Source organism: Paracoccus sp. SCN 68-21, from assembly GCF_001724535.1.
GTDB lineage: Bacteria > Pseudomonadota > Alphaproteobacteria > Rhodobacterales > Rhodobacteraceae > Paracoccus > Paracoccus hibiscisoli.
Genome location: NZ_MEES01000002.1, coordinates 1 through 55,219 on the forward strand (window position 1 = coordinate 1; position 55,219 = coordinate 55,219).

The window sequence follows — 55,219 nt, forward strand, 5'->3', positions numbered from 1 at the left end:
GCGGTCTGCCCATATCATCCCTCCACCTGTCATGCAGGCAGGGAATCACAGATCAAGCCACAGGGGTATCCTGAATCTGGAAAGCCGCAAAACGCTCTATACCGGCCAACGGCGTAGCGATGTCGTGCGCATGGGACGCCAGCACGTTCGCAAGGATATTTTAGCCATCACCCAGCAGAAGACCGGGCAGGCTGTCCATATCCCGTTACATCCGGATTTGAAGGCGCTGCTTGACAGGCTACCCCTCGATAACCTGTCGTTTCTGATGACCGCGCAGGGGAAGCCGTTCACAGCGCCAGGCTTCACCAACTGGTTCAAGGATATGACGCGTGAAGCCGGGCTGCCCAAGACGCTTTCACCGCATGGGCTGCGCAAAGCGACCTGTCGCCGACTCGCAGAAGCAGGCTGCAGCGCACACGAAATCATGGCCATATCGGGCCATCGATCACTGGCAGAGGTGACGCGCTACACCGTCGCCGCCAGTAGGAAAGACCTCGCAGCGCGGGCAATGCTTGCGCTTGGGAAAAGAGACGACGAAACTGCAACTGTCAAACCCGCCGAAGTGGGTTGACAATTAGTCTCGCAAGCGACTGATAATCAACAGAATTTTTAGGCATATGGCGGAGCGAGAGGGATTCGAACCCTCGAGACGGTTCCCCGCCTACACACTTTCCAGGCGTGCGCCTTCGACCACTCGGCCACCGCTCCGTAGCGCGGGTCTAGCCCGGTGGACGGCGCGGTGCAAGTGGGTCACAGCTTGGAAACGCGCTTTTGCAACTCGGCCAGCTGGCGACGGATCTCGGCCATGTCGCGGGCGTCGTCGGGGGGTGTCGCGGCACTCTCCGCCTCATCAGGCTGCGGACCCAAGGCGCCTGCGGGCCATCCGCCCATCATCGCCTTGAGAAACATCTGCTGCTGGCGCTGCAGCGCGTCAAAGCCCGGCATCTTGGCCATCGGATTGGGCATCGAGGCCATGTTCTCCATCAGCTTGGACTGACCCTCGCGCAGCATCTCGAAGCTGGCGGCCAGAAACTGGGGCACGACGGATTGCGCATTCGTGGTGTAGCTGCGCACCAGGTCGGTCAGCACGTCCAGCGGCAGCACGCTTTCGCCGCGGCTTTCGTGTTCGGCGATGATTTGCAGTAGATACTGCCGCGTCAGGTCGTCACCGGACTTGAGATCCACGATGCGAACCTCTCGGCCGTCGCGGATGAAGCGCGCGATATCCTCGAGCGTCACATAATCGCTGGTCTCGGTATTGTAGAGGCGGCGGCTGGCATAACGCTTGATCAGCAGCGGCGCAGTCGATGCGGCCATCTTGGGGTCCTTGAATGCCTGGTGACCCATGATGAAAGCTGCACCTGCAAAACGCAAAGGAAAAAACCCGGCGCCTCAATGCACAAGGGGGCAGCCGAAGCTGCCCCCAAGAGATCGGTCGTGATAAGGCGATCACTTTTCGGCGGCAGCCGTGGTGGCCTTCTTGACGGCGGCCTGGGTGTCGCGGGTCGCCTTTTCGGCAACCTTCTGCGCATCCGAGGCCATGTCCTTGCCAGCGGTCAGCATCAGATCGACCGTGTCCATCTGGACCTTCTTGGCGACTTCCGCATAGGCGGCCATGTGCTCGGCTGCCATTTCAGCTGCGGCCGAGGCGAAATCGCTCATGGCCTTGGCGTATTCGGACGGGTCCTGCTTGACCGCAGCCAGCTCACCCATGCGCGAGATCGAGTCCTGCGCCCAGCGGGCCGAAATCTCGGTCGAACGCTCGGCGGCGCTCAGCGCGACGCGGGCCAGCTTTTCGCCCATGACGTTCTGCGACTTCATGGCGTCCTGCATCGAGCTGGTGTCGATCGGGAAGTTGGCCATCATGTCCTGCATGGTCTTGGCGAAATCGGGGGTCTTAGCCATATCGTTCACTCCTATCAGTGCAGCGACCGAGAGACGATGGGAACGGGTCGCTGCTCTCCATTCCATGCAGCCAATATGAATGCTGCACCGCAGCATTTCAAGATATTTTTCTGCGATGCAGCATAATTTCTGCGCCCTGCCGCCAGTTCCCCGCCGGCAGGGCGCCGTGACATCAGCCTGCCCGTTCGTGGACATAGCGGCCGGGCGCAGGCTCCAGCCCGTCGCCCGGATCGCGGGCATCCACCATCGGCCCGGCGCGTTCGGCCAGCCAGGCGCCCCAGGTCGGCCACCAGCTGGAGGGCTGGAACGCGGCCGCGTCGCGCCATTCCTGATGCCCCTGGGCAAAGCCGTGATCGCTGAGGTAATGGCCGTATTTCTGACGCGTGGGCGGGTTCACGATGCCCGCGACATGGCCCGATTGCGACAGGATGAAGGTCTTGTCCGCCGACCCCATCTGCGCCACACCCCGCCAGCAGTCCTTCCAGGGGGCGATGTGATCGGCCTCGCAGGCCACCGCGCAGAGCGGCACCGTGACGTCGGACAGATGCAAGCGGTGGCCCAGCACCTCAAACCCGTCGGTGGCGAAGGCGTTCTTCTGGCACAGCCCACGCAGATACTGCATCGCCATGCGCCCCGGCAGGTTGGTGCTGTCTCCGTTCCAGAACAGCAGATCGAACGCGGGCGGCGTCTCGCCCAGCATATAGCTGCGGATGGCGGGTCCCCAGACCAGATCATTGGCGCGCAGAAAGCTCATGGTGCGCGACATCAGCTGCGCGCGCAGCAACCCGTGGCGCTGGACCTCGGCGTCGATGCCGCCGACGAAATCGTCCTGCAGAAAGCTGGTGAACTCTCCCTGATCCGAAAAGTCAGTCAGCGTGGTGAACAGCGTGGCCGAGTTCACCCGCTTGTCGCCGCGCTGTTTCAGCAGCGCCAGCACCAGCGACAGCGTGGTCCCCGCGATGCAATAGCCGACGGTGTTCAGGCGGCTCTGACCGGTCTGCGCCAGCACCTGATCCATCGCGTCCAGATAGGCCTCGGCGTAATCCTCCATGCCGGTGTCCGACATGGCGGCATCGGGGTTCTTCCAGCTGACCACGAACAGGGTGTGGCCCTGATCGACCAGCCAGCGGATCAGGCTGTTCTGGGGTTTCAGATCCAGAATGTAGAACTTGTTGATCCAGGGCGGAAAGATCAGCAGCGGCAGGGCATGGGCCTTGGGCGTGCTGGGGGCATACTGGATCACCTCGAACAGAGGCGCGCGATAGACGACGGTGCCGGGCGCGGTGCCGATATTCTCGCCCACGGTAAAGGCGCGGCGGTCGGCCAGCGACACGATCATCTCTCCGCCATGACTCTCCACGTCACGGACCAGGTTCTCCAGCCCCTTGACCAGGCTCTCGCCCTCGGTCTGGACGGCCTTTTCCAGCGCGTCCGGGTTGGTCGCCAGGAAATTGGTGGGTGCCATCATGTCGATGATCTGCGCGGTCATCCAGTCGACGCGGCGGCGCGCGACCTCATCGGGCAGCTCCAGGCTGTCGGACGCCTCCTTGAGCGCGCGGGCATTGGTCAGGTACTGCCGCTTGATCAGGTTGAAATAGGGGTGGTTCTGCCACAGCGGGTTTGCGAACCGCTTGTCCGACGGGCCGTCATCGGGCGGCGCAACCAGATGGCCGGTCGCCAGCGCCTGCTGGGCGCGGGCATAGTTGGACAGCGTCTGCCCCCAGAACGAGACCTGCGTCTCGATCATCTTGGCGGGATGTTCGGACAGCGTCTTCAGAAAGGCGTTGGCAGCGGTCAGGTACAGGTCCGGCCCCGGCCCCTCGACCCCGGGATTGGGCAGGCTGCGATCGGCCAGGGCCGACATCAGGCGGTGGCCCAGGGTCTCGATCCGCTCGATGTTCTCGGCCAGCTTACGGGCGGGCGGCGGGCTTTCGGACGCGCGCGCCGGGTTGGCGGCATCGGGACCGGCCGATTTGGGCGCAGACCCGGCCTCGGGCGCGGGGGGGGCTGCGGCTTTCGGCTTGCGCGCCACCTTCGGCTTGGCGTTGTCGTCGGGTGTCGCGCTGACCTTCGGCTTGGCGGCGGGCCGGGATCTGGTGGCGGCCTTGGGCTTTGCGGGCGATGCCGTCTTGGCCTCGGACGTCACGACCGCCGGTTCGGCATCCTGCGCCGCTGCCGTGCGGCTGGCGCGCGGCTTTCCGGTTGTTGCCGATTTCGCGCGCGATTTCGCAACATTTTTACCTGTCGCCCCCGGCTGTCTTGCCATGATCCGTAATCCCCCCTAGGAATGACCCATGATAGGCGCAGGGCAGGCAAGGCGTAAACCCGGCTTCTGACCCCGTTCCGGCCCGCCGACCACGCGACTATCATGTGCCGCAGTGCAGCAATTGGTGGAAAACATGCCGGTCAAGGGTATTCGGGGCATCGTGTCCTATGACGCGATGGAGACGATTCGGAACACGAACGAATGGATGGGCGCGACCGCGCGGGCAATCGGGTCCTACCCGGCCTTCGCCCTTGTTCCGCATCCGGGGTTCCGCATGCTGGGGGCCTGGGGCCGCATGACGGAACGCAGTTTCGCCCGCATGGTGATTAAGCCCGATTGGGAGATCCCCCCCATCGCCGGAGAGGACGGGCAGGACCACGTCGTCTATGTCGAACCCGTCATGCGCCGCCCGTTCGGCGACCTGATCCATTTCCGCGTCGCCCGCCGCGACCCCCTGCCCCGCAAGGTGCTGCTGGTGGCGCCCATGTCGGGCCATTACGCGACGCTGATGCGCTCGACCGTGACGTCTTTGCTGAACGATTGCGAGCTGTACGTGACCGACTGGCACAACGCCCGCGACATCCCTGTCAGCGCGGGCAAGTTCGACGTCGAAGATTACACCCGCTATCTGGTGGACTTCATCCGCCACCTGGGCCCGGACGTGAACGTCATTGCGGTCTGCCAGCCTGCGCCGCTGGCCCTGGCCGCGACCGCCATCCTGGCCGAGGATGACCCGGCCGCCCAGCCCCGCACCCTGACCCTGATCGGCGGCCCGGTCGATCCCGACGCCGCCGCGACCGAGGTCACCGATTTCGGCAACCGCATCACCATGGGAGAGCTGGAGCATCTGGCAATCCAGTCGGTGGGCTTCAAGTATCGCGGCGCGGGCCGGATGGTCTATCCGGGGCTTGCACAGCTGTCGTCCTTCATCACGATGAACATGGAGACGCATACCCGCGCCTTCATCGAACAGCTCTATGCCGAGGCCCGTGGTACCGCCAGCGAGGGCGACAAGCACAACAAGTTCTATGACGAATACCTGGCGGTCATGGACATGACGGCCGAGTTCTACCTGTCCACGGTAGAACGCATCTTCAAGAACCTGGAGATCGCCAAGAACCGCTTCAGCGTCGACGGTCGGCCCGTCGACATCGGCAAGATCACCGAGGTCGCCGTGATGACGGTCGAGGGGGCGAATGACGACATCTCTGCCCCTGGCCAATGCGTCGCGGCGCTGGACCTGTGCACGGGCGTGCCGCAATCCAAAAAGGTGCAGCACCTGGAACCCGGCGCGGGCCATTACGGCATCTTTGCGGGCAAGTCCTGGCGCCTCAACATCCGCCCGATGGTGCTGGATTTCATCGACGAGAACGCCGCCCTGCCCGACAGCATCAAGCCGCGGCGCAAGCGCAAGGTCGGCGGCGCCGCTGCCGATTGCGGCGTGAACGATGCGCCCCATTCGGACAACGTGGCGGTCTGAACCCGCCCGCGCCGGGCGCCGGGGAACCTGTCCCGGCGCAGGCTTGTTATGATCCCGAAGGCCGCCTGATGCGGCGCGAAAGGATCACCGATGACCGACCACAATCACCAGTTCTGGAGCCGTCTGGACGACATCAACAGCGGGATGCTGGGCGTGACCAGCGATCCGCGCCTGGTCCCCATGTCGCATTACGCCGACCGCAAGACGGGCGTGCTGTGGTTCATCACCGCCAAGGGCACCGATCTGGCCAACAGCGTGGCGCAGGGCGCGCAGCCCGCGATCCACGTCGTCAGCGATGGCGGTCAGGGCCTTTATGCCCGCATCCACGGTCAGCTGTCGCTGTCCGACAACGCCGCCAAGCTGGACGAGCTGTGGAACGCCGTCGCCTCCAGCTGGTTCGAGGATGGCCGCCAAGACCCCGACGTCCAGTTGCTGCGCCTTGACCTGACCGAGGCCGAGGTCTGGGCGACCGGCGGCAAGGTGTCGTTCCTGTACCAGATCGCGAAATCCAAGATCACCGGCGACAAGCCCGACATGGGCGACCATTACAGCCTGACGTTCTGAACCACGTCCTCGATGGTCGACACGATCATCGAGAGACAGGCGGGCGACGAGAACCGGTGATCGGCCCCCTTCACCAGGGTCAGCCGGATATCGCCGCCCGATGCATGGTCCAGCAGATCATGCGCCCAGCTGACCGGAACATCCGCATCCGCGGTGCCCTGCAGCATCCTGACCGGGAATGGCAGCGCCAGCGGCCGGTCCAGCACCAGCCGCTGGCGCCCGTCCTCGATCAGGCGCAGCGTCGTCAGGATCAGGGGCGCGCCGTATTCGCTCGGCAGGGCGACCTGCCCCTCGCCGTTAAGCTCTGCCCGCTGCTCCTCCGAAAACCCAGCCCAGAACCCACGCTCGGTAAAGTCGGGCGCGGCGGCAATGGTCACCAGACCTGCCACGCGTTCCGGGTGGTCCCGCGCGATCAGCAGGCTGATCCACCCGCCCATCGACGACCCGACCAGCACCTGCGGCCCGTCCGTCAACGCCGCGATGGCCGCCTGTGCGTCCGCGGCCCAATCGCCGATGCAGCCCTCCTCGAACGCGCCGCCGCTTTCGCCATGCCCGGAATAGTCGAACCGCAGAAAGGCGCGCCCCTGCGATGCCGCCCAATCGCGCAGGTGCAGCGCCTTGGACCCCTGCATGTCGGACCGGAACCCGCCCAGAAACACCACGCCCGGGCCCTGCCCGTCCAGCCGCTCATAGGCGATGCGCCGTCCCACATCCGTGGTCAGAAAATCCGTCATTCGCTTACCTCGTCCAATCCCCATGCGACCCAGGCTCCGATCGCCGATGCCACGGCAAAGGCCGCGACCGCCCAAGCGGCGCCCAGCACCGCCAGCCCGGCGGATGCCGCACCCGCCACCAGCAGCACGATCCCCACAACCAGGTTCGACACCGCCGTATAGGCCGCGCGCTGATCCTCGGGGGCCATGTCGACCAGATAGGTGGTCCGCCCCTGCCTGACCCCGTGATAGGCGATCATCAACCCGAACAGAACCACCGCAATGGCTCCCGTTGCCTGCGCCAGCCCCATCGCAGCCAGCACCAGCGCCAGCGCCAGCGCCACGGCCCCCGCCACCCCCGACCAGATCAGCACCCGCCGGGCCGAGCGGTCCGACATCCGCCCCCAGACCCAGGACGACAGCAGCGACGCCAACGCCGAAGCCAGCACCAGGAGGCCCAGCTGCTGATCCCCCTCGCCGGCGGCCGCCAGCACCAGCAGATAGGGCGGCGCCAGCGCCGAGCCGACCAGCAGAGAGCGCGCGACGATGAACCGCGCCAGCTGCCCGTCCTCGCGCACCAGCCTCAGCTGCACCAGGGATTGCGACAGGCTCAGGACCTCCTCGCGCGGCTGCGCCTCCTCGTCCAGCGTCGCAAAGACCGCGCCGGCCGCGATCCAGACCACCCCCGCCAGCGCCACCGCGCCAATGACCAGCACTGCCCGGTCCAGCGGCTGCCACAGCAGCAGGCCCGCAAAGACGATCACTCCGGCCGCGCCCACGCTGCTGGCGAAACCGGTGGCCGCGCCGCGGCGCGACTTGCCCACGGTCTTGCCCAGCACGTCCTTGTAGCTGGCCGAACAGACCGACCGCGCCAGCGCCAGCACCGCCAGCGCCGCGACGATCGCGACCCCCGCCGCAGCCCCCTGCATCGTCAGCGCGATCGCGGCGATGGTCAGCGCCGCCAGTCCCTGCACCACGCTGCCCACCGCCCAGGCCCATTTTCGCCGCGGCAACGCCCCGATGGCGCCCGCGGTGAACAGCTGCGGCAGCAGCGATCCGGCCTCGCGCACCGGGACCAGCAGGCCGATCACGCCCGCCCCCGCGCCCAGATGGGTCAGCAGCCAGGACAGCACCAGTTTCGCATCGACCAGCCCGTCGCCCAGCTTGGACGCCGCCAGGGACATGATATGGCGCAGGAAATTGCGCGGCTCGACCTGGCTCTGGGCGTCGGACAGGCCGCCGTCGCTGGTGGGGTCCTCGACCAGACGCTCGAACAGCTGGTCCTCGAAATCGCTGTGGTGGCTCATGCTGGCTTCCCGTGTGTTGCCGTAATCTTGACTAATCGGGCGGGCACGTCCATGCCTGCCCGACCATAACCCGCAACCGGGCGTTCCGTGGGCGCCAAACCGACGAGGAGGACAGCATGTCCCAGATCACCCTTACCTTTCCCGATGGCAATGCGCGCGAATACCCCGCCGGCGTGACCGCCGCCGAGGTCGCCGAGAGCATCGCGCCCAGCCTTGCGAAACGCGCGATTTCCGCCAGCCTGGACGGCACCCATATCGACCTGGCATGGCCGATCACGGCCAGCGGTCAGATCGCCATCCATTCGATGAAGGACGAGGCGCAGGCGCTGGAGCTGATCCGCCACGATTTCGCCCATGTCATGGCCCGCGCGGTCCAGGCGATCTGGCCCGACGTCAAGGTCACCATCGGCCCGATCCGTGATCACGGCTGGTTCTATGATTTCGACCGGGCGGAACCCTTCACCCCCGACGATCTGGGCGCGATCGAGGCCAAGATGAAGGAGATCATCAACGCCCGCGACCCCGTCCGCACCGAGATCTGGGACCGCGACCGCGCCATCGCCCATTACAAGGCGGCGAACGAGCCCTTCAAGCTGGAGCTGATCGACCGCATCCCCGAGGGACAGGACCTGCGCATGTACTGGCACGGCGACTGGCAGGACCTGTGCCGCGGCCCGCATCTGCAGAACACCGGGCAGCTGCCCGCCGATGCCTTCAAGCTGACCCATATCGCCGGGGCCTATTGGCTGGGCGATGCGACGCGGCCCATGCTGCAGCGCATCTATGGCGTGGCCTTCCGCAACCGCGACGACCTCAAGGCGCATATGACCATGCTGGAGGAGGCCGCCAAGCGCGACCACCGCAAGCTGGGCCGCGAGATGGACCTGTTCCACATGCAGGAGGAGGCGCCGGGACAGATCTTCTGGCACCCGAACGGCTGGAACATCTATACCACGCTTCAGGATTACATGCGCCGCAAGCAGCGCGCCGACGGCTATGTCGAGGTCAACACCCCGCAGGTCGTCAGCCGGAAATTGTGGGAGGAATCAGGGCACTGGGAGAACTATCAAGAAAACATGTTCATCGTCGAGGTCGATGAGGAGCATGCCAAGACCAAGACGATCAACGCCCTGAAGCCAATGAATTGCCCGTGTCACGTGCAGATCTTCAACCATGGCCTGAAATCCTATCGCGACCTGCCGCTGCGCATGGCCGAGTTCGGGTCCTGCAACCGCTATGAGCCCTCAGGCGCGCTGCACGGCATCATGCGGGTGCGCGGGTTCACCCAGGACGACGCCCACATCTTCTGCACCGAGGACCAGATCGAGGCCGAGACCAAGAAGTTCATCGACTTCCTGGCCGGGATCTATGCCAACCTGGGCTTTGACGGCTGGCGGATCAAGCTGTCCACCCGCCCTGAAAAGCGCATCGGGACCGAGGAAAGCTGGGACCGGGCCGAGGCCGCCCTTGGGAACGCCTGCAAGGCCGCAGGTCACGACTATACGATTTTCCCCGGTGAGGGCGCGTTTTACGGGCCAAAGCTGGAATTCGTGCTGACCGACGCGATCGGGCGCGACTGGCAATGCGGCACGCTGCAGGTGGACCCCAACCTGCCTGAACGTCTGGACGCGGAATATGTTGGCCCCGACGGGGCCAAGCACCGGCCCATCATGCTGCACCGCGCCGTCCTGGGCAGCTTTGAGCGTTTTATCGGCATCCTGATCGAGAACAGCGCGGGTAAGCTGCCCTTCTGGCTGGCCCCGCGCCAGGTGGTCGTGGCCTCGATCGTGTCGGATGCCGACGACTATGTGCACCAGGTCGTGGCCGCCCTGCGCGCCAAGGGCATCCGCGCGGAGGCTGACATCCGCAACGAAAAGATCAACTACAAGGTCCGCGAACATTCGGTCGGCCGCGTCCCCGCGATCCTGGCCATCGGCATGAAGGAGGTCGAGGATCGCACCGTCTCTCTGCGCCGTCTGGACGCACAGGGCAGCCGCACCGTGTCCTTGGATCAGGTCGTAGCCGACCTGGCGCTTGAGGCCACGCCCCCGGACCTGCGCTGACCCCTGCCTGCGTCAAATGCGGCCCCCAGGGGCCGCGTTTGATGCTTGCCTTTTGCAACGATTCGGGCATCCTCTCAGTCGCGTGAGCAAAGACTTTCTACCGCCTCCCTCTTGGGCAGCCGGAAGACCGAAAGCGGGCTGCACGACCTGGCGCAATCCTGCGTCGGGATGACTTGAAGGAGAGAACGGTTATGGCAACCGGAACGGTTAAATGGTTCAACGCGACCAAAGGTTTTGGCTTCATCGCGCCCGATGATGGCGGCAAGGACGTGTTCGTGCACATCTCCGCCGTGGAGCGTGCGGGCCTGACCGGCCTGCAGGACAACCAGAAAGTCGAATTCGACCTGCAGTCGGGCCGCGACGGCCGCGCCTCGGCCGCCGATCTGAAACTGCTCTGATCCGCCCGCGCGCGTGATCCGGACGGCCCGTTCGCGCGGGCCGTTTTTTGTTGGACAACAGGCAGGGCGCAGGGATGAACCTGGCGGAACATGTGCTGCGGGCGGGGCTGGATGTCCCGGATGGCCAGGCCCTGGTCGTCATGGGTCATGACGACGCCCAGGTCTGGTCGCATGCCGAACTGCGCCGCGCGGTTCTGGGCACCGCCACGGGCCTGCTGCGTGCAGGCCTGCGCCCGGGTGACCGGTTGCTGATGCGGCTGGCGAACCGTCCGGCCTTTCCGATCGCCTATCTGGGTGCCATCGCCGCAGGCGTGGTCCCGGTGCCGACCTCGGCCCAGCTGACCGCGCCCGAGATCACCCGCATCGCCGCGCGCATCGCACCGGCGGTCATCGTGGCGGGCGCGGGCGTGCCCCTGCCCGACCATCCCGCACCCGTCCTGACCGAGGCCGATCTGGACGGCTTTGCCACGATGCCGCCCGCGGAGTTTGCCCAGGGTGCCGCGGACCGGCTGGCCTATATCGTCTTCACCTCGGGCAGTTCCGGTCAGCCGCGGGCGGTCATGCACGCCCATCGCGCGATCCTGGCGCGGCAGGCCATGATGCAGGGCTGGTACGGGCTGCGCCCCGACGACAGGCTGCTGCATGCGGGGGCGTTCAACTGGACCTTTACCCTGGGCACCGGGCTGCTGGACCCCTGGACCCTGGGCGCCACCGCCCTGATCCCGGCCCCTGGCACGCCCATCGAACAGATCCCGGCGCTGGCCGCCCGCCACGGCGCCACCATCCTGGCCGGGGCGCCCGGCATCTTTCGCCGCCTGCTGCGCGCCGACTGGCCGCCCATCGCCACCCTGCGCCATGCCCTGGCCGCCGGGGAACGGCTGGACCCCGCCCTGCGCGCCGCATGGACCGCCCGCACCGGCACCGACATCCACGAGGCGATGGGCGCGTCCGAGATCTCGACCTTCCTGTCAGGCAGCCCCGACCGCCCGGCGCCGCCCGGCACTGCCGGATATCCGCAGCCGGGCCGCCATGTCGCGGTCCTGGACACCGACGGCCCCGGCCAGCCCGGGCCGCTGGCGGTGCGGGCCGATGATCCGGGGCTGTTCCTGGGCTATCTGGACGATCCGGCGGCCACCCAGGCCTGCTTTCGCGACGGCTGGTTCCTGACCGGCGATCTGGCCCAGGCCGCCCCCGATGGCGCCGTCACCCTGCTGGGCCGTGCCGATGACATCATGAACGCCGGCGGCTTTCGCGTTGCCCCGCCCGAGATCGAGGATCACCTGTCCACCCATCCCGATGCGGGCGACGTGGCGGTGGCGGAACTGCCCATCGCGCCGGGCGTCAGCATCGTCGCGGCCTTCTGGACCGGCCCCGCGACGCCCGAGCAGATGCAGGCTCTGGCCCAGGACGGCCTGGCCCGCTACAAGCAGCCGCGCGCGTGGATCCCGTTGGACGCGCTGCCGCGCACGCCTACCGGCAAGATCAACCGCCGCGCCCTGCGCGCGGCGCATCGCAAGGACCTGGAATGACCCGCCTGGACATCTTCGCCGATCCCGTCTGCCCCTGGTGCCTGATCGGCAAGGTCGAGCTGGACCGCGCGCTGGAAAGCCGCCCCGACCATCCCTTTGCCATCACCTGGCACCCGTTCCGCCTGAACCCCACCATGCCGCCCCAGGGCATGGACCGCGTGGCCCATCTGCGCGCCAAGCTGGGCGACCGTGCCGCCGACGCCGCCAGCGCCCTGGCCGAACGCGCCGCGGCCCTGGGTCTGACGCTGAACCCTTCGCCGCGCGAACCCGACACGACCGATGCCCACCGCCTGATGCACTGGGCCGGGCTGGAGGGCGCGCAGACCCGCGTGATGTCGGCCCTGCTGCGCGCCCATTGGCAAGAGGCCGAGGACATCAGCGACCATGCCGTGCTGGCCCGCATCGCCAAGGGTGCCGGCATGGACCCCGCGCTGGCCACCCGCCTGCTGGCCTCGGATGCCGATCGCGACGAGGTCGCGGAGCGCGAAGCGCATGCCCGCGGGCGGGGCATCACCTCGGTCCCGACCTTCATCGTGGCCGATGCCCATGCCGTCAGCGGTGCGCAGCCTGCGACGCTGTGGCAGCAGGTCATCGACGAGATCATGGCTGCCTCCCGCCCCCATTGACTTGCAGACTCTGCAAATCACGCCTATCTGGGGGGTCAGAACCGATTGGTGATCCCCATGTCCGACCTTGCCCACCCGGCGACTGCGCAGGCCCGCCGCCTGCCCTTGCCCGAATTCATCGCGATGCTGGCGTTCCTGTTTGCCACGATCGCGTTTTCGATCGACGCAATGCTGCCCGCGCTGCCCGACATCGCGGCCGACCTGACCCCCGACAACGTCAATCGCGCCCAGCTGATCCTGACCACCTTCGTGGCCGGGATGGGGCTGGGCACGCTGTTCGCGGGCCCCATCTCGGACGCGCTCGGCCGCAAGCGGACGATCACCATCGGCTTTGGCATCTATATCGCCGCGACCGTCGCCGCGCTCTATGCCAATTCGCTGGAGTTCCTGCTGATCGCCCGCTTCGTGCAGGGCCTGGGCGCCGCAGCCCCCCGCATCGTGGGCCTGGCTCTGGTCCGCGACCTCTATGAGGGCCGCGAGATGGCGCGCATCAGCAGCTTCGTGATGATGATCTTCATCATGATCCCCGCCGTGGCGCCGACGCTTGGGGCGGGGATCATCGCGATCTCGGACTGGCACGGGGTGTTTCTGGCCTTCATCGTTTTCGCCGTCGTGGGGGCACTCTGGCTGAACATCCGCCAGGCCGAGACGCTGCCCCCCGCCGCCCGCCGCCCCCTGCGCGTCGGCACGCTCTATGCCGCCGCCCGCGAGGTGCTCACCGACCGCCAGGTGATGCTGACCACGCTGATCCTGACCCTGGGCTTCGGTCAGATGTTCGGCCTGCTGTCCTCGGCCCAGCAGCTCTTCGGCGAGACCTATGGCAAGGGAGAGAACTTCCACCTCTGGTTCGCCGCAATGGCGCTGCTGTCGGGGTCGGGCACCATCCTGAACGCGACCTTCGTGATGCGGTTCGGCATGCGGCGGATCGCGAAATGGGCCTACATCATGCAGACCGTGGTGTCCGGCGTGGCGCTGGTGCTGATCCTCAGCGGCGTGCTGCCCGATGCGCTGCAATTCCCGCTGTTCTTCTTCTGGGCGGTCAGCGTGTTCTTCATGGCGGGGGTCACCTTCGGCAACCTGAACGCGCTGGCGCTGCAGCGCATGGGCCATATCGCGGGCATGGTGGCCTCGATCGTGGCGGCCATCTCGACGCTGGCGGCGGTGATGATCGCGGCGCCGGTCGGTCTGCTCTATGACGGGACCGCGATCCCGGCGATCACGGCGACGCTGATCTGCTCGGCGCTGGCGTGGGTCCTGATGCGCCGCCTGACGGACTGACGCCCGCGCCGACAGGGCCACGCCGCGGGGGGTCCGGGGGGCGCGAAGCCCCCCGGCCGTCGCGGGACGCAGATCAGGCGGCGACGCCCTCGGGCGCCCGCGCCCCGGTCATGTAGGACACCGCATCCGACATCGAATGCTCCTTGGGGTCGATGACGCACAGCCGCTTGCCAAGACGGTGGATGTGGATGCGGTCGGCCACCTCGAAGACATGCGGCATGTTGTGGCTGATCAGCACGATGGGAATGCCCCGCGACCGCACATCCTGGATCAGGTCCAGCACGCGGCGGCTTTCCTTGACGCCCAAAGCGGCGGTCGGCTCGTCCAGGATGATCACCCGGCTGCCGAATGCCGCCGCGCGGGCCACGGCCACGCCCTGGCGCTGACCGCCCGACAGGGTCTCGACCGGCTGGCTGATGTTCTGGATGGTCATCAGCCCCAGCTCGGTCAGCTTGGCGCGGGCGAAATCGTCCATCGCCTGCTTGTCCAGCATGCCCAGCCACTTGCCCATGAAGCCCGGCTTCCTGATCTCGCGGCCCATGAACATGTTGTCCGAGATCGACAGGGCGGGCGACAAGGCCAGCGTCTGATAGACCGTCTCGATCCCCATCTTGCGGGCATCCAGCGTGCTGTCAAAGCTGACCGGCTTGCCGTCCAGGCGGATCTCTCCCTCATCGGGCTTGACCGCGCCGGAAATGGCCTTGATCAGGCTGGACTTGCCGGCGCCGTTGTCGCCGATGACGGCCAGAATCTCGCCGGGGTACAGGTCGAAATCGGCATGGTCCATGGCGGTCACGCGGCCATAGCGCTTGACCAGGTTGCGCGCGGACAAAAGCGGTTCGGTCATGACGACACCTTTCTGATCCATTGGTCGACGGCGACGGCAAAGATGATCAGCCAGCCGGTCGCGAACAGCTGCCACAGCACATCCACCCCCGCCAGCCGCAGGCCGGAATTGAACACGCCCACGATCAGCGCCCCGATCAGCGGCCCCAGGATCGACCCGCGCCCCCCGAACAGAGAGATGCCGCCGATGACCACCGCCGTGATCGATTCCAGATTGGCCTCGAAGAAAGAGGTCGGGCTGATCGAGCCCACCCGCCCGATCGAGGACCAAGCCGCCAGGCCGCAGATCAGGCCCGCCACGACATAGACCGACAGCAGCACGCGCTTGGTCTGGATGCCCGCCAGGGCCGCCGATTCCGGATCGTCGCCCACCGCATAGACGCGCCGACCCCAGGCCGTCTTGTACAGCGCGTAATACAGCACCGCGAACACGACCAGCATCAGCACGACCCCATAGGTCAGCACAGCGCCGCCGATCTCGAGCCGGGTGCCAAAGAATTTCAGCAGCGGCGCCTCGGCATCCAGGGTCTGGCTGCGGATCGTCTCGCGGCCCGACAGGTAATAGTTCAGCGCCAGGAACACGTTCCATGTGCCAAGCGTGGTGATGAAGGGCGGCAGCTTCAGCCGCGTGACCAGGAACCCGTTCAGCGCCCCGGTGGCCGCCCCGCAGGCCAGGCCCACGAAGATGGCGATGGGCACGGGCACGCCGAAATTGATGGCCAGCTGGCCCATCACGACCGAGATCAGCACCATGACGGCACCGACCGACAGATCGATCCCCGCGGTCAGGATCACCAGCGACTGCGCCGCCGCCAGCGTGCCCACCACCGCCACCTGCTGCAGCACCAGCGACAGGTTGAAGGCCGAGAAGAAGTTCGGAGAGATCAGCCCGAAGGCGATCAGCGACAGGACCAGCACGATGACCGGAACCATGGTGGGATACTGGTGCAGGAAATGCTGCACCCGGTCCAGCGTGCTGCGATGACGGTGGTCGAACTGGGCGACCGTATCGCTGGCATTGCGCGGGACCACGGGATCGGGGGTGTCGGACATCGGACTCTCCGTGGGTATGGCAAAGGGCACGATGGCGGGATGTCCCGCCATCGGCCGTTCAGCATGGGGCAGGTGGGGGCATCAGCCCCAGCAGCGCTCCAGCCCTTCGGCGACGCTGATCGATTCGACGCCCTCGGCCGGGCTGTCGGTGACCAGGTTCACGCCGGTATTGGTGAAATCCAGGCCCTCGGTGGTCTCGGGCTTGGTGCCGTCGGCGGCGAATGCCGCGATCGCCTCGATGCCCATGGACGCCATCAGCAGCGGGTATTGCTGCGCGGTGGCACCGATCACGCCCTCCTGGACGTTCTGCACGCCCGGGCAGCCGCCATCGACGGACACGATCATCACGTTCTCTTCCATGCCAAAGGATTTCAGCGCCTCATAGGCACCGGCGGCGGCGGGTTCGTTGATCGTATAGACCAGGTTGATACCGGAATCGCGCTGCAGCAGGGCCTCCATCGCCTGACGGCCGCCCTCCTCGTTGCCCGAGGTGACGTCATGGCCGACAATGCGGGCATCGTCCTCGTCGCCGATGACGTTCTCGTCCTTCACGTCGATGCCAAAGCCCGCTAGGAAGCCCTGGTCGCGCAGCACGTCCACGGACGGCGCGCTGGCCGACAGGTCCAGCATGGCGATCTTGGCGTCGGCCGCCGCGTCGCCCATCTGGGCCGCGGCCCATGCGCCGATCAGGCGGCCGGCCTCGCGGTTGTCGGTGGCGAAGGTCGCGTCAGCCGCGTCGATCGGGTCCAGCGGCGTGTCCAGCGCGATGACCAGGATGCCGGCCTCACGCGCCTGGCCCAGGGAATCGGTGATGGCCTTGGTGTCGGAGGCGGCGATCAGGATGCCCTTGACGCCCGCCGCGATGCAGCTTTCAACAGCCTGCTGCTGGGTTTCGTGGTCGCCATCGATCTTGCCGGCAAAGGTCATCAGCTCGATGCCCAGTTCATTGGCCTTGGCGGTGGCGCCTTCCTTCATCTTCACGAAGAACGGGTTGATGTCCGTCTTGGTGATCAGGCAGGCCTTGGTGGCCTCTTGGGCCTGGGCGAACCCTGCGGACAGGGCAAGGGCGGACACCGCGACGGATGCGCGGAAAACGGTCTTGATGGTCACTTTACTAACTCCTCCAGCACGACGGTTCCTCGGCCGTCTTGCATTCACAAAGCACCAGAAGAATCGACTTGTCAATAAATCAATCATGTTGATTAATGCATTTCAGGAGGACGGACCCATGCCCCTTGATCGTGACGGCCCCGGCGCGCTCAGCCGGAACGAACGGCTGATCCTGTCGCTGATCCGCAAGCGGGGGCCGATGCCGCGTGCCGCGCTGGTCCAGCTGATGGACCTGTCGGCCCAGTCCATCACGAACCTGACGCGCAAGCTAATGCAGGCGGGCTATCTGGATGCGGGCGCGGTGGTGCGCGGCAAGGTCGGCCAGCCCTCGACGCCCCTGGCGCTGGCGCCGGACGGGGCGCTGTTCCTGGGCCTCAAGATCGGGCGCAGGCTGGCGGAACTGGCGCTGGTCGATTTCGCGGGCCGGGTCCGCATGCACCGCCAGGAGGTCCACAGCCACCCCCGCCCCGACCGCGTGATGGCCTTTGCCCGCCAGGGGCTGGAGACGATGCTGGCCACACTGTCGCCCGCCGAACGCGCCCGCATCACCGGGCTGGGCATCGCCACGCCCTATCGCCTGTGGGACTGGGGCCATGAGATGTCCGACTGGCTGGACCTGGACCTGCGCCACGAACTGGCGCGCGGCCTGCCCTTTCCGGTGTTTCTGGACAATGACGGCACGACCGCCTGCGGGGCCGAGCTGATCTTTGGCCGCAACGACCTGCCGCGTGATTTCATCCATATCTACATCGCGCATTTCGCGGGGGGCGGCATCGTGCTGGACGGAGCGCTGCGCCACGGGCCGACCCGCAATGCCGGGGCGCTCGGCTCTATGCCCATCCCCTCGGTCGGTCCGGGGGGCGGGCAGCTGCTGGACCAGGCCTCGGTCTCGGCGCTGGAGACGCGGATCGGGCGGTCGCTGCCGCCCGACGATTCGGGATGGGACGTGCCCCCCGCGGTCGAGGCGGACTGGGCCGATCAGGCGGGCCGCGCCCTGGCCTTCGCGGCGATGTCGGCGGTGGCGCTGGTCGATCTGCCGCTGGTGGTGATCGACGGCGCGGTGCCGCCCGCGACCCGCGCCCGCCTGGCGCAGGCCATGCGCGGCGCGCTGCAGGCGATGCCCGCCGCGGGCATCGACCGCCCGCAAGTGATCGAGGGCACATTGGGCCGCAGCGCCCGCATTCTGGGGGCCGCGGGCCTGCCCTTGTCGCATTTCTTCCAGCCCGACGGAGCGCTGGACTAGGGCGATTGCGGTTGACACCGGGGCCTGCGCGTCTATACGGCACGCTTCGTTGGTGTTGGTGGACCCCGCAAGGGGAACCCTGTCAGGCCACGGTTCGCAAGAGCCTTGGCCAGAGGACAACGCCCTTCGCAACCTGTTGAAGGAGATCAGCCGTGACCAAACGCACGTCTGCCAAGTACAAGCTCGACCGCCGCATGGGCGAGAACATCTGGGGCCGCGCCAAGTCGCCCGTCAACCGTCGTGAATACGGCCCCGGCCAGCACGGCCAGCGCCGCAAGAACAAGCTGTCGGACTTCGGCACCCAGCTGCGCGCCAAGCAGAAGCTCAAGGGCTACTATGGCGACCTGACCGAAAAGCAGTTCCGCCGCATCTATGCCGAAGCCGAGCGGATCCGCGGCGACACCGGCGAGAACCTGGTGGGCCTGCTGGAGCGTCGCCTGGACGCGATCGTGTATCGCGCCAAGTTCGTGGCGACCATCTGGGCCGCCCGCCAGTTCGTCAACCACGGCCACATCCAGGTCAACGGTCAGCGCGTGAACATCGCGTCCTACCGCGTCAAGGAAGGCGATGTCATCTCGATCCGCGAGCGCTCGCGCCAGCTGGCCATCGTGCTGGAAGCCGTCGCCCTGACCGAGCGTGACGTCCCGGATTACCTGGAAGTCGACCACAACAAGATGACCGCGACCTTCGTGCGCACCCCGGCTCTGGGCGACATTCCCTATGCCGTGCAGATGGAACCGAACCTGGTCGTCGAATTCTACGCCAAGAACTGATCGCCGCCGGGACCTGTGCCCGAAGCGACATCACAGGGGGGCCGCATCTTCGGATGCGGCCCTTTTGCGTCCCGCCACGGCGGGGGGCAAGCCCCCCGCACTCCCCGGCGTCGCGCGGGCCGGATGGCGGCGCGGCGGTTTGGGGGCTTTTCTAACGCCGATGGCGCGACTAGACGGGGTTCGACACAAGGATGGACCCCATGACCCAGACACCCGTGCAGCCCGGCATCATGGACATCGCGCTCTACGTCAGCGGCGAAAGCACGCTGGCGGGCCGCGCCGACGTGCTGAAGCTGTCGTCGAACGAGAACCCGCTTGGCCCCAGCCCCGCAGCGCAAGAGGCGTTCCGCCGCGCGGCGGGCGATCTGCACCGCTATCCGGCGACGGACCACGCGGGCCTGCGCACAGCCATCGGGCAGGTGCACGGCCTGGACCCCGACCGCATCATCTGCGGCGTGGGATCGGACGAGGTGCTGCAATTCGTCGTCCAGGCCTTTGCCGGTCCGGGGGATGAGGTGATCACCACCCAGCACGGCTTTTCCATGTATCCGATCCTGGCGCGCATGGTCGGCGCCACCCCGGTCACCGTGCCGGAGGATACCCGCCGCGTCGATGTGGACGCGATTCTAGCGGCGGTCACCGAGCGCACGCGGGTCGTGTTCATCGCCAACCCCGCCAACCCCACCGGCACCATGCTGGGCGCGGACCAGCTGCAACGGCTGATCGACGGGCTGCCGCCGCAGGTGCTGTTCGTCCATGACGGGGCCTATACGGAATTCGCGGAGGGGTTCGACGGCGGCGCGTCGCTGGTCGACCGGCATCCGAACGTGATCATGACGCGCACCTTTTCCAAGGCCTACGGGCTGGGGGGGCTGCGCGTGGGCTGGGGCTATGCCGCGCGGGAGGTCATCGACGTGCTGAACCGCATCCGCCAGCCCTTCAACCTCTCCGACGCCCAGATGGACGCGGCCCGCGCCGCCGTGTTGGACCGCGATTTCACCACCCGCTGCATCGACCTGAACGCGCAGATGCGCGACCGGATGCGGCAATCGCTGATCCAGATGGGCATCGGCTGCGACGAAAGCCACGCCAATTTCGTGCTGGCCCGGTTCGACGGCCCCGACACCGCCGCTGCCGCCGATGCGGCGCTGCGGGCGGACGGCATCCTGGTGCGGCGCGTGGGCGGATACGGCCTGCCCGAGGCGCTGCGCATCACCGTCGGCGATGAGGATGCCGTGACGCGGGTGCTGGATTGCCTGGGACGGTTCATGCAGGGGCGCGCGCAATGACGCAGGTCTATGACAAGGTCGCGCTGATCGGCCTGGGCCTGATCGCGGGGTCTATGGCCCATGCGATGCGGGAGGGCGGCCTGGCGGGCCGCATCACCGGCTATGCCCGCAGCGCCGAGACCCGCGACACCGCGCGCGAGATTGGTCTGTGCGAGGTCTGCGACACCGCCGCACTGGCCGTGGACGGTGCCGATCTGGTCGTGCTGGCCGTGCCCGTCGGCGCCATGGCCGACGTCATGGCCGAGATCGCGCCCCACCTGGCCCCCGGGGCCACGATCACCGATGTCGGCTCTGTCAAGCAGTCAGTGATCGACGCGGTCGCCCCCAGCCTGCCCGCCGGCGTGCATTTCATCCCCGGCCATCCGCTGGCCGGGACCGAACATTCCGGGCCGCGCGCGGGTTTTGCCAGCCTGTTCCGCAATCGCTGGTGGCTGCTGACGCCGCTGCCCGACACCGACCCGGACGCGCTGGCCCGCCTGGACCGGCTGATCACCGCGATGGGTGCCAAGACCGACCGGATGGACGCCGCCCATCACGACCTGGTCCTGGCCGTGACCAGCCATGCGCCGCATCTGATCGCCTATACGATGGTCGGGGTGGCCGACCACCTGCGCCGGGTGTCCGGCGAGGAGGTGATCCAGTATTCCGCCGCCGGTTTCCGCGATTTCACCCGGATCGCGGCCAGCGACCCGACCATGTGGCGCGACGTGTTCCTGCATAACAAGGAGGCGACGCTGGACATCCTGGGCCGCTTTACCGAGGAGCTGTTCGTGCTGCAGCGCGCCATCCGCATGGGCGACGGCCAGCAGCTGCACGACTATTTCACCCGGACCCGCGCGATCCGTCGCGGCATCATCGAGGCCGGTCAGGACACCGAGGCGCCCGATTTCGGCCGCACCCCCGGCGCCCGGCCCGCAGGCTAGATCGCGGGCGCGGGTCCGATCGGCACCCCGCCCAGGATCAGCTGGCCGTTGCGCATGATGATGGGCAGGCGCAGCTCTCCCTCCGCGGGGCCGGGGAAATCGGGGCCGGGCAGCGTGTCGTCCAGATCGGCGCGCGACAGCTGCGACAGGCCCGCGCGCAGGAGCAGTTGGCCCTGCGGCGGGATCAGGCCCAGCCCCACCGCCATTCCGATCATCGCATCCGCATCGGCGGAATAGAGCGCGACCTGACCCTCGGCCCGGCCCTGGGCGTCGCGGGACAGGCGGCCGATGATGCGCAGGCCGATCTGGCCCGCCTGCAGGGCCAGCCCCTCGGTCTGCCAGCCGACGATCTGGGGCACCTGATCGCCTGTGACCGAGGGCGTGCCGTCCAGCCAGATCCGCACAGGTCCCTGCGCGCCCACCGGCCCTGGCAGCGGCCCGGGATCCAGCCCCAAACGCGCCAGACCCCCGACATCCAGCCCCTCCAGCGACAGATCGACCCCATAGGCCGCGCGTGCCGGGCGCGGCGCATCGGCGCCCAACGGCACCATCCGCGCCTGCACCGACAGCGCATCCGCCAGCGGCTGCCCGTCCAGCGTCACGTCCTGCGCCTGCAGGTCCAGCCGGTCGGGCGCCATGCGGTTCAGCGGCGCCAGCGACAGGCTGGCCACCGGGGCCGACAGGCCCAGCTGCATCACCTGGCCGCCCTGCATCACCTGCGCCTGATCGGGCAGGTCCAGCTGCGCGGTCAGCGGCGCCAGGGGCGACAGCCAGGCGCGCATCCAGGGCAGCGCGACCCCAAAGGCCGGGTCGCTGAAGCGCAGATCCGTCAGCGCGACCCCGATCTGGCGCGGATCGCGCAGCGCCGTGACCGAGGCCGCCTCCAGCGCCGGGTCGGTGGCGACCCATGCCGCCACCCGGTCGCGGGCCAGCGTCTCGACCCCCAGCCAGCCGCCCACCACGATTGCCGCCACCAGCCCCGTTCCGATTACCGCGCCGCGCATGTCCGTGTTGCCCTTTTTTCCGACCCCGTGTCGTCCTACCTTGTGCCCCGAAAGGATGGACAATGGAACGCATCGATTGGGTCTTTGGCTATGGATCGCTGATCTGGGACCCGGGCTTTGATCCGCAGGAGGCCGTGCGCGCCGATCTGGCCGGCTATGCCCGCAGCTTCTGCCTGCGATCCATCCAGCATCGCGGCACCGAGGCCCTGCCGGGGCTGGTCCTGGGCCTGGACCCGCAGGAGGGCGCGCTGTGCCGGGGTCTGGCGCTGCGCATCCGGCCCCGCGATCATGACCGCGTTCTGGCCGACCTGCGCGCGCGCGAGCTGGTCACCGATGCCTATCGCGAGGCGATCCTGCCTTTGGCGCTGGAGGACGGGCGGCAGGTGCGCGCGCTGGCCTATGTGATGCGGCGCGATCATTGGCAGTATGCGGGCGGTCTGGACGCGCAGGAACAGGCGCGCATCATCGCAGCCGCCCATGGCGGTCGCGGCCCGAATGCCGACTACCTGTTCAACACCGCAACCCATCTGGCCCAGATCGGGATGCCCGACGACCACCTGGATGCCCTGTCTCGCGCCGTGCGCGCGCTGATGCCGCCCGCCGGTTAACCCCAGCCTTCGGAACGCTTGGCAAGTGCGGCGACCCGCCCTACAGTCGGGCAAAAGCATCGACGGGACGGGGATTTACCGGTGAGCGATCCGACCAATGGCGACCCGCAGGGACCCTCGCGGCTGACCCTGACGAACCGCCGAATCTCGGCCACGCGCGACCAGGCGCTGACGGCCGACGGCGGTGCGCCGCGCTTTTCGCAGCCGGTGCGGCAGATCCTGCTGATGCTGACGGTGATGGGGCTGGTGGTGGCCGGGGGCTGGTTCGCCTATGGCCGCATCCTGTCCATCTTTGACGCGAACCGCTGGCTGAACGGGCTGATCCTGACGGTCTTTGCCCTGGGCGTGCTGGCCTGCTTCTGGCAGGTCGCGCAGCTGGTCGGTTCGGTCAGCTGGATCGAGCGTTTCGCCGCCCGCCGCCGCAACGCGGAGCGCACGACCGGCGACGACATGGCCCCGCGCTTGCTGGCGCCGCTGGCGTCGCTGTTGGGGTCGCGCGGACCTGCGGGCGGCGCGATCAGCGCCAGCTCTGCCCGGTCGATCCTGGATTCGGTCGCGACCCGCATCGACGAGGCGCGCGACATCACCCGCTATCTGGCCAACCTGCTGATCTTTCTGGGCCTTCTGGGCACGTTCTATGGGCTGGCGACGACGATTCCCGCCGTGGTGGACACCATCCGCGCCCTGTCGCCACAAAATGGCGAAACCGGGCTGGAGCTGTTCCAGAACCTGATGACGGGCCTGGAATCGCAGCTGGGCGGCATGGCCACGGCGTTTTCCTCGTCGCTGCTGGGTCTGGCGGGGTCGCTTGTCGTGGGCCTCTTGGAGCTGTTCGTGACGCATGGCCAGAACCGCTTCTACCGAGAGCTGGAGGAGTGGATGTCGGGCTTTACCCGCATCAGCGTGGCCTCGGGCGAGGGCGAGGGGGTCGATCAGGCGGCGCTGGCGGGGTTCCTGGACCAGATGGCGGGCCAGATGAACCGCCTGCAGACCTATCACACCGAACGCGACGCGCTGCGCGAGGAGGCCGCCCTGATGGCCGATGAGCGGGTCGTGGTCATGGCCCAGGCCATCGAGGCGTTGGTCCAGCAGGCCCAGGCCGAACGCAGCGCCTCGGACGGTCAGGCCGAACGCCTGACCCAGGCCCTGACGCGGCTGGCCGACAGCCCGCCACCCGCCCCCGACCTGTCGCGCTTGGAGGCCGCGCTGGACCGCCTTTCCGCCGACCTGACCCAGGGCCGCGACGAGATGCTGGCCGAGCTGCGATCGGACATCCTGGTGCTGACCCGTGCGGTTCGGGCCGCGCGCTTTGGCGACCCGTTCCGCGACGATCTGCTGACCCGCGGCGAGGGCTGAGGGCATGCGCCTGTCCCGCGGCTCATCGGCGCAGCGTTTCTCGTCCACGATCTGGCCGGGTTTCGTCGATGCGATGACGGCGCTGCTGCTGGTGCTGATGTTCGTGCTGACGATCTTTACCGTGGTGCAGGGGGTGCTGCGCGAACAGATCACCACCCAGGACGGCACGATCAGCGATCAGGGGCAGGTGATCTCGCGCCAGGAACGGCAACTGGACGATCTGGGTGCGCAGGTCGCGGCCCTGGGCCAGGCGCTGAACGCCGCCACCACCCGCGAGGCCGAGATGGCCGCATCGCTGGAGACCGAGGCCGAGCGCGCCGCCCGCGCCGAGGCCGAGGCCCGGGACCGCGCCGCCCGCATCGCGCGGCTGACCAGCCAGCTGGCCACCGGCCAGGCCGAGCTGGATCAGGCCCGCACCCGCCTGACCGATTTCGAGGCCGAGGTCGCGGCGTTGCTGGCTGAACGCGCCGCCAGCGCCACCCGGCTGAGCGCGCTGGAGGCCGATCTGGATCAGGCGCAGACCCGCGCCTCGGCCGCCGAACTGGCGGTGGCGGCGGCGCGGTCGGAAACCGATGCCCAGGCCGAGGCCGCGCGCCTGGCCGCCGCCCGCGCCGCCGCGTTGGAGGCGCTGGCCGCCGATCTGCGCGCCCAAACCGAGGCGCAGCAGGCGACGCTGGCACAGACCGAGACCCGCCTGACCGAGGCCGAACAGACCCGTCTGGCCGAGGCCGAGGCTGCGGCCCTGCTGCGCCAGCGCCTGGAGGGTGCGGATGCCGAACTGACCGCGATGACCTTGGCGCTGGAGGAACGCCGCCGCGAGGCGGAGGAGACGCTGACCCTGCTGGCCGCCGCCAATGCCGCCCGCGAGGAGGCCGAGGCCCAGGCCATGACCCAGCTGACCGAGGCCGAGCGTCAGGCCGCCCTACTGGCCACCGCGCGGGCGCAGCTGGCCGATCAACAGGATCTGTCGCAGGACAGCCAGCGCCGCGTCGCTGCCCTGAACGAGCAGGTGGCCCAGCTGCGCGCCCAACTGGGATCGCTGCAGGCGCTGCTGGATGCCGCCGGAGACGAGCAGGCCGATGCCGAGCTGCGCGTGTCCGATCTGGGGCAGCAGCTGAACGCCGCCCTGGTCCGCGCCGCCGAGGAGACCCGCGCCCGCCTGGCCCTGGAGGAGGAGGCCCGCCTGCGCGCCGAGGCCGAGGCGCAGGATCTGGCCCGCTATCGGTCCGAATTCTTTGGCCGCCTGTCCCAGATCCTGTCTGGCCGCGAGGGGGTGCAGGTGGTGGGCGACCGCTTCGTCTTCCAGTCCGAGGTGCTGTTCGCGCCGGGCGAGGCGACGCTGTCGGGCGCGGGCCGCGACCAGATCGCGGGTCTGGCCGCGCTGCTGACCGACGTGGCCGGAGAGATCCCGCCCGAGATCGACTGGATCATCCGCGTGGACGGCCATACCGACAGCCTGCCGCTGTCGGGCACGGGCCGCTATGCCGACAACTGGGAGCTGAGCCAGGGTCGGGCGCTGGCCGTTGTGCGCTATCTGGCGGATGACCTGGGCTTTCCGGCGGCGCGGCTGGCGCCGACCGGTTTTGCGGATACGCGCCCCATCGCCCCCGAGGACAGCCCCGAAGGCCGCGCCCTGAACCGCCGAATCGAGCTGAAACTGACCGAGCGTTAATGCCCGACGGTGCGTGAGAACACGTTGATCACAATCACCCCGGTGACGATCAGCACCAGCCCCAGCACCGCAGGCCCGTCCAGCCGCTGGCCGAACACGACCAGCCCGATCATTGCGACCAGCGCCACGCCGCAGGCGCTCCAGATGGCATAGGCGACACCCAGGGGCAGCACCTTCAGGCTGACCGACAGAAGGTAGAAGCTGGCCAGATAGCAGACCGCCATCCCGACCGTGGGCGCCAAGCGGGTGAACTGTTCAGAGCGCTGCAGCAGGGTGGTGCCCAGCACCTCCAGCGCGATGGCCGCGCCGAGCGGAACGTAGGGGGACAGGGTCATCGGAACTCACCGTTTGATGCCCCATCGTTTTGGCGACGGGGTAGGGCCAGTCAAGCGGTTTCGCGTGGGCCGGAGTTGCCGGAGACCGAAGGTGCCCACGACCGGGCCGATGCTCTAGGCTGCTACCGCGCAAGCAGGGGGCCTTGCCTGATCCCGGTCGCGGCGTTCGCCGCATCGGACACCTCAGGGCGGCTCAGGCCGCGTCGGTCGTCTCGGGCGACAGGGGCCGCTCGTCGGACAGGCCGGCCATATGCTTTAGGTGCCGCTCAAGCTCGGAGTTGATCTCGGCGCCGACCAGCACGATCGTGGCGTTCAGCCACAGCCAAGTCATCAGCGCGATCACCGCGCCAAGCGAGCCGTAGGTTTCGTTATAGTTGCCGAAATTCACCGCATACCAGGAAAACAGCATCGAGGTGATGACCAGCGCCAGCGCCGCAAAGACCGCGCCCGGCGACACCCACCGCCAGCGTGACTTGGGCGCCGCAGGCCCCCACCGATAGACCGCCGCCAGTGCCAAGACCAGCAGGCCCAGCATCAGCGGCCAGCGGATGATCGACAGGATGGTCTCTGCCCCCCACCCGATGGGCAGCAGGCGCAGCACCCAAGGCAGCACCGCGATCACGCCCAGCATCAGCACGATCATCGCCAGCCCGCCCAAGGTGAAGGCCATCGCCACCAGGTTCAGCCGGACAAAGCCGCGCGTCTCGCGCTGGAACACCGCGACGTTCAGCGCCGACAGCAGCGCCTTCATCCCGCCATTGGCAGACCAGAAGGCCACCAGCAGCGCGATGAAACCCGCCACCGACAAGGCCCCGGTCGAGGCCGAGGCGATCGAAACGACCTGCCCGCGGATGATCTCCAGCGAGCTTTCGGGCAGCAGATCCTCCAGCATCGCCAGATGCGACTGGATCGTGTTGGGATCGGCCCACAGACCATAGAGCGACACAAAGGCCGTGATTGCCGGGAACAGCGACAGCAGCCCGAAAAACGTCACGCCCCCCGACACCGACGTCACCCTGTCCTCGCCGATCTGTTTCACGGTGGCCTTGGCCACCGCGATCACATCGGCCCGCGACATGTCGCGCAGGCCGGGCTGGGGGCCGGTGGGGGCGGCGGCGGGCTGATCGCCCTCCAGCCCGAACCGCTGGCGCGTTTCCTGATCCAGGGGGGCGAAGAACGCGTCGGCGATGCCGGGCTGTCTGGTCATGCGGGGTCCCTTTCGTGGTCCGGATCAGATCCGGGTGTCGTCATGCGGCGCGCGGGGGGCGCGGTCCTGCGTGGCGCCGGGCCGGGGTCCGGGCGCACCGTTCAGGATGGCGCGCAGCTGGTCGGCGGCCGCCACGAAATCGCCCACGATGGTCGTGGCCTGGCTGGACACGCCCCGGAACGACTGGAACGCGGCGGCCAGCGACTGCGCCACGCCGTTCAGACCCTGCGACAGGTCGGTGGCGGTGCGCGTCAGGTTCTGGGCGACATTGCCGCCCCGACCGCGCGACGCATTGGCGCGCAGGCGGGCGGCCTGGGCGCTGTCCTCACGCGATTGGGCGCGGACGCGGCGGCGCATCGCCTCGCGCTCCTCCTCGTCCAGCGTGGCAAAGCGCGGGGCCACCGGGGGGCGGTCGTGGGAGGCGCGGTCATAGGACGGCCGCGGATGATCGTCCCCGCCGGCCAGCTTGCGCGCCAGCAGGCTGGACGCGGCCGTGATGCCCGCGACGCCAAGGGCGACGCCCGCCCAGACCACGACCTTGGCCGAGGTCGTCACGTCGTCATGACGCGATGCCGCGCGGCGCGGGGCGGAGGCGGGGCGGTGGCCCGTGGGGACGGGCCGGGGTCCGAACCGGGTCTGGCTGGTGCGGTCGGCCTCGGTGGCGGGGGCTGTGGGGTCGTGGGGGCGGCGCATGGCAATCTCCGGTCGGTTGTCTGAACTGTTGCGACCGAACCCGCCGCGCCTGCGGAATGTTCCCCCGCCATTCGCGCGCAACGCATGAAAACTTGCCCCCGCCCCCCTGCCCCGCTATGCCCCGACGCAGCAAAAGGAGCCCGCCATGATCCCGCGTTACAGCCGCCCCGATATGGTCGCCATCTGGTCCCCCGAGACCAAGTTCCGCATCTGGTACGAGATCGAGGCCCATGCCTGCGACGCGCAGGCCGATCTGGGCGTGATCCCGCGTGAAAACGCGGAGGCCGTCTGGCGCGCCAAGGATGTCCAGTTCGACGTGGCCCGCATCGACGAGATCGAGGCCGTCACCAAGCATGACGTGATCGCCTTCCTGACCCATCTGGCCGAACATGTGGGCGCCGATCAGGCACGCTTTGTCCATCAGGGCATGACCAGCAGCGACGTCTTGGACACCACGCTGAACGTGCAGCTGGTCCGCGCCAGTGACATCCTTCTGGCGGGGATGGACCGGGTTCTGGCCGCGCTGAAGACACGCGCGCATGAGCACAAGGACACGGTCCGCATCGGCCGCAGCCACGGCATCCACGCGGAACCCACCACGATGGGACTGACCTTCGCCCGCTTCTATGCCGAGATGGCCCGCGGCCGCGCCCGGCTGGAGGCCGCGCGCCACGAGATCGCCACCGGCGCGATCAGCGGCGCGGTCGGCACCTTCGCCAATATCGACCCCGCGGTCGAGGAGCATGTCTGCGCGAAGCTGGGCCTGCGCCCCGAGCCGATCAGCACCCAGGTCATCCCGCGCGACCGTCATGCGATGTTTTTTGCCGTGCTGGGCGTCATCGCCAGCAGCATCGAGAACATCGCCATCGAGATCCGCCACATGCAGCGCACCGAAGTGTTGGAGGCTGAGGAGTTCTTTAGCCCCGGCCAGAAGGGCTCCAGCGCAATGCCGCACAAGCGCAACCCGGTCCTGACCGAGAACCTGACCGGCCTTGCCCGTCTGGTCCGCATGTCGGTCATCCCCGCGATGGAGAACGTGGCGCTGTGGCACGAACGCGACATCAGCCATTCCTCGGTCGAGCGTGCCATCGGGCCGGACACCACGATCACGCTGGATTTCGCGCTGCACCGTCTGGCGGGCGTGGTCGAAAAGCTGGTGATCTACCCCGAGACGATGCTGGCCAACATGAACAAATTCAAGGGCCTGGTCATGTCGCAGCGGGTGCTGCTGGCGCTGACGCAGGCGGGCGTGTCGCGCGAGGACAGCTATCGCCTGGTCCAGCGCAACGCCATGAAGGTCTGGGAAAAAGGCGCCGACTTCAAGACCGAGCTGCTGGCCGATCCGGAGGTCACCGCCGCCCTCTCGCCGGCCGAGATCGAGGAAAAGTTCGATCTGGGCTATCACACCAAGCATGTCGACACGATCTTTGCCCGCGTCTTTGGCGCCGATCCGGTGTAAAAGGGTTTGGCGTCAACCTTGCGTTAGGGTTGTCGTGGCAGGATACCGGCACGGATTGTGATCGGAGGCGCGCATGACAAGCCAGACGGGGCTGAACCAGCGGCAGAAGGCGGCGGTGATCGTGCGCCTTTTGCTGGACGATGACGAGGTTGCGGGGCTGGACCGCCTGGACACGGCGACCCAGACCCTCCTGGCGCAGGAAATGGCCGGGATGGAGCTGATCGACCGCAACACCCGTGATGCGGTCATCACCGAATTCTGCGACCGGCTGGAGGCCGTGGGCGTCACCTTTCCCGGCAATCTGGACGGCACCCTGGCCATGCTGGGCGCGCGCCTGTCGGATGACAGCACCGACCAGCTGCGCCGGACGGCGGCCATCAACGGGCATTCGGACCCCTGGGTGCGGCTGTGCGACCTGCCCAAGGAATCGCTGATCGCGCTGGCCAATGCCGAATCGGTCGAGCTGGTGGCGCTGATGCTGTCCAAGCTGCCGGTCGAGGCGGCATCCGCCACCTTCATCGCCCTACCCCGCGAACGCGCGCGGGTCGTGGCGCAGGCGATGTCGATGACCTCGGGGGTGGCGCCAGCCGCGCTGCGCCGGGTGGGGCTGGTCCTGCTGCAGGCGGCCGAGGCGCTGCCCAAACCTGCCATCCCGACGCCCGCCTGCGACCGGATGGGGGCGATCCTGAATTTCGCGACCGCCGATCTGCGCGACGACGTGCTAGGCGCGCTGGACGAACGCGACATGGAATTCGCCGATGGGGTGCGCAAGGCGATCTTCATCTTTGCCCATATCCCGGCCCGGATCGAACCGCGCGAGGTCCCCAAGATCGTCCGAGAGCTGGACCAGACGACCCTGGTGCGGGCCCTTGCCGCCCCGGCAGAGGCCGATGCCGCCGCGGCCGAGTTCATCCTGTCCAACCTGTCGCAGCGCATGGCCGACGGTCTGCGCGAGGAACGCGAGGCCTTGGGCAAGCCGCGCGCCAAGGATGTCGACGAGGCCATGACCGAGGTCATCAACGCCATCCGCCGTCTGCAGGAATCTAACCAGCTGACCCTCAAGCTGCCGCAGGACGAGGAATAGGCGCGGGCTTGTCCCCGCCGCGCGGCCGGGCGATAACCCCGCGACCGGAGGCCCTGATGACCAACCAGATCGCCATTGCCCTGCTGCTGCTGATCGTCGCGGTGTTCGCTGCGGACCAGATCTGGCTGGGGGGCGACCTTCCGCTGGTCGCGGCCAGGACGATGGACCAGTTCATCGAATATGTCAGCTTCTGGCGCTGAGGGCTGACGAGCCCGGCAGCCGTTTCGGCATTTGCATCGCCCCTGCCGCCACGCTACACCACGGGCAACCATCACCTGCTCGAGAGGGATACCCATGGCAGTCAAGGTCGCCATCAACGGCTTCGGCCGGATCGGTCGCAACGTCCTGCGCGCAATCATCGAATCGGGCCGCACCGACATCGAGGTCGTCGCCATCAACGACCTGGGCCCGGTCGAGACGAACGCCCACCTGCTGCGCTATGACAGCGTCCATGGCCGCTTTCCGGCCACGGTGACGGTGTCTGGCGACAGCATCGACGTGGGTCGCGGCCCGATCAAGGTCACCGCCATCCGCAACCCGGCAGAGCTGCCTTGGGGCGATGTCGACGTCATCATGGAATGCACGGGCCTGTTCACGTCCAAGGACAAGGTTCAGGCGCATCTGTCGACGGGCGCCAAGCGCGTGCTGATCTCGGCGCCGGGCGACAATGCCGACAAGACCATCGTCTATGGCGTGAACCATGACACGCTGACCAAGGACGACCTGGTCGTGTCGAACGCAAGCTGCACCACGAACTGCCTGTCGCCGGTGGTCAAGGTCCTGAACGACACGATCGGCATCGATCGCGGCTTCATGACCACGATCCACAGCTATACCGGCGATCAGCCGACGCTGGACACGATGCACAAGGACCTGTACCGCGCCCGCGCCGCGGCGCTGTCGATGATCCCGACCTCGACCGGGGCCGCCAAGGCCGTGGGCTTGGTTTTGCCAGAGCTGAAGGGCAAGCTGGATGGCGTGGCTATCCGCGTGCCGACGCCCAATGTCTCGGTCGTGGACCTGGTGTTCGAGGCCAGCCGCGACACCTCGATCGCCGAGATCAACGGCGCCATCAAGGCAGCCGCCGACGGCCCGCTGAAGGGCGTGCTGGGCTATACCGAGGAATCGCTGGTCTCAACCGACTTCAACCACGATCCGCATTCGTCGATCTTCCACATGGACCAGACCAAGGTCATGGAGGGCCGCATGGTCCGCATCCTGACCTGGTACGATAACGAATGGGGCTTCTCGAACCGCATGTCGGACACGGCCGTGGCGATGGGCAAGCTGATCTGATCGCCATCCCAGATTGAAAGACGGCGGGGCCAGAGCGTCCCGCCGTTTTCCGTTCAGCGCCCCGTGGCGCATCAATCGGCGTAGATCATCCGCACGCTCATCCCGCCATCGGCGACGAAGCGCTGGCCAGTGATGAACCCGGCCTCATCCGACGCCAACCAGGCGACCAGGCCCGAGATATCCTCGACCCGACCCACGCGACCCACCGGGTGCTGGCTGCGGTCGCGGTCAGAGTGTTCGGGCTCGTACCGGTTGGCGGCCTTTTGCCAGGGGCCGGTCTCGATCCAGCCGGGAAGGATGCAGTTCGCGCGGATCTGCGGCCCCAGGCTGACCGCCAGCGCATGGGTCAGCGCCACCAGCGCGCCCTTGGCCGCGGCATAGGCCTCGGTCTGCGGTTCGGACTGCAGCGCGCGGGTGGAGGCGATGGTCACGATGCTGCCCCGCGCCTGCCGCAGCAGCGGCACCGACCGCCGGATCGTCAGAAAGGCCCCGGTGACGTGACTGTCCTGCCAGCGCCGCCAATCGGCCAGGGACAGATCTTCGATCGGGCCGCTGACCGGGTTGGCCACGCCGGCGTTGCAGACCAGCAGATCCAGCCCGCCATCCCCCAGCCAACCGTCCAGCGCCAGCATGCCCTGCGCCACCTGCGCCTCGGAGCCGACATCGACCGGAAGGCACAGCAGATTGGGGTCCTGATCACGCAACTCGTCCAGCGCCTCGGCATCCAGGTCGAACACTGCGACGCGCCAGCCGTCGGTACGCAATCGTGTGACAATGCCCCTGCCGATTCCCTGCGCGCCGCCGGTGATCAATGCCGTCTTCATCCCGATGCTCCGTGTTGGGTCCGTCGGACCCCAACATCCGGGCGCGGCGGTCGTTCCGCCGCCTCAGCCGGACTTCACGGCGGTCAGGCGGCGGGAATTGGCGCGGGTGCGGCGGCCATAGGGGCGCATGCCCGCGGACAGCATGCGTTCCGTGCTGTGCCCGCGCATCCCGGCGCTGGCCATGGCGAACAGCGATTCCGACACGGCGGCGTGCTTTTCGGCGACCATGCGGAACGGCTCTCCGGGGGCCTGGACCATCAGGCCCATCATCCCGGCCATCCGCAGGCCGATCACCATGTTGGATTCGATCGCGATGCGGGCGAATTGCGACACCAGTCTTACCTGTGAGGCGGGCAGAATCATCGGCATCATCGGGTTCATCGGTGAAATCCTTTCGGCGGCCTTGGACAAAACCTGCCAAGCATCGCCACTGTGCGCCCCTTGGCGCGCACACTCAACCGCCACTTTCGGACAGGGTTCCCGAAATATGAACGCGGCTGCTTGGCAAGGGGCCGTTGCCGTGGTTAGAGGCACCCTCATGACACAGACGCTGACACTTCGCCGCCCGGACGACTGGCACCTGCATCTGCGCGATGGCGCGATGCTGGCCGCGGTCGCGCCGCATTCCGCGCAATTCGGCCGCGCGATCATCATGCCCAACCTGGTGCCGCCGGTCACGACCGGCGCGCAGGCAGCCGCCTATCGCGACCGCATCCGTGCCGCCCTGCCTGCGGGTGCGGCGCTGGACCCGCAGATGGTGCTGTACCTGACCGACACGACCGACGCCGCCGATGTGGTGGCCGCATTCCGTGCCGGGATCATCCGCGCGGTCAAGCTGTATCCGGCAGGCGCCACGACCAACAGCGCGTCCGGGGTGACCGATTTCGACCGCGTCCAGCCGGTGCTGGAGGCGATGGCCGAGGCCGGTGTGACGCTGTGCGTGCACGGAGAGGTCACCGACCCGTCCGTGGACATCTTCGACCGCGAGGCCGTGTTCATCGACACCGTACTGGACCCGCTGCGCCGCCGCACGCCGGGGCTGCGCGTGGTGATGGAGCATATCACCACCTCCCAGGGCGTCGACTATGCCCGCGCGGGCGACGACGATCTGGCCGCGACGATCACCACGCATCACCTGGTCATCAACCGCAACGCCATCCTGGCGGGGGGCATCCGGCCGCATTACTACTGCCTGCCGGTCGCGAAACGCGAATCGCACCGCCTGGCGCTGCGCGAGGCTGCGACCAGCGGCGATGCGCGGTTCTTTCTGGGCACCGACAGCGCGCCGCACACCGACGCCGCCAAGCTGCAGCCCTGCGGCTGCGCGGGCTGTTTCACGGCGCCGAACACCATGTCGATTCTGGCGCAGGTGTTTCAGGATGACGGCGCGCTGGACCGGCTGGAGGCCTTCACCAGCCTCAACGGCGCGGCCTTCTATCGGATGGCGCCCAATGACGACCGCATCACCCTGACGCGCCGCGATGCACCTGCGGAATACCCCGCGCAGATCACCGCGGGCGATGAGACCGTCACCGTCTTCGACCCCGGATTTCCGCTGTTCTGGCACCTGGAGGACATATGAGCCTGACCTTCCCCGCGCGCGACGAGATCGCCCGCCTGACCGCCCGGATGCTGCTGGAGATCAAGGCCGTCGATTTCAACGCGGCCCAGCCCTTCACCTATGCGTCCGGCCTGAAGGGCCCGACCTATGTGGATTGCCGCCGCATCATCAGCTTTCCGCGCGTCCGCGCCACGCTGATGGATTTCATGGCCGCGACCGTCATGCGCGACGCGGGCTTCGAGGCCTTCGACAATGTCGCGGGCGGCGAGACGGCCGGTATCCCCTTCGGTGCGCTGGTCGCGGAACGGCTTGGCCTGCCGATGACCTATGTGCGGAAAAAGCCCAAGGGTTACGGCCGCAACGCCCGGATCGAGGGCGTGATGACCGAGGGCCAGCGGGTCCTGCTGGTCGAGGATCTGACCACCGATGGCGGCAGCAAGCTGTCCTTCGTCGATGCGATCCGCGAGACGGGCGCCACCTGCGCCCATACGGCGGTGATCTTCTACTATGGCATCTTCCCCGAGACCACGCAGCGGCTGGCCGATCACGGCGTGGCGCTGCATCACCTGTGCACCTGGTGGGACGTCCTGGCCGAGGCCCGCGCCCAGGGGTCGTTCGACGAGGCGACCCTGACCGAGGTCGAGGCCTTTCTGACCGACCCCCGCGCCTGGCAGGCGGCAAACGGCTGACGGCCGGGTTATCCACAGCCTGTCCACAGTGTCATACACCGAAATCCGGTGCCGGGCGATTTCAACGTCCGGCCCTTTGCGCTACGCTCCCCCGCGACCCTACCGAAAGACAGGCACGAACATGACCGGCTTGCGCGTGATCATTCCCGGACAAATCGAGGGCGGCGAGGACAAGCAGCCCATCCCCTATTCGCTGGAGGCCGAACAGCAATTGCTGGGCGCGCTGCTGACGAACAACGACGTGTTCGACCGGGTCAGCCAGATCATCAAGTCCGAACATTTCTATCACCCCGTCCATGCGCGTATCTTTGACATCTGCGCCGAACGCATCCGCCGCAACGCGCTGGCCAGCCCGGTCACGATCAAGGCGTTCCTGGACAATGACGAGGGCCTGAAGGAGCTGGGCGGCCCGGCCTATCTGGCCCGTATGGCTGCGGCGGCCATCAGCGCCTATGCCGCGCGCGACTATGCGCAGATGATCCGCGAATTCGCGCTGCGCCGCGAGCTGATGCTGCTGGGTCAGGACATCACCGCCCGCGCCCAGACCGTCGAGGTGGGCGACGACGCCGAGGAGCAGATCAAGGCCGCGGAACAGACGCTGTACAAGCTGGGCGAGGCAGGGACGGCGGAACGCGGGTTCCAGTCCTTCCTCAAGGCCGTGACCGGCGCCGTGCAGGTGGCCAATGCCGCCTATCAGCGCGACGGCAAGCTGTCGGGGATTTCCACCGGGCTGATCGATCTGGACGGCAAGATGGGCGGTCTGAACAATTCGGACCTGATCATCCTGGCCGGCCGCCCGTCGATGGGCAAGACCGCGCTGGCGACCAACATCGCCTTCAACATCGCCAAATCGCACAAGCTGGGCGAAAAGCCCGACGGCACCCAAGGGTCGGTCGAGGGCGGCGTCGTGGGCTTTTTCAGCCTCGAGATGTCGGCCGAACAGCTGGCCGCCCGCATCCTGTCCGAGGCCGCCGAGGTGCCGTCCGAACGCATCCGCTCCGGCAACATGGACGAAGGCGAATTCCGCCGTTTCGTCGAGGCCGCGCATGCGCTGCAGAACTGCCCGCTGTTCATCGATGACACGCCCGCCCTGCCCATCAACCAGTTGGCCGCCCGCGCCCGCAAGCTCAAGCGCACGCATGGGCTGGACGTGCTGATCGTGGACTATCTTCAGCTGCTGAAGGCCGCGACCGCCAAGGACAGCCGCGTGAACGAGGTGTCGGAAATCACCCAGGGCCTCAAGGCCGTGGCCAAGGAGCTGAACATCCCCGTCATCGCCCTGTCCCAGCTGTCCCGCCAGGTCGAGAACCGCGAGGACAAGCGTCCCCAACTGTCCGACCTGCGCGAATCCGGCTCGATCGAGCAGGACGCCGATATCGTGATGTTCGTGTTCCGCGAGGAATACTACAAGGAACGCGAAAAGCCCTCGGACAGCGATCTGGACGCGATGGCCCGCTGGCAGCAGGTGATGGAGAACGTCCACGGCAAGGCCGAGGTCATCCTGGGCAAGCAGCGCCACGGCCCCATCGGCACGGTCGAGCTGGCCTTCGAGGGTCAGTTCACCCGCTTCGGCAACCTCGCCCGCGACAGACAGTCGCAATGGGACTGAACCTGCCCATCCCGGTCGCCACGATCGGGCTGCTTCTGGCGTCCAACGTCTTCATGACGGTGGCGTGGTATGGGCACCTGAAATTTAAGACCGCGCCGCTGGTCACGGTGATCTTCATCAGCTGGGGCATCGCGTTTTTCGAATACCTGATGCAGGTGCCCGCCAACCGCATCGGCTACGGCTATTACAGCGCCGCCCAGCTGAAAACGATCCAGGAGGTCATCAGCCTCTCGGTCTTCGCCCTCTTCTCCTGGCTCTACCTGGGCGAAAAGTTGGGCTGGCAGCATGGCGTCGGCTTCTCGCTGATCTGCCTCGGCGCGTGGTTCATCTTCCACGATTTCGGCTGAGGCACCGTCCCCGGGGGGTGCGGGGGGCTGGCCCCCCGCCGTCGCGGGACGCAATCCCTCCCCATCTGGCGCAGCGCGAAACCGCGCGCTAAGGAGGAATCAGCGGGTCTGTCTGCACATCGTGCAAACGCCCCGCCGATCCGGAGATTGTCATGCGCACGCCCCCCCATATGCTGACGCTGGTCGCCCTGTCGGGCGTCTCGGCCCTGTCGATGAACGTGTTCCTGCCCTCGCTGCCGGGCATGGCGCGGGATTTCGGCGTGGAATACGGCGTGATGCAGCTGTCGGTCTCGGCCTATATCGGGGCCAGCGCGGTGCTGCAGCTGCTGGGCGGGCCGCTCAGCGACCGCTTCGGGCGCAGACCCGTGGTGATCTGGGGGCTGGTGGGCTTCCTGCTGGCGACCATCGGCACGCTGCTGGCCACGACGGCGACCACCTTCCTCATCTTCCGCCTGCTGCAATCGGTGATCACTGTCTGCATGCTGGTCCCCCGCGCCGTGGTCCGCGACCTCTATGACGGCGACCGGGCGGCCTCGATGCTGGGCTATGTCACGATGGGCATGGCCGTGGTGCCGATGATGGCCCCCGTCTTCGGCGGCGTCCTGGACGAGCTGTTCGGCTGGCAGGCGAATTTCGTCGTCATGGGCCTTCTGGGCATCGCCGTCCTGGCCCTCGCCTTCCGCGACATGGGAGAGACGGTGCGCGGCGGTGGCATGCCCCTGCGGGCGCAGATGGTGAACTATCCCATCCTTGCGCGCTCGCACCGCTTCTGGGGCTATTGCGCGGCGGCGACGCTGTCCTCGGGTGCGTTCTTCGCCTATCTGGGCGGCGCGCCCTTCGTGGGCGACCAGGTCTTTGGCCTGACGCCCGCGCAGGTCGGCTATTGGTTCGCCGCGCCCTCCATCGGCTATATCCTGGGCAACTATCTTTCGGCGCGCTTCTCTCCGGTGCTGGGCCTGAACCGGATGATCCTGATGGGCGCGCTGGTCTGCGCTGCGGCGCTTTCCGTCTCGCTGATGCTGGACCTTGCGGGCATCGTGCGGCCGCTGTTCTTCTTTGGCGCCATTGCGCTGATGGGCCTGGGCAACGGCATGGTCCTGCCCAACGCCAATGCCGGCATGATGAGCGTGCGCCCCGAACTGGCGGGCACAGCATCGGGCTTGGGGGGTGCGCTGGCCGTGGCCGGGGGTGCGGCGCTGTCGGCGCTGGCGGGCGCGCTTCTGCAACCGGGCAGCGGGGCCACGCCGCTGCTGGCCATCATGTGCGCCTCGGCGCTTGGGTCGCTGGTGGCGATCGGGTGGGTGCTCAGGCGCGAACGCCAGCTGGCCCGACAGGGCTGAGCCTCTTGCGGCAGGGCCTTTGCAACCGCTAGAACCGGATTTGCAAAGGGGGCAGCATGGCCACGCAGAAAATCTATGCCGGCAGTGCCCTGCGCGAGACCCGCGCCCGCGCCGCCCTGACCCAACGCCGGTTCGCCGAAAAGCTGGGCGTCTCGCTGCCCTATCTGTCCCAGATGGAGAACAACCACCGACCCATCAGCGCGGGTGTCCTGCTGCGCCTGGCGCAGGAGTTCGGCATCGATCTGACCACCCTGGCCGCAGGCGATGCGGAACGCATGGTCATCGACATGCAGGAGGCCCTGGCCGATCCGCTGTTCGACACCGCCCCGCCGCTGGCCGATCTGCGCCTGGCCGCGACCAATGCGCCGGTGCTGGCCCGCGCCTTTCTGGACCTCTATCGCGCCCATCGCGACGGGCAGGAGCGGCTGGCCGCCCTGGACGAGGCCATCGGCGCGGCCAGCCAGAACAGCCTCAGCACGCCCTGGGACGAGGTCCGCGATTTCTTCCACTATTGCGACAATTACATCGACGCCGTGGACCGCGCCGCCGAACGCTTTGCCTGCCCCGAGGGGCATCGCGGCGATCTTTGGGCGATGGCGGTGGCCGCGCTGGCCGCCAAGGGCATCCGCGTCCAACTGACCGAATTGCCCGCCAATGCCGTGTTCCGCCGCGAGGGCGACCGCCTGCTGGTCAATGCCGCAGCCGAGGCCCCGACCCGGCTGTTCCAGCTGCTGCACCTGGTCGCGCTGGAGCGTCAGGCCGACCTGCTGGAGGCGACGCTGGACCTGGCCCGGTTCCGCAGTCCGACGGCCCGCGACATCGCGCGGCTTGGCATGGCCAATTACTTCGCCGGGGCGGCGCTGATGCCCTATCGCGCCTTTCTGGCCGCCGCCCAGTCTGAACGCCACGACCTGGAGCGGCTGGCCCATCTGTTCGGCGCCTCGCTGGAGCAGGTGGCGCATCGCCTGTCCACGCTGCAGCGCCCCGGCGCCAAGGGGGTGCCGTTCTTCTTCGTGCGCGTCGATCAGGCCGGTACCATCACAAAGCGCCATTCCGCGACCCGCCTGCAATTCGCGCGCTTCGGCGGCGCCTGTCCGCTGTGGAACGTGCATCAGGCCTTTGAGCAGCCGGGCCGCTTCCTGCGCCAGCTGGCCGAGACGCCCGACGGGGTGCGCTATCTGCTGCTGTCGCGCGATGTGTCCAAACATCCGGGCGCCTACAACGCCCCCGTCCGCCGCTTTGCCATCGGGCTGGGGGTCGAGGTGACCCATGCGGGCGGCCTCGTCTATGCCGACGGCCTGGATCTGAGCAAGCCGCGCGCCTTCGAACCCATCGGCATCTCGTGCCGAATATGCCCGCGGCGCGACTGTCACCAGCGATCCGTGCCGCCGATCGACCGGCCGCTGCGCATCCCGCAGGATCGTGATGGCCCGCTACCCTATGAAATCGCTTGATTTCCTCGTTAACCATTTAGGTTTCTAGGCGGGAACCCGCCGACAGAGGCAGGGTTCCGCCAATCGAAGGAACCCAAGTCCTCGCGGATGTTGCCAAGATGGCACAGCTGCTGTTTACCCGTCCTCGAACGGAACCAACGCGCCTGGCCTTCCAAACGCGGCGTGATTTCGAGGGACAAAAGCTGACAATGACGGTGATGGATCGACTGAACGCGTCGCTTGAAAAGTGGCTCCCCGAGCAACGGCTCTTTCTTCGCTCTGACGACACCACGCGCTTTGTTCGCCTGCGTCCCGTGACCCAGATGGTCGGCATCAGCGGCATCACCCTGGTCTTTGGCTGGACGCTGGTCGCCAGCTCATTCCTGGTCATCGACGCGGTCAGCTCGGGCAACACCCGCGACCAGATCCAGCGCAGCCAGGCCGCCTTCGAGGAGCGCCTGTCCCAGCTGCAGGCAGAGCGCGACGCCCGCGCCGCCGAGGCGCTGGCCGCCCAGGCCCGCTTTTCCGCCGCGCTGGACAAGGTCTCGCAGATGCAGACCCAGCTTTTGGCGACCGAGGAGAGCCGCCGCGAGATGCAGACCGGCCTGGCCGCGGTCCAGACCACGCTGCGCGACGCCCTGGCCGACCGCGACACCGCCGAAGCCAGCGTCGAGGCCGCAGGCACCCCCGCCCCCGACAGGACCGAGGAATTCTCGGTCGCGCTGGACATCCTGTCCGGAGAGCTGCGCCAGGCCGCCGATCAGCGCCACGAAGCCGTCGAGGAGGCCGAGGCCGCCCGCCTGACCGCCCAGGAGCTGACGGTCGAGCGTGACCAGATCCTGGCCCGCAACGATGAGATCCTGACCCAGCTGGAAAGCGCCGTGACCATCTCGGTCGCGCCGCTGGACCAGGTGTTCCGGAATGTCGGCATGAACCCCGACGACGTGCTGCGCACCATCCGCCGCGGCTATTCCGGTCAGGGCGGCCCGCTGACGCCGATGTCCTATTCGACTCGCGGCAATGCCGCGCTGTCGGATACCGAGGACAAGGCCCGTCAGATCATCGTGACGCTGGACCAGATGAACACCTATCGCATCGCCATCGAAAAGCTGCCGCTGGCGATGCCGGTGACCGCGAACTTCCGCTATACCTCGGGCTTTGGCCGCCGGTGGGGCCGCATGCATGAGGGCATCGACATGGCCGGACCGGTCGGCACGCCGATCTATTCCACGGGTGACGGCGTCGTCACCTTTGCCGGCCGCCAGGGCGCCTACGGCAACCTGATCAAGATCCGGCACGAGCTGGGCACCGAGACGCGCTATGCCCACCTGAACCGCATCGGCGTGAAAGTCGGCGATCGGGTGTCGCAAGGCGAGCGGATCGGTGATATGGGAAATACCGGACGTTCGACCGGTCCGCACCTGCACTATGAGGTGCGCATGAACGGTCGGGCCGTGGACCCAATGAGCTTCATCAAGGCAGCAGAAAATGTTCAGTAAGACCCGCGTGACCGAGACCCGCCCCACCCCGACCGACGCCGCGGCCCCGCAGGCCGCCCCCGCCACCCCGGACCGCCCCACCCCCGAGGCGCAGGCCGCAGCGACCCCGCGCGTGCGCGTGGCCCCCTCGGTCCTGTCGGCGGATCTGACTGTGACGGGCAACATCAAGACCCAAGGCGACATCCAGATCGAAGGCACGGTCGAGGGCGACATCCGCGCCCATCAGCTGACCATCGGCGAATCGGCCACGATCAAGGGTGAGATCGTCGGCGACGACATCATCGTCAACGGTCGCGTCATCGGTCGCGTGCGCGGCCTCAAGGTGCGCCTGTCGGCCTCGGCGCGGGTCGAGGGGGACATCATCCACAAGACCATCGCCATCGAATCGGGCGCCCATTTCGAGGGCTCGGTCCAGCGTCAGGAAGACCCGCTGAACAACGGCGGCACCAAGAAGCTGGCCCCCCCGACGGCCGAGTGAACCCAGTCTGCCAGACAGCAAGGCCCGCGTTTCGCGGGCCTTTTCTATTTGGGGGGTGGGTGCATCGGCCCTGTCGGTTGTCCTGTCTGGCCCTGCGCCGATAGGCAGGTCCCGGAGCGGGCCGGGTACCCCTGCATGGCCCGATGCGGAGTGGCCACCCACCTTACGGTTCAGCCGATGCGCAGTGAGGGCGTCTCGGCCGGTGGTCGCGTGCCAAGGTTTCGTTGCCGTAGTTGGCACCGGCCTGCGGCAATCATCATTCACCGGGGACGCGACGCACCCGTCTGCCGGAAAAAGATTTCAGATTCGCCATTGCGAACCACCGCCGCCACAGGTCCAATGCCCCGGCAAGCGGAGGAGGACGTGCGATGAAGCTGGTGCGATACGGGACTGCGGGGGCCGAACGGCCGGGATTGCTGGATGATCAGGGCCGCGTGCGCGATCTGTCGGGCCATGTGGACGACCTGTCGGGCGCGGCCCTGACCGCCGCGGGGCTGGCAAGGCTGGCGGCGTTGGACCCGGCGACGCTGCCCTTGGTGCCGGGCCAGCCCCAGCAGGACCTGCGCCTTGGGGCCTGCGTGGCGGGCGTGGGCAAGTTCATCGGGGTCGGCCTGAACTATGCCGATCACGCCGCCGAATCGGGCATGGACGTCCCGTCCGAGCCGGTGCTGTTCACCAAATGGACCAGCTGCATCGCGGGGCCGGACGACGACGTGCATCTGCCCGCCGGATCGACCGCCACCGATTGGGAAGTCGAGCTGGGCATCGTCATCGGCGATGGCGGCCGCGACATCCCCGAGGATCGCGCGCTGGACCATGTCGCCGGCTATTGCGTGATCAACGACATCAGCGAGCGCGACTGGCAGATCCGTCGCGGCGGCAGCTGGGACAAGGGCAAGGGCTTTGACGGCTTTGGCCCCATCGGCCCTTGGCTGGTCACCCGCGACGAGATCGCGGACCCGCAAACGCTGCGCCTGTGGCTGGAGGTGGACGGCACGATGCGTCAGGACGGCACCACCGCGACGATGGTCTTTGGCGTGGCGCATCTGGTCGCCTATTGCTCTCGCTTTGCGACGCTGATGCCGGGCGACCTGATCACCACGGGCACGCCCCCCGGCGTCGGCATGGGGCAGAAGCCGCCAGTCTATCTGCGGGACGGGCAGGTCATGCGGCTTGGCATTGACGGCCTGGGCACGCAGACGCAGCGCGTGGTCGGCTGATCGCTAGGCAAGCCCGTCGGGACTGTCGGGCAGCAGCTGCCGGTACAGGTGCCAACTGGCATGGCCCAGCACCGGCAGCACCAGGAACAGCCCCAGAAACCCGGGCAGGATCGCCAGGAACAGCAGCCCCGCGATCAGCGCGGCCCAGAGGCCCAGCACCACCGGGTTCTGCAGCACCGCCCGGACCGAGACGATGATGGCGGTGATAAAATCGACCTCTCGGTCCAGGAGCAGCGGCAGGCCCGCGACGGTAAAGGCGAACAGCGCCGCCGCGAACCCCGCCCCTACCAGCGTGCCCACGGCCAGCATCGCCAGCCCCCGCCCCTCCATCAGGATCTGGGCCGAGCTTGTCACATGGGTCAGCGACGCGGTCCCCAGGAACACCGCAAAGATCGTGTGCGCGACGAACACCCAGAACATGAACATCAGCAGGATCACCATCGCCATCGACGGCACCTGACGGTCCTTTTGCGCGATGACCACGCGGATGACCTGCGGCCAGTCAAGGGGCTCGGCCCGCTCGATCCGGCGGCTGACCTCGTAGAGGCCGACAGCGGCAAAGGGCGCGATCAGCGGAAACCCCAGGATGAAGGGGATCAGCCACCAGTCGCGCCCCACCGACAACGCCACCGCGGCGATGACCCACCCCCCCGCCACGTAGAACCCCGAGAACAGCAGGCCAAAGGCAGGCGCCCGGAGAAAATCGCGCCAGCCAAGTGCCAGCGCCGTGCCCAGGTCGGACAGGCGCAGCGTGGCGGGCAGCGGCACGGGATCTGCGGTGGGCATGTCTGATCGCGTCACGAAATTCCCCTTCGTCTCATGCGCGTCCGGGGACAGGCTAGGCCAGCGGCGGGGGTGTTGGCAACGAAAACCGCAGCCTAGCGGTATCGCTCGCGCAGCGCATCGGCGATGGGGGGGGTGACGAATTTCGACACGTCCCCGCCAAGGCGCGCGATCTCCTTGACCAGCTTGGAGGCGATGGCCTGGCGGCGGGCATCGGCCATCATGAAGACGGTCTCGATGCTGCTGTCCAGGGCGCGGTTCATGCCGACCATCTGGAACTCGTATTCGAAATCGGCCACCGCGCGCAGGCCGCGCACGATGATGCTGGCGCCCACGTCGCGGGCGCAGTCGATCAGCAGGTTCTCGAACGGGTGGACGACGATCTCTCCGCCGGTCTTGGCGACGATGGCGTCGCATTCGGCCTGCACCATCGCCACGCGCCGCTCAAGGTCGAACAGCGGGCCCTTGTCGCGGTTGATGGCGACGCCGATCACCAGCCGGTCGACCAGCGCCATCGCGCGCTGGATGATGTCGATATGCCCCAGCGTGATCGGGTCGAACGTGCCGGGATAGAGGCCGATGCGCATGGGTGTCGCGTCCTTGGTGTCGGGGTCGTCCCGCAAGGCAAAGCGCATCTGCCCCGTGATTGCAAGATCGTGATCGGCTGCGACGATGCGTCAGCTGCCCATGATCATGCCGGTCAGAGCCTCTTTTTCGGCCGCCAGTTCCTTGAGCCGTCCGCTGACCGCATCCCCGATCGAGATGACGCCCAGCATGTTTCCCTGGTCGTCGACGACCGGCATGTGCCGGAACCGCCCCTCGGTCATCCGCTCCAGGATGGTCAGCGCGTCCTCTCCGGTGGTGCAGGTCTGGACCTGGGTGGTCATCACGCCGCTGATGGGCTGGGACAGCACCTCGGGGCCGTGCTTGCCCAGTTGCCGCACGATGTCACGTTCGGACAGGATGCCGTCGGGGCGCCGCCCATCGGTGGACACCACCACCGCACCGATCCGCTTGTCCGCCAGCAGGCGCGCGGCCTCGGCCAGGGTGGTGTCGGGCGCGATCGTCACGATCGACCCCGCGTCGATCCACGGCTTGGCGGTGTCCGATTTCATCGACAGCAACTGCTTGACCAGCATGATGGGCCCCCTCCGGCTTGCTTGGCCTCATCATTTTCGCCAAATCCGCCCGCGTCAAGCCCGACCATCGCGGGCCGGCGGTCGCGGCCCCTCCAGGCGGGCGACCTCGGCGCGGATGCCCTGCGCCAGCGCCTCGGCCAACAGCGTCAGGCGGCGCGAGGCGCGGTCATCGGCATGGCGCACCAGCCAGAAGCTGCGCGTCAGCGCGATGCGGTCGGTCAGCACCCGCCGCACTCCCGGCGCAAAGGGCAACGCGAAATCATGCACGATGCCCAACCCCGCCCCCGCCCGCACCGCCTGCATCTGCACCGCGACCGAATTGCTGCTGATCTGTGCGCCCTCGACCCCGGTGGCGGACAGATAGTCCAGCTCTCGGTCAAAGATCATGTCGGGGATATAGCTGATCATCCGATGCCCGCGCAGATCGGCCAGCGTCCGCAGCGGCGGGTGCCGGGCCAGATAATCGGCATGTCCGGCCAGATGCAGGTGATAATCAGTCAACCGCTGCACCATCAGCCGCCCCGCATCGGGGGGCGACACGGTGATGGCCATGTCGGCCTCGCGCCGGGTCAGGTTGACGACGCGCGGCAAGGCCACGATCTGGATCTCCAGCCCCGGATGGGCGTCGCACAGATCGCGCGCCACCTGCGGCAGCAGATAGTTCGCGCAGCCGTCCGGCGCGCCGATGCGCAGCTGTCCGGTCAGGCCCGCCTCGCGGGTGACGGCCTCGGTCGCGGCGGTGGCGGCCAGCTCGGCCGCCTCGGCCGGGGCCATCAGGCGCGACCCTTCGGCGGTCAGCTGATAGCCCGTCGGCGTCTTGAGAAACAGCGCCGCGCCCACCGCCCCCTCCAGCCGGGCGATGCGGCGGCCCACGGTGGACGCGTCCATCGCCAGCCTGCGCCCCGCGCCCGACAGGCTCTCGGCCCGCGCGACGGCCAGAAAGATGCGCAGATCGTCCCAGTCCATGCCGCTACCTTTGCAAAAACGCAAAACCCTTTTGCCAGCATTCCCCTTTATTCCGCAAATCCGCAAGACTAGGCTGCGCCCAACAGTTGCAGGAGGATGCGATGAAAGAGATACATCACTGGATCGACGGCAAGGAAGTCAAAGGCACCTCGGGCCGGTTTTCCGACGTCTATAACCCCGCCACGGGCGAGGTTCAGGCCCGCCTGTCGCTGATCACCAAGGCCGAGATGGACGACGCCATCGCCCGCGCCGCCAAGGCCCAGATCGCATGGGGCGCCACCAACCCGCAGCGCCGGGCGCGCGTGATGATGGCCTTTGTCGGCCTGATCAACCGCGACATGGACAAGCTGGCCGAGGCCCTGTCCAGCGAGCACGGCAAGACCTTCCCTGACGCCAAGGGCGACATCCAGCGCGGGCTGGAGGTGATCGAGTTCTGCATCGGCGCGCCGCATCTGCTCAAGGGCGACTTCACCGACAGCGCCGGTCCCGGCATCGACATGTATTCCATGCGCCAGCCCCTGGGCGTGGTCGCGGGCATCACGCCCTTCAACTTTCCCGCCATGATCCCGCTGTGGAAGATGGGCCCTGCCCTGTCCGCCGGCAACGCGATGATCCTGAAGCCGTCCGAGCGTGACCCCTCGGTTCCCCTGATGCTGGCCAAGCTGTTGCAGGAGGCCGGCCTGCCCGACGGCGTGCTGCAGGTGGTGAACGGCGACAAGGAATCGGTCGACGCGATCCTGGACAGCGAGGTCATCCAGGCCGTGGGCTTTGTCGGTTCGACCCCCATCGCGCAATACATCTATGAACGCGCCGCCGCGACCGGCAAGCGCGCGCAGTGCTTTGGCGGCGCCAAGAACCACATGATCATCATGCCCGACGCCGACCTGGATCAGGCCGCCGATGCGCTGGTCGGTGCCGGGTTCGGGGCTGCGGGCGAACGCTGCATGGCGATCTCGGTCGCGGTGCCGGTGGGCGACAAGACTGCAGACGCGCTGATCGAAAAGCTGATCCCGCGGATCGAGAAGCTGAAGGTCGGCCCCTGGACCGCCGGCAACGACATCGACTACGGCCCGGTCGTGACCAAGGCCGCCAAGGAGAACATCCTGCGCCTGATCCAGACTGGCGTCGATCAGGGCGCGGACCTGGTCGTGGACAGCCGCGACTTCAACCTGCAGGGCTACGAGGACGGCTTCTTCGTAGGGCCCCACCTGTTCGACCGCGTGACCCCTGACATGGACATCTACAAGACCGAGATCTTCGGCCCGGTCCTGTCCACCGTCCGCGCCGCGACCTATGAGGACGCGATCAAGCTGGCCATGGACCACGAATACGGCAACGGCACCGCGATCTATACCCGCGATGGCGACACGGCGCGCGATTTCGCGAACCGCATCAATATCGGCATGGTCGGCATCAACGTGCCGATCCCGGTGCCGCTGGCCTATCACACCTTCGGCGGCTGGAAGAAATCGGGCTTCGGCGACCTGAACCAGCACGGCCCGGATGCGTTCCGCTTCTATACGCGGACCAAGACCGTGACGGCCCGCTGGCCGTCGGGCATCAAGGAAGGCGGAGAGTTCAACTTCAAGGCCATGGACTGACGCCGATACGGCACGCGACGTGGCGGGGGGTCCGGGGGGCAGCCAGCCCCCCGGCACCTCGCGGGACGCAAGCCCGGCGCGTCGTGGCAACCAGGACGGACCCATGACGACTGATCCCGACTTCACCCTGGGCATCGAAGAGGAATACCTTCTCGTCGATGCCGACACCCTGCAGCTGGCCGCAGCCCCCGACGCGCTGATGCAGGCGCTGACGGCCGATCTGGGCGACCAGGTCAGCCCCGAATTCCTGCGCTGCCAGGTCGAGATCGGCACCCCGGTCAGCGCCGACATCCGCGCCGCGGGCGATCATCTGCGCGACCTGCGCGGCACCGTCGCGCGGCGCGCTGCCGAATATGGGCTGGCGCCCATTTCGGCCTCGTGCCACCCCTTCGCGGATTGGCGCGACCAGGACCATACCGACAAGGACCGCTACAACCAGCTGTCACGCGACATGGGCGGCGTGGCGCGGCGTATGCTGATCTGCGGCATGCATGTCCATGTGGGCATCCCCGACCCCGCGCAGCGCATCGACCTGATGAACCAGCTGGCCTATTTCCTGCCGCATCTGCTGGCGCTGTCGGCCTCCAGCCCCTATTGGCTGGGCGAGGATACGGGGCTTGCCTCGTACCGCACCACGGTTTTCGGGGACATGCCCCGCACCGGCCTGCCCCCGCAGATGGGCAGCTGGGACGAATTCGAACGCTCGGTCCAGGCCCTGACCGACCTGGGCATCATCGAGGACAGCAGCAAGATCTGGTGGGACCTGCGCCCCAGCAGCAAATACCCCACGCTGGAAACCCGCATCTGCGACGCCTGCCCGCGGATCGAGGATGCACTGACGCTGGCCGCCCTGATCCAGACCACCCTGCGCATGCTGTGGCGCCTGTCGCGCAGCAACCAGCGCTGGCGCCAGTACGAGCCGTTCCTTCTGGCCGAGAACCGCTGGCGCGCGCTCCGCTATGGCACGACCGAGGGAATGATCGACTTTGGCGCGGGCCGGATCATCCCGTTCCAGCAGATCGCGGACGACTGGCTGGGCCTGATCGCGCAGGATGCCGATGCGCTGGACTGTCAGCCGCATGTCGCCCGCCTGCGCGAGATGGTGGCCGATGGCACCGCATCCGAGGCACAGCGCGCCGTCCATGCCCGCGCCCGGCAGGCCGGGGCCGATGACGCCCACGCCCTGCGGGCCGTCACCCACCACCTGACGCAGGAGTTCACCCGCGACCTCTGACCGCTTGCAACACTGTCGCAACATCTGCCAATTAAACATCTGTTCAATTCAGACCGGTCCGGGGAGGGGCTGCCGATGGATTTCGCACTGACCGAGGAACAGCAGGCCATCTTTGACATGGCCCGCGATTTCGGGGCCGACCGCATCGCGCCCCATGCCCGCGCATGGGAGGCCCAAGGCACCATCCCCCGCGACCTTTGGCCCGATGTGGCGGCCCTGGGCCTGGGCGGCATCTTCGTCTCCGAGGATCACGGCGGCACCGGCCTGTCGCGCCTGGACGGCACGCTGGTCTTCGAGGCGCTGTCGATGGCCTGCCCTTCGGTCGCGTCCTTCCTGTCGATCCACAACATGTGCGGCGGCATGATCGACAAGTTCGGCAGCGACGAGGCCCGCGCCCGCTGGCTGCCCGACCTGTGTTCGATGACGACGATCTTCAGCTATTGCCTGACCGAACCGGGCTCCGGGTCGGACGCCGCCGCCCTGCGCACCCGCGCGGACCGCGACGACCAGGGCTGGCGCCTGAACGGGACCAAGGCCTTCATCAGCGGCGGCGGCTACAGCGATGCCTATATCGCGATGGTGCGGACCGGCGCGGATGGCCCCAAGGGGATCAGCACCGTGATCGTGCCCGACGGCACGCCGGGCCTGTCCTTCGGGGGGCTTGAGGACAAGATGGGCTGGCGGTCCCAGCCCACCGCCCAGGTCCAGTTCGACGATTGTATCATCCCCCAGGGAAACCTGCTGGGCGAGGAGGGTCGCGGCTTCAGCTATGCGATGGCGGGCCTCGACGGCGGTCGCCTGAACATTGCCGCAGCCGCCCTGGGCGGGGCGCAGGCCGCGTTGGATCAGACGGTGGCCTATATGGGCGACCGCAAGGCGTTCGGCAAATCGCTGGACCAGTTCCAGGCCCTGCAGTTCCGCCTGGCCGAGATGGAGACCGCCCTGCAATCGTCGCGCATCTTCCTGCGCCAGGCCGCGTGGAAGCTGGACCAGGGCACACCCGACGCCACCAAGTTCTGCGCCATGGCCAAGCTGCACGTCACCGACCGCGCCTTCGAGGTCGCCAACCAGTGCCTGCAGCTGCATGGCGGCTATGGCTATCTGGCCGATTACGGCATCGAAAAGATCGTCCGCGACCTGCGCGTCCACCAGATCCTGGAGGGCACGAACGAAATCATGCGCCTGATCATCGGCCGCGCCCTTCTGGCGGAAAGGGCATAGGATGGACCTGCATATCCGCATCACCGGGCGCGCGGGCCGCATCACGCTGGCCCGGCCACAGGCGCTGAATGCGCTGACCCATGACATGGCGCTGGCCATCCACCGCGCGCTGGACGATTGGCAGGGCGATGACGCCGTGGCGCTGGTCGTTATCGACGCCCAAGGCGACCGCGCCTTTTGCGCGGGCGGCGACATCGCGGCGGTCTATCACGCGGGTCTGGCGGGTGATCACCAGCTGGGCCGCGACTTCTTTCGCGACGAATACCGCATGAACGCGGCCATCGCCGATTTCCCGAAACCCATCGTGGCCTTCATGCAGGGCTTTGTCATGGGCGGCGGCGTGGGGGTCGGCGGCCATGCCAGCCACCGCATCGTGGGCGACACGACCCGCATCGCCATGCCCGAAAGCGGCATTGGCCTGATCCCGGATGTGGGCGGCACGTGGCTGTTGTCGCGCGCGCCGGGGCGGATCGGTGAGTATCTGGCGCTGACCGGCGCGCGGATGGGTCCGGGCGACGCGATCCATGCTGGCTTCGCGGATTTTTTCATCCCTGAAGCCGACTGGCCCGCGCTGATCACCGCGCTGGAGCGGGACGGCGATGTCGGGGTCCTGCGCGGCCAGCCCGCTCCCGCCGCCACGCTGGACCGGCGCGACCTGTCCGCGTTCGGCGGCCGCACCCTGCCCGAGATCATCGCAGCGCTGGAGGCCGCGGGCGATACCGAGGCGCTAGCCCCCCTGCGCCGCAATTCGCCGCTGTCGATGGCTGCGGGCCTTGCGATGGTGCGCGCCGCCCGCGCCGACACCCGGATGCAGCAATCGCTGAGCCGAGAGTTCCGCTTTACCGCCCGCGCCACCGCGGACAGCGATTTCCTGGAGGGCGTGCGCGCCCAGATCATCGACAAGGACCGCCAGCCCGTCTGGCGCCACGACCCGACCGAGGACAAGCTGAGCGCCATGCTTGCGCCGCTTGGGGATGACGAATTGCTGTGGGAGGATGCAGAATGAGGATCGGCTTTATCGGACTGGGCAATATGGGCGCGCCCATGGCCGCCAACCTGGCCGCCGCCGGGCATCAGGTTGCGGGCTTTGACACCGCCGCCCCGGCGCCGCAGGGCGTGACCGCCGCCGCCAGCGCCGCTGATGCCGTGCACGATGCCGATGTGGTCATCACCATGCTGCCCAACGGCCAGATCCTGCAGGCGGTCGCGGCCCAGATCATCCCGGCGATGCGGGCGGGGGCGGTGCTGTGCGACTGTTCGACCGTCGATGTCGACAGCGCCCGCGCCGTCGCCCGCATGGCGCGCGATGCGGGCCTGGGCGCGCTGGATGCGCCGGTTTCGGGCGGCACAGGGGGTGCGCAGGCCGGGACGCTGACCTTCATGGTCGGCGGCGATACGGGCGATTTCGCGACCTTCCAGCCGCTGTTCGAGGTGATGGGCCAAAAGGCAGTCCATTGCGGCGACAGCGGCGCGGGACAGGCGGCGAAGATCTGCAACAACATGATCCTGGGCGTCACCATGATCGCCACCTGCGAGGCCTTTTCCCTGGCCGACAAGCTGGGACTGGACCGGCAGAAGATGTTCGACGTGGTCTCGACCAGCTCGGGCTATAGCTGGTCGATGAACGCCTATTGCCCCGCGCCGGGGGTCGGTCCGGTCAGCCCGGCCGATCGCGACTATGCGCCCGGTTTTGCGTCCGAGCTGATGCTCAAGGACCTGAACCTGTCCCAGATGGCGGCCGAATCGGTCGGTGCCGACACGCCGATGGGGGCGCTGGCGCGCCAGCACTACGAGGATTTTGTCGAGCGCGAGGACGGTCGCGGGCGTGATTTTTCTGCCATGCTGCCCAGATTGTCGCAGCGCCAGCGCTAACAGCACCCCTTGCATACCCTGAATTAACCTTTGATGTGCTCAAGATCGGAGGTCACGGATGGGGGCGACAATGGCGGCACGATGGGGATTGACGGCGGGCGTGATTGTCACGGTGACCCTGTTGTTCCTCGTCGGCCTGCGGCCCGGGGCGCAGGCTGCGGATCAGGCCCCCCCGGTGGTGGGTGACGTGCCCCCGCCCGCACAGACCCGGCTGATCGACAATCCCGGCATCTACGGGCTGGGCCCCGACCTGCCCGGCAGCCGCTATGCCGTTGTCGCCGGGCATCTGGTGCGCATCGACACCGCCAGCGGCAAGATCCAGTCGGTGCTGCGCCCTATTCCGCCGAAATAGGCGCATCCCCCAGATCACGACATGGCTGCCATGCTGGCAGGGGCGGAACCCGCCACCCCATCCTGGGTTGAGCCATGACCGTTGAATGAGGACACGATGACGCCGCTGCACCCCTTTGCCGCCGTGGCGGCAGGGACAATGCTCGGACTTGCCGCCCTGACCGCCCCCAACACGATCCCCACGCAGGGTCTGCCCGATACCGGGCAGGCCTGTCAGCAGGGTTGTGCGGGTACCGTTGCCGCGGTGCCGCCCATCGGGCAGACGGTGCCGCCGGACAGCGTTCATCGCGTGACGATGCCGGGTCGTTATGGGCTGGCAGGCCTGCCCGACGGGCAGGAATTCGCCATCATAGCCGGGCATCTGGTGCGGATCGACGCGATCGACCGCCGTGTGCTGTCGGTCCTGCGCCCCGTCCCGCGGCTGCTGGACTAGCCGTCCAGCAGCGACCGCGCGGCCTCGGTCGCGGCGTCGGTGACCCGATCTCCGGCCAGCATGCGCGCGATCTCGGCCACGCGGTCGGGCTGGGACAGGGGCACCACGGTCGAGGTGGTCATTCCATCCGTCACCGATTTCGACACCCGGAAATGCTCCGCACCCAAGGCCGCGACCTGCGGGGAATGGGTGATGACCAGAACCTGCGCCCCATCGGCCAGAGTCTGCAGGCGTCGGCCCACAGCATCGGCGGTCGCACCGCCAACGCCTCGGTCGATTTCGTCGAAGATCATGACCAGAGCATCATTGCCGCGCGCCAGGCACACCTTCAAAGCCAGCAGAAAACGCGACAGCTCACCCCCCGAGGCGATCTTGTCCAAGGGGCCCGAAGGCGCGCCCGGGTTGGTCGCGACCGTGAAGGCCACCACGTCACGCCCGTCAGGCCCCGGATCGGCCCGAGAGACGACCGTGCGGAACACCGCCCGCTCCATCTTCAGGGGGACCAGTTCGGCGGTGACCGCCTGATCCAGACGCCCGGCGGCCTCGGTCCGCGCATGGGTCAGCCCGGCGGCGGCGGCGTCATAGGCGGCCTCGGCATCGCGGGCGGCCTGGCGCAGGGCGCCCATGCTCGCCTCGCCCGCGTCCAGCCGCTCAAGCCTGCCGCGCAGCTGATCGGCAAGCCCCGCCAGATCATCCGCCAGCACGTCATGCTTGCGGGCCAGCGCGCGCAGCGCGAACAGCCGCTCCTCTGTAGCCTCCAGGGCATGCGGGTCGAAATCCAGCGCAGAAAGGGTGTTCTCGACCCCCTGGGTCGCCTCGCCCAGCTCGATCAGGGCACGGGACAGGGCGGCCAGCGGCTCGTCCAGGCGGCCCTCGGCGCGATCCGATGCCCCCTCCAGCCAGCGCGCGGCATCGACCATCGCCCCTTCGGCCCCGTCGCCCCCCAGCATCTGCAGGGCTCGGGCCACGTCGTCGCGAATCCGCTCGGCCCCCTGCATGGAGCGTCGGGCGATGTCCAGGCGCTGCTCCTCCCCCGGCTCTGGGGCCAGCTTGTCCAGTTCGGCCACCGAATGGCGCAGGAATTCCTCCTCCACGCGGGCGGCGGCCAAGGCGGCCTCGGCCTCCTCCAGCGCGCGGGCGGCTTCGCGGCGGGCGGCCCAGGCTGCGCGCACCGGCGCAAGATCCATCGCGCCGAACGCATCCAGCAGCACCCGGTGTCCGCGCGGGTTCAGCAGGCCGCGATCGTCATGCTGACCATGCAGCTCGACCAGAACCTCGGAGAGCTGGCGCAGCACCTCGCCCGACACGCGGCGGTCGTTGACCCAGCCCGTCTTGCGCCCGTCCAGCGCATTGACCCGCCGTAGGATCAGCTCATCATCGTCGATGGTGATGCCCGCCTCGGCCAGCAGGGCGCGGGCCGGATGGGCGGCGGGAAGGTCGAACACGGCCTGCACCTCTCCCTGGGTCGCGCCTTGCCGAACCAGATCGGCGCGAGAGCGCCAGCCCAGCACAAAGCCCAGACAGTCCAGCAGGATCGACTTGCCCGCCCCGGTCTCTCCGGTCAGCACGTTCAGGCCGGGGCCGAAGGACAGGTCCAGCCGGTCGATCAGCAGCATGTCGCGGATGTCCAGCGATCTCAGCATGGGCCGCGACCCGCGCAACGGGTGGTCATTACAGCCAGCGCCCCTGGATCGTCTGGCGATAGACGTTGGTCAGCCAGCTGTCGCCGCGCGATTCCGCGCTGAGACCGCGCCCGCGCAGCTGCTGGAAGGCGTCTTGGTAGAAGGGCGACGACTGGAAGTTGTGACCCAGGATCGCGCCCGCCGTCTGCGCCTCGTCCAGCAGGCCCAGGGCCAGATAGGCCTCGACCAGGCGCAGCAGCGCCTCGGGGGTCTGGCTGGTGGTCTGGAACTCCTCGACCACGACGCGGAAGCGGTTCACGGATGCCGCGTAATGCCCCTGTTTCAGGTAATAGCGGCCGATCTCCATCTCCTTGGCGGCAAGGTGATCGAAGGCCAGGTCGAATTTCAGGATCGCGCTGCGGGCATATTCGCTGTCGGGATATTGCTCGATCACCGTGCGCAGCCCTTGCAGCGCCTGAAAGGTCAACCCCTGGTCACGGCCCACGTCGTCGATCTGGTCGTAATAGGACAGCGCCAGCAGGTATTGCGCATAGGCCGCATCCTCATCGCCCGGATAGGCGTCCAGGAACCGCTGCGCCGCGCCGCGCGCCTCCTCATAATTCTGTGCCTTGTGATTGCCATAGGCCTGCATGATCAGCGCGCGCTTGGCCCATTCGGAATAGGGATACAGCCGCTCGATCTCGCTGAAATAGATGACGGCATCGGCGGGACGGCGGGAATTCTCCAACTCGAACTCACCGCGCTTGTAGATCTCCTCGGCGGTGAAGCGGTCCAGGTTCTGCCGCTGCGCCGCGTCCCGGTTGCCGCCGCAGCCGGTCAGGACCAGGCCCGCCAGTGCCGTAGCCATCACCGAAGCCGAGATTTTCGAGCCCGCCATCTTTATCCTGCCCTACGAT

General features: G+C 67.8%; 56 protein-coding genes and 1 tRNA gene. 36 read left to right on the plus strand and 21 right to left on the minus strand.

What is annotated here, in order from left to right:
- A partial coding sequence (locus ABS73_RS00740; protein ID WP_286693376.1) for a tyrosine-type recombinase/integrase occupies positions 1-571 on the plus strand: 571 nt, incomplete at its 5' end.
- Between the two features lie 47 nt (positions 572-618).
- Here the strand turns inward: ABS73_RS00740 and ABS73_RS00745 are convergent.
- From ABS73_RS00745 to phaC, 4 genes are all read right to left on the minus strand, one after another.
- A tRNA-Ser gene (locus tag ABS73_RS00745) sits at positions 619-708 on the minus strand.
- Positions 709-750: 42 nt separating this feature from the next.
- On the minus strand, positions 751-1,317 hold the full coding sequence (phaR, locus tag ABS73_RS00750; RefSeq protein WP_277022672.1) for a polyhydroxyalkanoate synthesis repressor PhaR: 567 nt from the start codon (positions 1,315-1,317) through the stop codon (positions 751-753).
- A 132-nt stretch (positions 1,318-1,449) separates the two neighbouring features.
- The gene (locus ABS73_RS00755; RefSeq protein WP_136857304.1) at positions 1,450-1,905 is read right to left on the minus strand and encodes a Phasin; all 456 of its coding nucleotides are present in this window, start codon (positions 1,903-1,905) and stop codon (positions 1,450-1,452) included.
- A 172-nt stretch (positions 1,906-2,077) separates the two neighbouring features.
- A complete protein-coding gene (gene phaC / locus ABS73_RS00760) occupies positions 2,078-3,937 on the minus strand; it encodes a class I poly(R)-hydroxyalkanoic acid synthase (protein ID WP_502686043.1) in 1,860 nt (619 codons plus the stop codon).
- On the opposite strand from phaC, the gene ABS73_RS00765 reads away from it, so the two are divergent.
- From ABS73_RS00765 to ABS73_RS00775, 3 genes are all read left to right on the plus strand, one after another.
- Complete coding sequence (locus ABS73_RS00765) at positions 3,927-4,190, plus strand: hypothetical protein (RefSeq protein WP_286693377.1); 264 nt, start codon at positions 3,927-3,929, stop codon at positions 4,188-4,190. The genes phaC and ABS73_RS00765 overlap by 11 nt on opposite strands.
- A 129-nt stretch (positions 4,191-4,319) precedes the next feature.
- A complete protein-coding gene (gene phaZ / locus ABS73_RS00770) occupies positions 4,320-5,651 on the plus strand; it encodes a polyhydroxyalkanoate depolymerase (protein ID WP_277022684.1) in 1,332 nt (443 codons plus the stop codon).
- A gap of 90 nt (positions 5,652-5,741) precedes the next feature.
- A complete protein-coding gene (locus ABS73_RS00775) occupies positions 5,742-6,215 on the plus strand; it encodes a pyridoxamine 5'-phosphate oxidase family protein (protein ID WP_277022669.1) in 474 nt (157 codons plus the stop codon).
- On the opposite strand, the gene ABS73_RS00780 is transcribed toward ABS73_RS00775, so the two are convergent.
- Together ABS73_RS00780 and ABS73_RS00785 are read right to left on the minus strand one after the other, a co-directional pair.
- Positions 6,197-6,949 (minus strand): alpha/beta hydrolase, encoded by a 753-nt coding sequence (locus tag ABS73_RS00780; RefSeq protein WP_277022666.1) that lies wholly within the window; start codon positions 6,947-6,949, stop codon positions 6,197-6,199. The genes ABS73_RS00775 and ABS73_RS00780 overlap by 19 nt on opposite strands.
- Positions 6,946-8,235, minus strand: a complete 1,290-nt coding sequence (locus ABS73_RS00785) for an MFS transporter (RefSeq protein ID WP_277022662.1) — start codon at positions 8,233-8,235, stop codon at positions 6,946-6,948. The genes ABS73_RS00780 and ABS73_RS00785 overlap by 4 nt, the downstream gene beginning before the upstream one ends.
- A 116-nt stretch (positions 8,236-8,351) precedes the next feature.
- Between ABS73_RS00785 and thrS the strand changes: the two genes are divergently transcribed.
- The 5 genes from thrS to ABS73_RS00810 all read left to right on the plus strand — a co-directional run bounded on the left by thrS (position 8,352) and on the right by ABS73_RS00810 (position 14,129).
- Entirely contained in the window at positions 8,352-10,298 is a 1,947-nt protein-coding gene (thrS, locus tag ABS73_RS00790) for a threonine--tRNA ligase (protein ID WP_277022659.1), read from the plus strand.
- 191 nt (positions 10,299-10,489) lie between these two features.
- Entirely contained in the window at positions 10,490-10,696 is a 207-nt protein-coding gene (locus ABS73_RS00795; RefSeq protein ID WP_136857298.1) for a cold-shock protein, read from the plus strand.
- A gap of 74 nt (positions 10,697-10,770) precedes the next feature.
- On the plus strand, positions 10,771-12,225 hold the full coding sequence (locus tag ABS73_RS00800) for a class I adenylate-forming enzyme family protein (RefSeq protein ID WP_277022655.1): 1,455 nt from the start codon (positions 10,771-10,773) through the stop codon (positions 12,223-12,225).
- Entirely contained in the window at positions 12,222-12,851 is a 630-nt protein-coding gene (locus ABS73_RS00805) for a DsbA family oxidoreductase (RefSeq protein WP_277022652.1), read from the plus strand. Before ABS73_RS00800 ends, ABS73_RS00805 begins: the two co-directional genes overlap by 4 nt.
- A 57-nt stretch (positions 12,852-12,908) precedes the next feature.
- Positions 12,909-14,129: a multidrug effflux MFS transporter gene (locus ABS73_RS00810; RefSeq protein WP_277022649.1), complete on the plus strand. Its 1,221-nt coding sequence runs from the start codon at positions 12,909-12,911 to the stop codon at positions 14,127-14,129.
- 73 nt (positions 14,130-14,202) lie between these two features.
- Here the strand turns inward: ABS73_RS00810 and ABS73_RS00815 are convergent, their stop codons facing one another.
- From ABS73_RS00815 to ABS73_RS00825, 3 genes are all read right to left on the minus strand, one after another.
- Entirely contained in the window at positions 14,203-14,976 is a 774-nt protein-coding gene (locus ABS73_RS00815) for an ATP-binding cassette domain-containing protein (protein WP_277022646.1), read from the minus strand.
- Entirely contained in the window at positions 14,973-16,028 is a 1,056-nt protein-coding gene (locus ABS73_RS00820; RefSeq protein ID WP_277022643.1) for an ABC transporter permease, read from the minus strand. Before ABS73_RS00820 ends, ABS73_RS00815 begins: the two co-directional genes overlap by 4 nt.
- 81 nt (positions 16,029-16,109) lie before the next feature.
- Positions 16,110-17,132 (minus strand): sugar ABC transporter substrate-binding protein, encoded by a 1,023-nt coding sequence (locus ABS73_RS00825; protein WP_409779437.1) that lies wholly within the window; start codon positions 17,130-17,132, stop codon positions 16,110-16,112.
- A gap of 124 nt (positions 17,133-17,256) precedes the next feature.
- On the opposite strand from ABS73_RS00825, the gene ABS73_RS00830 reads away from it, so the two are divergent.
- The 4 genes from ABS73_RS00830 to ABS73_RS00845 all read left to right on the plus strand — a co-directional run bounded on the left by ABS73_RS00830 (position 17,257) and on the right by ABS73_RS00845 (position 21,366).
- Entirely contained in the window at positions 17,257-18,381 is a 1,125-nt protein-coding gene (locus ABS73_RS00830) for an ROK family transcriptional regulator (RefSeq protein WP_277022637.1), read from the plus strand.
- 152 nt (positions 18,382-18,533) lie between these two features.
- Positions 18,534-19,154 (plus strand): 30S ribosomal protein S4, encoded by a 621-nt coding sequence (rpsD, locus tag ABS73_RS00835; RefSeq protein ID WP_136857291.1) that lies wholly within the window; start codon positions 18,534-18,536, stop codon positions 19,152-19,154.
- A gap of 200 nt (positions 19,155-19,354) precedes the next feature.
- The gene (gene hisC / locus ABS73_RS00840) at positions 19,355-20,443 is read left to right on the plus strand and encodes a histidinol-phosphate transaminase (protein ID WP_277022633.1); all 1,089 of its coding nucleotides are present in this window, start codon (positions 19,355-19,357) and stop codon (positions 20,441-20,443) included.
- On the plus strand, positions 20,440-21,366 hold the full coding sequence (locus ABS73_RS00845) for a prephenate/arogenate dehydrogenase family protein (protein ID WP_277022630.1): 927 nt from the start codon (positions 20,440-20,442) through the stop codon (positions 21,364-21,366). Before hisC ends, ABS73_RS00845 begins: the two co-directional genes overlap by 4 nt.
- Here the strand turns inward: ABS73_RS00845 and ABS73_RS00850 are convergent.
- Entirely contained in the window at positions 21,363-22,370 is a 1,008-nt protein-coding gene (locus ABS73_RS00850; RefSeq protein ID WP_277022626.1) for a DUF2125 domain-containing protein, read from the minus strand. The two genes, ABS73_RS00845 and ABS73_RS00850, sit on opposite strands and share 4 nt — an antisense overlap.
- 62 nt (positions 22,371-22,432) lie before the next feature.
- Here ABS73_RS00850 and ABS73_RS00855 point away from each other — a divergent pair, with 62 nt between their 5' ends.
- The 3 genes from ABS73_RS00855 to ABS73_RS00865 all read left to right on the plus strand — a co-directional run bounded on the left by ABS73_RS00855 (position 22,433) and on the right by ABS73_RS00865 (position 26,006).
- Complete coding sequence (locus tag ABS73_RS00855; protein WP_277022624.1) at positions 22,433-22,978, plus strand: gamma-glutamylcyclotransferase; 546 nt, start codon at positions 22,433-22,435, stop codon at positions 22,976-22,978.
- Positions 22,979-23,059: 81 nt separating this feature from the next.
- The gene (locus ABS73_RS00860) at positions 23,060-24,334 is read left to right on the plus strand and encodes a biopolymer transporter ExbB (RefSeq protein ID WP_338118604.1); all 1,275 of its coding nucleotides are present in this window, start codon (positions 23,060-23,062) and stop codon (positions 24,332-24,334) included.
- 4 nt (positions 24,335-24,338) lie between these two features.
- Complete coding sequence (locus ABS73_RS00865; protein WP_277022622.1) at positions 24,339-26,006, plus strand: peptidoglycan -binding protein; 1,668 nt, start codon at positions 24,339-24,341, stop codon at positions 26,004-26,006.
- Here the strand turns inward: ABS73_RS00865 and ABS73_RS00870 are convergent.
- The 3 genes from ABS73_RS00870 to ABS73_RS00880 form a co-directional block, all read right to left on the minus strand.
- Positions 26,003-26,341, minus strand: coding sequence for an SMR family transporter (locus tag ABS73_RS00870; RefSeq protein ID WP_277022619.1), 339 nt, complete (start codon positions 26,339-26,341; stop codon positions 26,003-26,005). The genes ABS73_RS00865 and ABS73_RS00870 overlap by 4 nt on opposite strands.
- Before the next feature lie 193 nt (positions 26,342-26,534).
- On the minus strand, positions 26,535-27,548 hold the full coding sequence (locus ABS73_RS00875; RefSeq protein ID WP_277022616.1) for a YihY/virulence factor BrkB family protein: 1,014 nt from the start codon (positions 27,546-27,548) through the stop codon (positions 26,535-26,537).
- Between the two features lie 24 nt (positions 27,549-27,572).
- Positions 27,573-28,241: a hypothetical protein gene (locus ABS73_RS00880; RefSeq protein ID WP_277022613.1), complete on the minus strand. Its 669-nt coding sequence runs from the start codon at positions 28,239-28,241 to the stop codon at positions 27,573-27,575.
- A 145-nt stretch (positions 28,242-28,386) separates the two neighbouring features.
- On the opposite strand from ABS73_RS00880, the gene purB reads away from it, so the two are divergent.
- The 4 genes from purB (at position 28,387) to gap (ending at position 32,080) form a co-directional block, all read left to right on the plus strand.
- Positions 28,387-29,700, plus strand: coding sequence for an adenylosuccinate lyase (gene purB, locus ABS73_RS00885; RefSeq protein WP_277022610.1), 1,314 nt, complete (start codon positions 28,387-28,389; stop codon positions 29,698-29,700).
- Between the two features lie 73 nt (positions 29,701-29,773).
- Positions 29,774-30,784 carry a FliG C-terminal domain-containing protein gene (locus tag ABS73_RS00890; protein WP_277022607.1) on the plus strand — a complete coding sequence of 337 codons (1,011 nt, stop codon included), beginning with the start codon at positions 29,774-29,776 and terminating at the stop codon, positions 30,782-30,784.
- A 56-nt stretch (positions 30,785-30,840) separates the two neighbouring features.
- The gene (locus ABS73_RS00895; RefSeq protein WP_277022604.1) at positions 30,841-30,984 is read left to right on the plus strand and encodes a hypothetical protein; all 144 of its coding nucleotides are present in this window, start codon (positions 30,841-30,843) and stop codon (positions 30,982-30,984) included.
- A gap of 94 nt (positions 30,985-31,078) precedes the next feature.
- The gene (gene gap, locus ABS73_RS00900; protein ID WP_277022601.1) at positions 31,079-32,080 is read left to right on the plus strand and encodes a type I glyceraldehyde-3-phosphate dehydrogenase; all 1,002 of its coding nucleotides are present in this window, start codon (positions 31,079-31,081) and stop codon (positions 32,078-32,080) included.
- 71 nt (positions 32,081-32,151) lie between these two features.
- Here the strand turns inward: gap and ABS73_RS00905 are convergent, their stop codons facing one another.
- Both ABS73_RS00905 and ABS73_RS00910 read right to left on the minus strand, forming a co-directional pair.
- The gene (locus ABS73_RS00905; RefSeq protein WP_277022599.1) at positions 32,152-32,904 is read right to left on the minus strand and encodes an SDR family oxidoreductase; all 753 of its coding nucleotides are present in this window, start codon (positions 32,902-32,904) and stop codon (positions 32,152-32,154) included.
- A gap of 63 nt (positions 32,905-32,967) precedes the next feature.
- Positions 32,968-33,285 (minus strand): antibiotic ABC transporter, encoded by a 318-nt coding sequence (locus tag ABS73_RS00910; RefSeq protein ID WP_277022596.1) that lies wholly within the window; start codon positions 33,283-33,285, stop codon positions 32,968-32,970.
- Between the two features lie 157 nt (positions 33,286-33,442).
- On the opposite strand from ABS73_RS00910, the gene pyrC reads away from it, so the two are divergent.
- From pyrC to ABS73_RS00955, 9 genes are all read left to right on the plus strand, one after another.
- On the plus strand, positions 33,443-34,486 hold the full coding sequence (pyrC, locus tag ABS73_RS00915) for a dihydroorotase (RefSeq protein WP_277022594.1): 1,044 nt from the start codon (positions 33,443-33,445) through the stop codon (positions 34,484-34,486).
- Positions 34,483-35,154, plus strand: coding sequence for an orotate phosphoribosyltransferase (locus tag ABS73_RS00920; RefSeq protein WP_136857276.1), 672 nt, complete (start codon positions 34,483-34,485; stop codon positions 35,152-35,154). The genes pyrC and ABS73_RS00920 overlap by 4 nt, the downstream gene beginning before the upstream one ends.
- 121 nt (positions 35,155-35,275) lie before the next feature.
- Positions 35,276-36,763, plus strand: a complete 1,488-nt coding sequence (locus tag ABS73_RS00925) for a replicative DNA helicase (protein WP_136857275.1) — start codon at positions 35,276-35,278, stop codon at positions 36,761-36,763.
- Positions 36,754-37,110, plus strand: a complete 357-nt coding sequence (locus ABS73_RS00930; RefSeq protein WP_277022589.1) for a DMT family protein — start codon at positions 36,754-36,756, stop codon at positions 37,108-37,110. Before ABS73_RS00925 ends, ABS73_RS00930 begins: the two co-directional genes overlap by 10 nt.
- A 152-nt stretch (positions 37,111-37,262) precedes the next feature.
- Positions 37,263-38,450, plus strand: coding sequence for a multidrug effflux MFS transporter (locus tag ABS73_RS00935; protein WP_277022587.1), 1,188 nt, complete (start codon positions 37,263-37,265; stop codon positions 38,448-38,450).
- 56 nt (positions 38,451-38,506) lie between these two features.
- Positions 38,507-39,904, plus strand: coding sequence for a helix-turn-helix domain-containing protein (locus ABS73_RS00940; RefSeq protein ID WP_277022584.1), 1,398 nt, complete (start codon positions 38,507-38,509; stop codon positions 39,902-39,904).
- A gap of 197 nt (positions 39,905-40,101) precedes the next feature.
- On the plus strand, positions 40,102-41,382 hold the full coding sequence (locus ABS73_RS00945) for a DUF5930 domain-containing protein (protein ID WP_353743307.1): 1,281 nt from the start codon (positions 40,102-40,104) through the stop codon (positions 41,380-41,382).
- Positions 41,372-41,860 (plus strand): bactofilin family protein, encoded by a 489-nt coding sequence (locus ABS73_RS00950; RefSeq protein WP_277022578.1) that lies wholly within the window; start codon positions 41,372-41,374, stop codon positions 41,858-41,860. Before ABS73_RS00945 ends, ABS73_RS00950 begins: the two co-directional genes overlap by 11 nt.
- Before the next feature lie 368 nt (positions 41,861-42,228).
- Positions 42,229-43,080: a fumarylacetoacetate hydrolase family protein gene (locus ABS73_RS00955; protein ID WP_277022575.1), complete on the plus strand. Its 852-nt coding sequence runs from the start codon at positions 42,229-42,231 to the stop codon at positions 43,078-43,080.
- A 3-nt stretch (positions 43,081-43,083) separates the two neighbouring features.
- Here the strand turns inward: ABS73_RS00955 and ABS73_RS00960 are convergent, their stop codons facing one another.
- From ABS73_RS00960 to ABS73_RS00975, 4 genes are all read right to left on the minus strand, one after another.
- Positions 43,084-43,866: a DUF2189 domain-containing protein gene (locus ABS73_RS00960; protein WP_277022572.1), complete on the minus strand. Its 783-nt coding sequence runs from the start codon at positions 43,864-43,866 to the stop codon at positions 43,084-43,086.
- 92 nt (positions 43,867-43,958) lie between these two features.
- On the minus strand, positions 43,959-44,450 hold the full coding sequence (gene coaD / locus ABS73_RS00965; protein WP_136857321.1) for a pantetheine-phosphate adenylyltransferase: 492 nt from the start codon (positions 44,448-44,450) through the stop codon (positions 43,959-43,961).
- Between the two features lie 90 nt (positions 44,451-44,540).
- Positions 44,541-45,002 carry a CBS domain-containing protein gene (locus ABS73_RS00970; RefSeq protein ID WP_277022569.1) on the minus strand — a complete coding sequence of 154 codons (462 nt, stop codon included), beginning with the start codon at positions 45,000-45,002 and terminating at the stop codon, positions 44,541-44,543.
- A 54-nt stretch (positions 45,003-45,056) separates the two neighbouring features.
- The gene (locus ABS73_RS00975; RefSeq protein WP_277022567.1) at positions 45,057-45,968 is read right to left on the minus strand and encodes a LysR family transcriptional regulator; all 912 of its coding nucleotides are present in this window, start codon (positions 45,966-45,968) and stop codon (positions 45,057-45,059) included.
- A gap of 101 nt (positions 45,969-46,069) precedes the next feature.
- Between ABS73_RS00975 and ABS73_RS00980 the strand changes: the two genes are divergently transcribed.
- From ABS73_RS00980 to ABS73_RS01010, 7 genes are all read left to right on the plus strand, one after another.
- Complete coding sequence (locus tag ABS73_RS00980; RefSeq protein WP_277022565.1) at positions 46,070-47,569, plus strand: CoA-acylating methylmalonate-semialdehyde dehydrogenase; 1,500 nt, start codon at positions 46,070-46,072, stop codon at positions 47,567-47,569.
- A gap of 103 nt (positions 47,570-47,672) precedes the next feature.
- A complete protein-coding gene (locus ABS73_RS00985) occupies positions 47,673-48,803 on the plus strand; it encodes a carboxylate-amine ligase (protein ID WP_277022562.1) in 1,131 nt (376 codons plus the stop codon).
- Between the two features lie 75 nt (positions 48,804-48,878).
- A complete protein-coding gene (locus tag ABS73_RS00990; protein WP_277022559.1) occupies positions 48,879-50,024 on the plus strand; it encodes an acyl-CoA dehydrogenase family protein in 1,146 nt (381 codons plus the stop codon).
- A gap of 1 nt (position 50,025) precedes the next feature.
- Complete coding sequence (locus tag ABS73_RS00995) at positions 50,026-51,030, plus strand: enoyl-CoA hydratase/isomerase family protein (RefSeq protein ID WP_277022556.1); 1,005 nt, start codon at positions 50,026-50,028, stop codon at positions 51,028-51,030.
- The gene (mmsB, locus tag ABS73_RS01000) at positions 51,027-51,896 is read left to right on the plus strand and encodes a 3-hydroxyisobutyrate dehydrogenase (RefSeq protein ID WP_277022554.1); all 870 of its coding nucleotides are present in this window, start codon (positions 51,027-51,029) and stop codon (positions 51,894-51,896) included. The genes ABS73_RS00995 and mmsB overlap by 4 nt, the downstream gene beginning before the upstream one ends.
- Before the next feature lie 70 nt (positions 51,897-51,966).
- Complete coding sequence (locus ABS73_RS01005; RefSeq protein WP_277022551.1) at positions 51,967-52,248, plus strand: hypothetical protein; 282 nt, start codon at positions 51,967-51,969, stop codon at positions 52,246-52,248.
- A 96-nt stretch (positions 52,249-52,344) separates the two neighbouring features.
- Positions 52,345-52,680: a hypothetical protein gene (locus ABS73_RS01010; protein ID WP_277022549.1), complete on the plus strand. Its 336-nt coding sequence runs from the start codon at positions 52,345-52,347 to the stop codon at positions 52,678-52,680.
- Here the strand turns inward: ABS73_RS01010 and recN are convergent.
- Positions 52,677-54,323: a DNA repair protein RecN gene (gene recN / locus ABS73_RS01015; RefSeq protein WP_277022547.1), complete on the minus strand. Its 1,647-nt coding sequence runs from the start codon at positions 54,321-54,323 to the stop codon at positions 52,677-52,679. The genes ABS73_RS01010 and recN overlap by 4 nt on opposite strands.
- Before the next feature lie 28 nt (positions 54,324-54,351).
- A complete protein-coding gene (locus ABS73_RS01020; RefSeq protein ID WP_277022544.1) occupies positions 54,352-55,200 on the minus strand; it encodes an outer membrane protein assembly factor BamD in 849 nt (282 codons plus the stop codon).
- Positions 55,201-55,219 lie beyond the last annotated feature (19 nt).

What these genes read in the sequence shown, in the direction of transcription:
- phaR (WP_277022672.1), bottom strand. Translation starts at nt 1,317, where the DNA reads ATGGCCGCATCGACTGCGCCGCTGCTGATCAAGCGTTATGCCAGCCGC.
- ABS73_RS00755 (WP_136857304.1), bottom strand. Translation starts at nt 1,905, where the DNA reads ATGGCTAAGACCCCCGATTTCGCCAAGACCATGCAGGACATGATGGCC.
- ABS73_RS00775 (WP_277022669.1), top strand. Translation starts at nt 5,742, where the DNA reads ATGACCGACCACAATCACCAGTTCTGGAGCCGTCTGGACGACATCAAC.
- ABS73_RS00780 (WP_277022666.1), bottom strand. Translation starts at nt 6,949, where the DNA reads ATGACGGATTTTCTGACCACGGATGTGGGACGGCGCATCGCCTATGAG.
- ABS73_RS00785 (WP_277022662.1), bottom strand. Translation starts at nt 8,235, where the DNA reads ATGAGCCACCACAGCGATTTCGAGGACCAGCTGTTCGAGCGTCTGGTC.
- thrS (WP_277022659.1), top strand. Translation starts at nt 8,352, where the DNA reads ATGTCCCAGATCACCCTTACCTTTCCCGATGGCAATGCGCGCGAATAC.
- ABS73_RS00795 (WP_136857298.1), top strand. Translation starts at nt 10,490, where the DNA reads ATGGCAACCGGAACGGTTAAATGGTTCAACGCGACCAAAGGTTTTGGC.
- ABS73_RS00800 (WP_277022655.1), top strand. Translation starts at nt 10,771, where the DNA reads ATGAACCTGGCGGAACATGTGCTGCGGGCGGGGCTGGATGTCCCGGAT.
- ABS73_RS00805 (WP_277022652.1), top strand. Translation starts at nt 12,222, where the DNA reads ATGACCCGCCTGGACATCTTCGCCGATCCCGTCTGCCCCTGGTGCCTG.
- ABS73_RS00810 (WP_277022649.1), top strand. Translation starts at nt 12,909, where the DNA reads ATGTCCGACCTTGCCCACCCGGCGACTGCGCAGGCCCGCCGCCTGCCC.
- ABS73_RS00815 (WP_277022646.1), bottom strand. Translation starts at nt 14,976, where the DNA reads ATGACCGAACCGCTTTTGTCCGCGCGCAACCTGGTCAAGCGCTATGGC.
- ABS73_RS00820 (WP_277022643.1), bottom strand. Translation starts at nt 16,028, where the DNA reads ATGTCCGACACCCCCGATCCCGTGGTCCCGCGCAATGCCAGCGATACG.
- ABS73_RS00830 (WP_277022637.1), top strand. Translation starts at nt 17,257, where the DNA reads ATGCCCCTTGATCGTGACGGCCCCGGCGCGCTCAGCCGGAACGAACGG.
- hisC (WP_277022633.1), top strand. Translation starts at nt 19,355, where the DNA reads ATGACCCAGACACCCGTGCAGCCCGGCATCATGGACATCGCGCTCTAC.
- ABS73_RS00845 (WP_277022630.1), top strand. Translation starts at nt 20,440, where the DNA reads ATGACGCAGGTCTATGACAAGGTCGCGCTGATCGGCCTGGGCCTGATC.
- ABS73_RS00850 (WP_277022626.1), bottom strand. Translation starts at nt 22,370, where the DNA reads ATGCGCGGCGCGGTAATCGGAACGGGGCTGGTGGCGGCAATCGTGGTG.
- ABS73_RS00855 (WP_277022624.1), top strand. Translation starts at nt 22,433, where the DNA reads ATGGAACGCATCGATTGGGTCTTTGGCTATGGATCGCTGATCTGGGAC.
- ABS73_RS00865 (WP_277022622.1), top strand. Translation starts at nt 24,339, where the DNA reads ATGCGCCTGTCCCGCGGCTCATCGGCGCAGCGTTTCTCGTCCACGATC.
- ABS73_RS00870 (WP_277022619.1), bottom strand. Translation starts at nt 26,341, where the DNA reads ATGACCCTGTCCCCCTACGTTCCGCTCGGCGCGGCCATCGCGCTGGAG.
- ABS73_RS00875 (WP_277022616.1), bottom strand. Translation starts at nt 27,548, where the DNA reads ATGACCAGACAGCCCGGCATCGCCGACGCGTTCTTCGCCCCCCTGGAT.
- ABS73_RS00880 (WP_277022613.1), bottom strand. Translation starts at nt 28,241, where the DNA reads ATGCGCCGCCCCCACGACCCCACAGCCCCCGCCACCGAGGCCGACCGC.
- purB (WP_277022610.1), top strand. Translation starts at nt 28,387, where the DNA reads ATGATCCCGCGTTACAGCCGCCCCGATATGGTCGCCATCTGGTCCCCC.
- ABS73_RS00890 (WP_277022607.1), top strand. Translation starts at nt 29,774, where the DNA reads ATGACAAGCCAGACGGGGCTGAACCAGCGGCAGAAGGCGGCGGTGATC.
- ABS73_RS00895 (WP_277022604.1), top strand. Translation starts at nt 30,841, where the DNA reads ATGACCAACCAGATCGCCATTGCCCTGCTGCTGCTGATCGTCGCGGTG.
- gap (WP_277022601.1), top strand. Translation starts at nt 31,079, where the DNA reads ATGGCAGTCAAGGTCGCCATCAACGGCTTCGGCCGGATCGGTCGCAAC.
- ABS73_RS00905 (WP_277022599.1), bottom strand. Translation starts at nt 32,904, where the DNA reads ATGAAGACGGCATTGATCACCGGCGGCGCGCAGGGAATCGGCAGGGGC.
- ABS73_RS00910 (WP_277022596.1), bottom strand. Translation starts at nt 33,285, where the DNA reads ATGAACCCGATGATGCCGATGATTCTGCCCGCCTCACAGGTAAGACTG.
- pyrC (WP_277022594.1), top strand. Translation starts at nt 33,443, where the DNA reads ATGACACAGACGCTGACACTTCGCCGCCCGGACGACTGGCACCTGCAT.
- ABS73_RS00920 (WP_136857276.1), top strand. Translation starts at nt 34,483, where the DNA reads ATGAGCCTGACCTTCCCCGCGCGCGACGAGATCGCCCGCCTGACCGCC.
- ABS73_RS00925 (WP_136857275.1), top strand. Translation starts at nt 35,276, where the DNA reads ATGACCGGCTTGCGCGTGATCATTCCCGGACAAATCGAGGGCGGCGAG.
- ABS73_RS00930 (WP_277022589.1), top strand. Translation starts at nt 36,754, where the DNA reads ATGGGACTGAACCTGCCCATCCCGGTCGCCACGATCGGGCTGCTTCTG.
- ABS73_RS00935 (WP_277022587.1), top strand. Translation starts at nt 37,263, where the DNA reads ATGCGCACGCCCCCCCATATGCTGACGCTGGTCGCCCTGTCGGGCGTC.
- ABS73_RS00940 (WP_277022584.1), top strand. Translation starts at nt 38,507, where the DNA reads ATGGCCACGCAGAAAATCTATGCCGGCAGTGCCCTGCGCGAGACCCGC.
- ABS73_RS00945 (WP_353743307.1), top strand. Translation starts at nt 40,102, where the DNA reads ATGGATCGACTGAACGCGTCGCTTGAAAAGTGGCTCCCCGAGCAACGG.
- ABS73_RS00950 (WP_277022578.1), top strand. Translation starts at nt 41,372, where the DNA reads ATGTTCAGTAAGACCCGCGTGACCGAGACCCGCCCCACCCCGACCGAC.
- ABS73_RS00955 (WP_277022575.1), top strand. Translation starts at nt 42,229, where the DNA reads ATGAAGCTGGTGCGATACGGGACTGCGGGGGCCGAACGGCCGGGATTG.
- ABS73_RS00960 (WP_277022572.1), bottom strand. Translation starts at nt 43,866, where the DNA reads ATGCCCACCGCAGATCCCGTGCCGCTGCCCGCCACGCTGCGCCTGTCC.
- coaD (WP_136857321.1), bottom strand. Translation starts at nt 44,450, where the DNA reads ATGCGCATCGGCCTCTATCCCGGCACGTTCGACCCGATCACGCTGGGG.
- ABS73_RS00970 (WP_277022569.1), bottom strand. Translation starts at nt 45,002, where the DNA reads ATGCTGGTCAAGCAGTTGCTGTCGATGAAATCGGACACCGCCAAGCCG.
- ABS73_RS00975 (WP_277022567.1), bottom strand. Translation starts at nt 45,968, where the DNA reads ATGGACTGGGACGATCTGCGCATCTTTCTGGCCGTCGCGCGGGCCGAG.
- ABS73_RS00980 (WP_277022565.1), top strand. Translation starts at nt 46,070, where the DNA reads ATGAAAGAGATACATCACTGGATCGACGGCAAGGAAGTCAAAGGCACC.
- ABS73_RS00985 (WP_277022562.1), top strand. Translation starts at nt 47,673, where the DNA reads ATGACGACTGATCCCGACTTCACCCTGGGCATCGAAGAGGAATACCTT.
- ABS73_RS00990 (WP_277022559.1), top strand. Translation starts at nt 48,879, where the DNA reads ATGGATTTCGCACTGACCGAGGAACAGCAGGCCATCTTTGACATGGCC.
- ABS73_RS00995 (WP_277022556.1), top strand. Translation starts at nt 50,026, where the DNA reads ATGGACCTGCATATCCGCATCACCGGGCGCGCGGGCCGCATCACGCTG.
- mmsB (WP_277022554.1), top strand. Translation starts at nt 51,027, where the DNA reads ATGAGGATCGGCTTTATCGGACTGGGCAATATGGGCGCGCCCATGGCC.
- ABS73_RS01005 (WP_277022551.1), top strand. Translation starts at nt 51,967, where the DNA reads ATGGCGGCACGATGGGGATTGACGGCGGGCGTGATTGTCACGGTGACC.
- ABS73_RS01010 (WP_277022549.1), top strand. Translation starts at nt 52,345, where the DNA reads ATGACGCCGCTGCACCCCTTTGCCGCCGTGGCGGCAGGGACAATGCTC.
- recN (WP_277022547.1), bottom strand. Translation starts at nt 54,323, where the DNA reads ATGCTGAGATCGCTGGACATCCGCGACATGCTGCTGATCGACCGGCTG.
- ABS73_RS01020 (WP_277022544.1), bottom strand. Translation starts at nt 55,200, where the DNA reads ATGGCGGGCTCGAAAATCTCGGCTTCGGTGATGGCTACGGCACTGGCG.